Below are 48,270 nucleotides of genomic sequence, written 5' to 3'. Positions count from 1 at the left end.
CCCCCGCCACAGGAGCGTCGCCCAGAAGCGGCAGCCCCCGCCCCCGGAGCCCGCTCCACAGCGCCGCGGCGACCACCATGAGGCCGTAGAAGACGGCGGCCAGCCTGGTGGCCCGGGGTCCCAGTTCAGCGCCCCGCAGCGGAGCGGCCGGAGCGTCCCCCACGGGTTGCACGAAAAGCGCCGCAGGAGACGAAAAAGGCTGCAAGAGAGGCCATAAAGAGATATTGTACCGGAGACGCGATACCAGGCGGCGCGGCGACGTGCCAGCGAGCGCCGGGTAATAAGTGCCGAGTAAGCCGGAGGTAGAGAGACAGAGATGATCGACGAGTCGATATTCAAGGCTTACGACATCCGGGGCGTCTACGGGGACACCCTGGACGAGGGCGTAGCCCGGGATATAGGCCGGGCCTTCGTCAACTACCTCGGGCTCTCGGGCTCCCGGGTAATAGTCGCCCGCGACATGCGGCTCTCCGGGGAGCCGCTGGAAGAGGCGTTTATCGAGGGGGTGACCGGCTCCGGGGCGGACGTGCTGGATCTTGGCCTGGTCTCCACGGACGCGCTGTACTTCGCCGTCGGGCACCTGGAGGAGCCGGGCGGGGCCATGATAACCGCCTCCCATAACCCTCAGGATCACAACGGCTTCAAGCTCTGCCGCGAGGACGCCATAGCCCTCTCCGGCGACGAGGGGATATACCAGATCCGGGACCTCATAAAGTCGGGCAGGATGCCCGGCCCGGCGGAGTTCGCGGGCTCCGTGGAGAAGAGCGACATCACCCAGGAGTACGCCCGCCACTGCCTCTCGTTCATAGACCGGGAGAGCCTAGAGAGACCACTGAAGATAGTGGTGGACGCCGGTAACGGCATGGCCGGAAAGATGCTGCCCCCGATCTTCGAGGGCCTGCCGTTCGAGTACGTGCCGATGTACTTCGAGCTGGACGGCTCCTTTCCGAATCACGCCCCGAACCCCATAGAGCCGGAGAACGTCCGCGAGCTCCAGGAACGGGTGGTCTCAGAAGGCGCGGACTTCGGGGCCGCCTTCGACGGCGACGCCGACCGGGTGTTCATCGTGGACGAGAAGGGGCAGGTCATCTCGGGTGACCTCGTCGCCACCCTCGTCGCCAAGAACATCCTGATGAAAGAGCCCGAGGCCACGATCATCTACAACGCCATCTGCTCCCGGGCGCTACCCGAGCTCGTGTGGAGCGAGGGCGGGCAGGCGATCCGCAGCCGCGTCGGCCACTCCATTATCAAGCCCCAGATGCGCCAGCACGACGCCGCTTTCGGCGGTGAACACTCCGGGCACTTCTACTTCCGGGACAACTACTTCGCCGACTCCGGGACCATCGCCATGCTGACCTTCGCGGAGCTGGTCGCCGCCCAGGACGGGCCGGTGTCGAACCTGATCTCCCCCATAGACCCCTACGTGCGCTCCGGCGAGATCAACTCCGAGGTCTCCGACCAGGGGGCCAAGATGGATGAGATAGAGGGATACTTCGCCGAGGCGGAGGGCGCGAAGATAGACCACCTGGACGGCCTGACCGTGGACCTCGGGACCTGGTGGTTCAACCTCCGGCCCTCGAACACCGAGCCTCTGCTACGCCTGAACGTCGAGGCCAACGACCGGGAGACCCTGGAGCACAACCGGGACATGGTCCTGGAGATGGTGCGCGGCTAAACCCTAACCACCCTCTAACCGCCTTCCACCGGGATGGTAACGGTCTCGCCGCCGTAGTCGTTTTCGAGGTCCCGGCCCTCGACCGTTATCCTTTCCACCCCTTCCGGTATCCGGAGGCCGCTCTGGGTGCGGGTAAAGGGCTGCTCGCCGGCGTGGTCGTGCATCAGCTCGCGCTTACCGAGCACCTCGCCCTCCTGGTCGAGCACCCGCCAGCCGTCCGCGTATCTCTCGGGAGAGTCGTAGGGGGAGGATACGGTCACGGAGAGGGTGTATTCATCCCCGCCTCCGCCCCGGAGCTCGGCCTCCAGGATGTCCGGGTACATCTGACCGCCGGAGCCTGTAGAGACCTCGGATCCACCCGAGTCCCCGCCGCCCTGCTGGCCACCGCCGGTGCTCCCGGACCCGCCGCACGCCCCGGCCATCCCCGCTACGAGCACGAGCGCTAGCAGCGGCCCGAGGGCCCGCCGCGCTAGACTCCCCTGGTGCCTTTTATCTCCCATGAGAAACTACCTCGCTTCCCCGCTTCCGGTGCTCCGCAGCCATACTCCGTATACGTTACCGGGCGCCGTGCGGACCATCCCGGCCGCGCCGGGGCTACTCCAGAAACCTCCGTAGCGGACGGTAATGATCCACCAGCTCGGGCAGGCTCATGCGGTTCAGGCCGGACGGCGAGGGCACGACCACGTCCGTGACGCCCGGCACGGCGCTCCCGGGTTGCAGCCCCCACTCGACCTTCCGGGTGGATACGAACAGCCGGTAGACGCCGATCCCCGTGTAGGCTACCGCCCGGGGCCGGTACTCGGAGAGCCTCTGGCGGAGCTCGGCGGCTCCTGCTCTTATCTCCTCCCGTTGCAGCTCGTCGGCCCGGCGCGTCGGGCGGGAGACCAGGTTGGTAAATCCTATCCCCCGCTCCAGAAGCTCCACGTCCTGCTCCGGCGAATACTCCCGGTCCGTGATGCCGGCCTCCGAGAGAACCTTCCAGAACCGGTTCGACCGGTGGGCATAGTGATACCCGGTGGCGCCGGACGAGAGCGACGGGTTATAGCCGCAGAAGACGAGCGAAAGCCCGGGCTCTAGGAGGTCCCGGGCCACGGCCGCTCCCCCTCCGCTCTTTGCGGGGAGGCATATATATACAAGATACACGGGTTGGGAGCGGACATAGAAAAGCCCCGGGCAAAACCCGGGGCTCCAGAAAGCGCAGAAAACACCTTGCGGTGCAAGCTAGACGTCGGCCACCGTAAGCTCGTTTCTGACCTCACGGACGCCGTCCGTGGCGGTGGCGACACTCTCTATGGTCTGCTTAACGTCCTCCGAGGGCACGGGGCCGCGCAGATCCACGACGCCGTCGTTGACCTCGACGTTTATCTTGGGCAGGCCCTCTGTATCCACCTGCTCCCCGATACCCGTGCGAATCCTCTGCTCGATGATCTGGTTCCGCTCCGTCATGTCCATCTCGGGATGTCCTTCCTCGCCTACTAGGGGTCCGGCGGCCGGATCGGAGAAGTCGCGGTCGGCGCCGATAGTGTTCGCCTCACCCGGGGTCTGGTAGTTGGCGGCCCCGGAGGCCCCGCCCGCGGATCCAACCTGCGAGCCGGAGCCCCAGGTCTGGCCCCGCTGGGCGGCCGGGCTGCCCGACTCGGGGTTGTGCATGCCGGTGCCCCCGCTAAAGGAGGAGGAGGTCCCACCCCGGCCGCCTCCCGAGCGGCCCAGCAGGCTGCCCACGGCAAGCCCCGCCACGGCAAACAGTCCGTACTTGAGATAACGCGCCGACTTCGGCTCGCTGGAGCTCAACGCCTTGCTGGCGAGCTTCGCCTCCGCCTTCGCGCCTCGTACGGCGTGACGGCCACCGAGCTTCGCCGCCTTTGCGCCGCCTTTGAGCGCGTACGGCGCGGCCTTCCGCGCCACCCTGGCCTTCGTCCTGTTACTTACTAGCTGGCTCCGTGCCATAGAACTTCCTCCATCTCTCTGGTCTCGCCTTACCCTACTCGTTTTCGCTGCTTTTCGCTGCGTTTCGGCTCTTTCACGAGGAGTACCCGATACCGCTCCGGGAGAAACACGCTACAGGCCAGCCACAGCCTAACGCGGCAAGCGAAAATTCTCCAGCCTCCCCTGGCGGCTCCGGGGCCCGCTCCGCAGCCCGCTACAGCTTGCATACTATACCCTCGACCCCGTCCACACCGCTCACGACCTCCCGTACCGCCCGGCCCTGCTCCGCGGTGAGACTACCGTGAAGCGTGACGACGAGCTTGCAGGAGCTTACGTTTACCCGGGGCAGGCTCCTGGTGCGCGGGTCACGGCCCAGGGCCCCGCGTACGAGCTGCACCAGGTGGGCGTCGTTGGCCGGTGTGGTCATGCCCTCCGGGCGTGTCCCCTGGCGCGCCTCCTACTCGCCATCCCCCTCGTCGCCGGGCGGCTGGAGCTTGGGGGTCAGGGTCTGGCTCCGGTAGCGCATGCGGCGCTCGTTTAGCGGCTCCTCGAACTCTGCCTCGCGGGCGAGCCGCACGTCGCCGGTGGAGGCGGCCTCCACGAGGGCGGCGAGGTCCCCGCGCTCGCTGGCGGTAAGGTCGGTAGAGTCGGCCAGATCACGCTCCTCCTCACGCTCGAAGGCCCTTACGCGCCGGGCGAAGGAGACGAACACGCTGCACGGCTCTGGGCAAGGTATCTCGCCGCCGCCCCGGTCCATGTCCAGCGGCACGTGCTCGTCCACGTCCCACAGGGTTCTCTTGAGGCACACGGAGTCCTCGCAGCAAGCCCGCGCCGCCCTCTTCACCCCCGCGTCCGAGAGGCTCTGGATGCGCTGGTAGATGCCGGTCTGCCGGGCGGCGTTCTCACGGTAGCTCGTTATCTGCAACTCCCCGGCGCGCTCCAGGTACCAGTGGACCACCGCCGCCGGGTAGAGATAGCCCATCGCCGCCGACAGCCCCTCCTCGTCGGCGAGCCGGAGCAGCCAGCCCCGGCGGAGGTTCGGGGCGCTTTTCAGCGGCCGGTACTCCCCCGTCTCGGTTAGCTTGGCTATCTCCCGCGCCTGGCGCGGGTCCTCGTACGTGTTCAGCTCCCGGGGTAGGCGGTCCACGTCGTCGGCGTGCCGCAGCTCGTAGCCGCCGCCGGTCGGGCCTGAAGGGGTCTCGTCCGGCTCGACGCGCCGGATGAGGACCTGGGCGAAGACCCTGCCGGCCGGCTCCTCGGAGACCCAGGCGGAGAACGCCTCCCGGGCCCTCCGGGCGAGGGGCCGGGTCCGGGCGGGATCAGGAGACGCCGGATGCAAACGGCTCCCGTTCTTGCGAGTTTCCAGAATCTCCCGAACTTCCCGATCCTTCCGGGGCGAGGGCCCGCGCCCGGGCGGCGATGAGCCCCGCCATCGAGGGATGAGTGCCCACGGGCGCGCCGTAGAACACCGTCTTCTCCGTCTCACCTGCGTCTCCCGGCAGCCGGGTCACCTCCCCGGTGAGGCCGAGGTCCTCGGGGATGGTCTCGCGGGTGTGCCAGCCATCGGCGATAAAGACCGGGAGCACGATGAGGTTGGCCGCGTCGGAGGCCTCCACTACGCCCTTGATCTCTGGCTCCTGATCCAGGAACCCGACCCCGATCTCGTCGTAGCCGCCGCGCTCGCGGATACGCTCCGCGTTGAGGTAGATGACGCCGCTGGAGTTCTTGTTCATATCCGTGCCGTGGCCGAGCAGGACGAGCTCTGTCTCTCCCGGTTCCGGGCTCTTGTCCCGCATCAGATCCGCCGTGCGCTCCAGGATCACGTCCGCCATCAGATCGAAGGTCCCCAAGGGCCCGGCGTAGCGTATCGTCTTGCCGCCGCGGTGCGTTACCTCGCCGTCAAGCCCGAGCTCGCGCGGTATCACCTGCTGGGTAAAGTACCCTTCGGAGATGAACGCCGGCACGACGTAGACCTCCTCGGACTCGATGGTGTTCAGCACGTGCCGCATCGAGGGCTCCTCCTTCCAGAAGCACTCGACGACCTCGTCGTACTCCTCGGGAAACTCTTCTCGGATACGCCGTGCGTGCTCGTACACGGGCAGGCTGGAGTCTCCGTTGAGGTGGGACCCGTGCCCCACTATTACTAGCGCCTTCACCCTACCGGGCCTCCTCTCCTGAGAGACTTCGCTTACTCTTGCGCGCTCCGCGCGTCTCGCGCCGCTCAGCCGGACTACGGTTGGATTCTAACCGAACCGCCTCCGGGAACCGGGGAAACTTCTTACGCTTCTTACGCCCCTTACGAGGGCCTCTTGCCGGACCCGGCGCCCGAACTTCAGCCGCCGGTTGCGGGCCGCAGGCGGCCGACGAGGGCGTCGGGTCCGTAGGCGAGAGAGACCAGGAACGCGGCCGGGATCACGTACGGCTCCGTCGCCGTGGGCGAGAGTCGGGAGTCGGCGCGGAGTATGCCGTCCAGGTTCTGTACGGCCTGCAGCCCGCGCCGGGAGTGCGCGCCGCCGGACTTGAGCGCGCCCCGGGCCATGCGCGAGACGTCCTCGGCCTCCTGCCGCCCGGCCCGGCGCGCAACGTCGAGGTCGGGAACCTCGGAGAGCACCTCCAGGTAGGACTGCACCAGCGAGGCCCGGGCGGATTCGGCGCGGGAGAGCGAACCGAGCAGCGCGGGCTCGGCGAGGCCCCGGGTCACCTCGTAGTCGCGGGCGTACTCGCGGGCGAGCGGGTCGCGGGAGGCGGTAAAGCGCATCACCTCGCGCAGCGTGGTCTCCCGGGCCTCGCCCGAGCCCCCGAGCGCAAGGCTCAGGGCGCCCCTGAGCGGCCCGGGGTCCCCCGCGAGATCCAGCGCCCGCGCAAACGGCGAGACCTCGGAGGCCCCGAGACGCGAGAGCACCCGGCTCGCGGCCTCGCCCGTGGCGGCGGATCTCACGAGCGGGGCGAGCATGGCGGCCGCCCGCTGCCCGGCGTCGGCCCCCAGGAGCAGCGCGCCCCGCACCGCCTCTAGCACGGCCTCGCCCACGCCGCCCGCGGCGCTACCGTCCGAGGCGAGGCTGGAGAGCGCCTCGCGGGCGGGCACGGCGGAGAGCATCCGGGACTCGTGCGACGTCCCGGTGTCCGCGTAGCGCGACCCGACGCCGGGCGTGGGCGCGCTGTACACCAGGGTCAGCGTCGTCGTGACGCAGGCCGCGATCACCGGGGCCGGAACCGGCGCTGGCTTGTTGGGTCTATCGGCTCTGCCCTCGCCTCGTTGCAAGCTCCTCCTCCCGGCCTAGAGGGCCTCGTCCAGGTCGGCGAGCACCTCGTTCAGCGGCGGCTGCTCCCCCGGAGAGTCCTCAACCCGGCGGGTGCGGATCACACCCTCCGAGTCTATGACGAAGTACGCCCTCTCGGGGAAGCCCCGCTCGTGTTGGACCCCGTACTCCGAGAGCGCGTCCCCCCGGAAGTCGGAAAGCAGCGGGAACGTGATGCCGCGCTGCTCGGCGAAGGCCCGGTGCGACCAGGGGGAGTCGGCGCTCACGGCGGCCACGGAGGCTCCGCGCTGGGAGAACAGCTCCAGGCTGGCCTGCAAGAACCCGAGCTGGTCGCTGCACACGCTGGACCAGTCACCGGGGTAGAAGAACAGCACCACCGGCCCGCCGGCGTTGAGCTCCGACAGAGAGACCTCGTTGCTCCAGTCGTCCGCCGGCAGGCTGAACTCCGGGGCCCTGTCTCCAACTCCTGGCGTCATGCGCCTCCTCTCGAACTTCTCGAACCTCTCGGTGTTCCGGTGCGCCGTACGGGCCGTACGGGCCGCGTCGTCGGTTATCGGATATTCTAACCACGCGCCAAGGTCCCGGCAGCAGGTTATACGTCTCGTCCACCATCCCACCCCGGAGGAGGAAGACCGTCACAGTGTCCGACTACGAACAGCTTCTCGACTACCGCCGCCGCGTCGCGGAGATGTACGCCCGCGCCTGCTCCCCCGAACGGGACGAGGCGGCCCGGCTCACGGAGTTCCGTCGGGAGAGGGACGAGCTTTTCCGCCACCATTCACAGTCGCCGCTGCCGGAGGAGGATCGCGCGGGTTTCCAGGGGCTCGACTACCATCCCTACGACCCCGCGCTGCGCTACACGCTCCGGGTGGAAGAGGCGGAGCCCGAGACGCTCGCGCTGGACCTCGACGGGGACGGCACGACCCGGCTGCGCCGGTTCGGGCGGGTGGGTTTCGAGCTCGGCGGCGCGGAGGTCTCGCTCTCACTTTTCTGGATCGAGGGCTACGGCGGCGGGCTCCTGCTGCCGTTCCGGGACGCCACCAGCGGCCGCGAGAGCTACGGCGGCGGCCGCTACGTGCTCGACACGATAAAGCACGCCGACCTCGGCGCGGAGGCCGGGGGCCTCGTCGTGGACTTCAACTACGCCTACAATCCCTCCTGCGCCTACAATCCGCTGTGGGACTGCCCGCTCCCCCCGCCGGAGAACCACCTGCCGGTGGCGGTCACGGCGGGAGAAAAGGCCTACGGCGAGATCTAAAGTTCTAAAAAGATCTAAAAGAGCTAAGCGAGGAAAGCGATGACACGAGACAGGATAGCCGGAGATGATGGCCGAAGGTAAGAGCCTGATCCCGGAGGACGCCTACGAGACCGGCGCGCCGGAGGCGATGCTCGGGGCCGAAGAGGAGTTGTGGCTCGCCGACCCCGGCTCCGGCAAGCTCGCGGGCGGGGCGCAGGAGATCCTGGCCGACGCCCCGGAGGGCGACTTCTCGGGCGAGCTCATAGACTGCGAGATAGAGTCAAACTCCGGCGTCCACCCCGCTCCCGGTGGCGTGGCGGGGGACCTCGTTAGCCGCCGGCGAGCCCTCGCCGGCTACGCGGACGGCCTCGGCCGCCTGCTCGGGGCCAGCGGCACCCATCCCATCGGGGACTTCCGGGAGCAGGAGATCATCGACCAGCCCCACTACCAGCGATTGAAAGAGAAGCTGGGCTGGCTCATCCGGCGCAACAACACCTTCTCCCTGCACGTCCACTACTCCGTCGGCGGCAGGGAGCGGGCGATCTACCTCTACAACCGCCTGCGGGAGTACGTGCCGCACCTCCTGGCGCTCTCGGCCAACTCCCCGTTCTGGCAGAACGAGCTCGTGGACCAGCACTCCGCCAGGGCCTTCGTGTTCTCCCGGGGCGTGCCGCGAGCCGGGCTCCCCGAAGCCTTCGCCAACTGGTTCCGCTACACCGAGCACCTGGACCTCCTGTACCAGACGGGCCGGATAGCCAAGCTCGGTGAGATCTGGTGGGACGTCCGCCCCCACCCCGTCCTCGGCACGATGGAGATCCGGGCCTTCGACGCCCAGACCGACGCGGCCCGTAACGAGGCCCTGATAATCCTCACGGCAGCCCTCTGCGATCGCATCCTCGCAGAATACGACTCCGGCGAGCCCCGCCCGATACTCCCGGTGCGCGAGATCGAGGAGAACAAGTGGAGCGCCCAGCAGTACGGGCTGTACGGCGAGTTCCTGGACCCCGGACGCGGCGAGGCTGTACAGACCCGCCGCGCCGTGGAGTCACTCGTAGAGTGGCTCGAGGCCGAGACGGAACGCGACCTCTCCGGCGCGCAAAGGCTGCTAGAGGACGTCCCCGAGTCCGTCCGCCAGCTACAGGTGTACCGCGAGACGGGATCCACGTTCGCGGTCGTGCGCGACCTGGCAACCCGCACTACGTCCGGCCTCGCCGGTCCGTAAAGATCCCGGGCCCGCGTCCGGTACACTCTATGCGTTCCCGGACTCGCTCCGCTCCGCTTGCAGGGTCTCCGGGCAGTCGCGGACGGCGGCCCCGGGTAGACAATCTTCGGAGTGGCGGTCCAGCCTGTCTTCGTCCAGGCCGTCGGACAGGTTCACGGTGCGCCGGGAGGAGCCGGAGTACCGCCCGGCCGTGTAGGTAGTCGGACTATTACTTCGTATTCCTCTGCAAGGTCTCCGGCGAGGGCTCCAGAAGCTCCACGTACCGCACGTGCTCTGCGACCTCCAGCGCGTGCCGCTTGTCGTCTTCGCGCAGCTCGCCCTGGCGCTCCATCTCGGACAGGATACGCATGATGCTCGCACCCTCGCGGGTAAAGCTTGCCTCTTTGCACAGCCCTACGAGCCAGGATATCTCGCGCTGGAGATAAAGCCCCAATTGCGGGTTTCCGTCACGTCTGGTCAACGTCTGATCAGCCGGTGGCGGCGTACCGGAGCTTTTCCGGATCCAGCAGGACTATGAGACCTCGGGAGTAGCCTATGGCTTGGCGGGCCTGCAGGTCCGATATGGCCTTGGTGACCGACTCACGCGTGGTAGAGATCATGTCGGAAAGGTCCTGGTGCGTCAGGCGCAGCATGATCACGGCACCCTCTCCGCCATCTCCGCCGTCTCCCCTGGAGAACTTCTCGGCTAGCAGGGGTAGAAGTCCCGCGAGCCTGGACTCGGTCCGGCGCGAAGACAGGACCCGCACGAGCCTTTCCTGCTCGGCCAGCCTGAGCTCTGTTAGCGTTGCCAGCGACAGCGCCGCCTCCGGCGACAGGCGCAGCGCCCGGCGCAAAAGCGCCTTGGGCACCTTGAGGATCTCGGAGTCCGTGAGAGCCGTGGCGCTGGCCTCGACGTAGCCGGCATAGAACGCGGCATCCGTCGAGGGGACGGTCAGCGTCTCTTCCGGGTCGGTAGGATTCAGGCGGCCGAAGGTGTCGGAGACGGTGAGCATCCTGGTCGTAAAGCTCTTGCCACCGGGCAGGAGGTCACTGACGCTCAAGATACCCTCGGTCAGTATGTACAGCCCGTCTTCGGGCTCCCGGCCCTGGTAGACGACGTCTCCGGGCACGAAGCGTCTTCTGGTGGTAGGCAACTCGAGCTCTTCGATCATCGCGGCCAGCCGGCCGCACTCCGTATCTTTTAGAGACTTTAGAGGTGCTAGAGATGTTCCCGACGCCGCTCTTGGCAAGGTCTGCGGGGAGCCGTGCCCGTCCCGGTGGCTTCCGTCCAGCCTGGTATCCATCAGGTCCGCGGCTTCTTCGTGGGTCACGCTCCTGCTCCTCCCCGGATGTGCACTCGTTGCGCTCTTGGATCGGGCGCTGTTTTTAGCTTCTTTCGTGATTCTTCTGGGTCTCTTGACCTCGCCCGCCGGACGACGGTCGGTTAGGGCCGGTCAGGGTCGGATGCCCCGGACCACATCAGTCCTCCGGGGTCTCGATATCGAGCTGCTTCTCTTCGAGGAGATCCGAGTAATCGTGTATGACGATCTTTAGCGTGCAGCCCTCGAAAGCGGCGCTTATTCTGTCCTCGTCGAGGCCGTGCGGGAGGCTTATGTGACGCCGGAAGGAGCCGGTGTACCGCTCGGCCGTGTAGTACCGGACGCCCTCCTCCTGGCCCTCTTTCTCGCCGAAGATGGTCAGATCCCCGTCCGAGAGGCTGAGATCCACCTCTTCCCTGCGGACTCCGGGGAGCTCGGCCAGCACCACCAGATCCCCGTTATCCCTCAGGAAGATGTCGGTCGTCGGCGCCCAAGCGTCCTCGTAGCTCCGTTGACGCTCCCCACCGGTCGAGTAACCGGCCATCCACTGCTCCATGATCCGGTTGTTCTCCGTGATCTGGTCCACGATCCCTCTGAACGGGTTCTTCATCCCGTCTCCTTTCCAGTCACCTTGCGCTTTGCTAGTACGAGTCGGATACGAGCTAACTCCCGCGCGAGCCTTCGAACCAGGCCTTTCCCCGGCCCATGAGAGTCTCCAGAAAGCGGGCGCGGCTTACGCCGCGGGGCAGGGCACCGGCGCGGTACGGGCCGCGTCCTCCCCTGATAGCCGGGATGGCCTCCACGGGCGGGTCGAAGACGACCCTGTCTACCCCATCGCACGGCCCCGCCGAGAACTCGCTCCCCGAGAGCAGCGAGATCAGCTCTCCGGCGCCGGTAACCCGGCCCCGCCACCCCTCGTGCGCGCCCGCCGGCGACGCCCCTTCGTACCGCAGCCGCTCGTTCCAGGCCTCCGCAAACCGCTTGGCCTCCGGCCCGGAGCCGAACACGGGCAGCGCCTTGCCCTCCGGGAGCCGTAGCGAAAGCACCGTGGGCTGGAGGACGCTCCGCCGGGGATAGTTACCCCCCGCCACGTCCTTGACGACGAGCCCGTAAGGAGTCCGCAGAACCTCGGGTAAAGTGCCCGGACGGGACCCGGACGGTTCTCCCGTGCTTCGTGGCGAGGTCGTCATGACCCTACCCACCTCCTCGCCGGACTTGCCGCGCAAACGGCGCCCCCGGCACCGCTCCATCGGCGGTTGAATGACGTCCGTTCCATCTTTTCACCCCTTTCACTCCTTTCACTCCTTTCACGCCCGACGCTCCGGCGCCGGTAGCCTCTGCAAGGAGCCCCCGACACCCCCGGCGCGAGTGACCGGGGCTCTCATACCTCTTCATCGTTGCGGATTCTTTGGAGACGAGCTCTTGAGACGTCCCTGCACCCACTCCAGACGCTTCCTCTGCGCCTCTATCCTGGCCGCCCGGTCCCGGCGGGTGAGCTCCTCCACGGGCTTGTACCAGACCTCTTCGCCGTCCCGGAGCTCGGCGAGCCCCTCCTCGGCCTTCTCCCGGTCCTCGCGGGCGAGACGGCCCAGCTCCTCCTGCGACTCTCCGGGCAGCGCGGGGCCGAGCACCCGGGCGAGCTCGCCGTTTCTACGGTCCGCGATCTCCTTGCGCTCCACCTGCATGTAGCGCTCCCCCAGCCGTTGACGGTCGCTCTCTGCAACCATGTCTCCATCCATCTCTACGGTCACGAGTCAGCCGGTCCACCGGGGATAACCGTATCGTGGTACAGCTCCAGCACCCGCTCGACCTCTAGCAGGCCGAAAGCGCGGGTCACCGGGCCTCCCTGCGGCACCACCAGGCGCAGCTCTCCTCCGAGCTCCCACATGGCCTGTGCCTGCTCGACGAGGGTGCGGACCCCGTAGACGTCTATGAACTCCGCCTCTCTGAGGTCCACGTACGCGACCGGCTGCCCGTCCAGCCGGGAACAGGCCACGCCTATGCCCCTGAGTAGCTCGGGTACGGTGGCGAGGTCTACCTCTCCGCGAACCTCTACCACGGGAGACCCGTCCGCAACCCTGCCGACCGGGGCCGAGAACCCGGTCGTCTCGACCCTGGAGAGATGATCGTTAGTCTCCGTTTCCGCGCCCATGAGCCTCACAGCCTCCTTTCACGGTCTCCTCTACGGTCCTTTAATTACGCGACGCCGGTTGGTCCACCGGGGGGGGATGGAACGGGGAACCTCACCCGGCTCACGAGCAGCTTCACGAACTCCTCCCGGCTAACGATGACCAGGCGGTCCGCGACGTGATGCTCGGCCTCCGGCACGGGGTCCAGGGCGACTCGGCCCAGGCCGCCCCACTGACCGTAGAGCACGGATATGAGCTCCCCGCCGTCGAGCTCCCTGATCCGGAGACCCCGCCCCCGGGAGCGGAGCCTGCGGAACGCCTCCGCCTCCTCTCTGAAGCTGAACACCGCGAGTGCCCGGCGGGCTCCGGCCCCGTCCTCGATGCCCTCTCCGCGACCGCCCGTCACGCACAGCACCTCGCTGGGGTCGGGTAGACGCTCCCGCGGGGTGCAGACCACCCAGTAGCTGGGACTCAATCGCCTTTCGTCCGGGGCATCCGGGCCGTGGGGGGATTTCATGGCGTTTATGGCGCGCCCGTAAGCCTCGTGAGCCCCCGCCATAAGCTCCGTATCGTCCACATCGAAAGTTTTGAAAGCGTCAGAAGCCTCGAAGATCTCGGGGTTAACCATGTCTCTCCTTCCCAGTGCCCTGTACGTTGGTGGTTTCTCTTCTCGTCCACACCCTGGAACTTGACCCGGACCCCACCTATCAAGCTCTCGCCGTTCGTGCCGAGTGTCTTAGAGTTACTCCTCCGTGAAGCGTCCACCACGCCTCCCGTTCTCGTATCACCGAGGTCCAACAGATCCGCCAAGACCCGAGCCTGCACGCTCCCCGCACTCCGGCCGGCCCCCAGTTGGTGGTCTCCAGGACCCAACCGGCGGGTGGCCCCGCTACCGGACACGCTCCCCAAAAACTCCGGAAGCCCTGGAAGCTTTACCCGTGAGGACGGACCACCTGGCTACATATTGCTCTCCGAAGCGCCAGATTCAACACTATATAGGGACCGATCTACCCCCCCCCGGCATTTTGTAGTTTAGAATACAGTTATGAATATCAATTCAGAGCCCGGCGGGTACCGCAACGCCGCAGCGGAGGAGATGGCGCTACGGCAGAAGGTGCGGCTTTTATCCATGGTGGATGTTCTGGAGCCGTTGTCGGCGGAGGAGCTTGAGAGGTTCGCCCGCAGGACGCCCACGATGCACCTCAGAAACGATCAGCTCTTTCACACCCCGGCGCGGCGCGGGGGGCCGTTGTTGCTGCTCCTTGAAGGGAGGGTCAGGATCTACAAGGTCGCCGCCGGAAAGGAACTCACGCTCTCCATAGTGGACGCGGGTGCGCTGTCGGCGGAGGGGACGCTCACGGCCCAGCAGCTACAGGGGGTGTACGCGCGCACCCTGGAGCCCTCGACGGCGGCCCTGGTCAGCCCCGAACAGCTCCGGCGGCTGGTGCGGCACGAGCCCGAGATCGGGATGAGGCTCGTGGAGTCTCTCTCCGAAAGGCTTTCGGTGTACGCCGACAGGCTGGCGGACCTGGGACGCAAGAGCGTGCGGGGCCGGATGGCCGGGCTGGTGCTGGCCCTGATCTGGAGCGAAGGGGTCGTGGGCCGGGAGGGGTACCGCATACCCACCCCCTACACCCACGCCGAGCTCGCCGCGATGGTCGGAGCGGGCCGGGTTGCGGTCACCAACGCCCTGCTGGAGCTCAGGAGAGAGGGCCACTTAGAGATCCGGGACCGTTACATACACGTCGCCGACCCGGAGGCGCTGGAGCGCGTCTCCGGGCAAGGGTAGGCCCTGCTCCTCGGCTGCTCCTCGGCTACTTTTCCCCTGTCCAGCTACTCTTGCCGCGTGCCGTCCGGATCATGGTCTTCATGGTCCGGGAGCTCGCGGAAGACCACGAGCCCTCCCCGCTGCTCGTCGTCGCCCACGGGCTCCCCCCTGGCCTCGAAGCGGCGCCGCGTGCCGTCATCGCAAGCGGACATGAGAGTGGCGGTGAAGCTCTCGCCTCTGGTGGCCCGGCTCTGGGGCGTCTCCTCCCCGGGCAGCTCCGAGCCGGAGTCGTCGGTCGCGACGCAGCCCTTCGCGCCGAAGGTGTGACGATAGGCCTCGTTGGTGAGCGTGGCCCGGCCCGAGGACTCTACCACGAGCATCGGCTCGGAGACGCTCTCAAGGACCGTCTGCACCTGCTTCTGTAGCTGCGTCCGCATCCGCTTCTGCTCCCGTTCGCGCTCCCGGGAGATCTCCTGCAGCTCCGCGCTCCGGTTCTGGAGGTCCTCGTTGGTGGTGTTGAGCTCCTCGACGGTCGCCTGGAGCTCCTCGTTGACCGTCTCCAGCTCCTCGTTGGTGGCCTGGAGCTCCTCGTTCAGCGTCTCTACCTCCTCGGAGGAGGCCTGAGCCTCCTCGGTGGAGAGCTGGTACTGCTCGTTGGCGGCGCGCAGCTCCTCGACGGCGCGCCGGAGCTCTCTGTTGGAGGCTTCCAGCTGCCGGTTGCCCTCCACCAGACGACCGTTCTGCTCCCGCTGGCGCCCGGACTCCTGCTCGGCCCGCTGGCGGTACTCCGCGAGCTCCGTCTCTGCCGAGTCGAGTCTCTGCCGCAGTTCGCGCCTGCTGCGGGCGTAGTGCGTAACGTCTTCGATCAGGATGATCACCGTCTGGCCGGGAGCAACGGTCTCTTGGTTATATGCGGTGTCCGCGGCACCAGCGTCTTTTGGGACACCGGGGCTGCCGGTGCCGGGGGGATGGCAGGTCATGTCCAGGGTGCGGGACTCTCCGGTGGTGACCTCCTCCACCTCGAACTCGCCCGTGGACGCAGGCTGGCCCTCCCGGAAGGCGTAGTCTATGGCCGTGCGCAGCTCTTCGTAGGGAGCCTCCCGGACCAGGTGCAGCAGATCCTCGCCGATAGCGGAGCCGTGCACCGAGAGCAGCCGCCTCGCGGCGGGGTTGATGGCGTGGATGTCGTAGCTGTTATCCACGGAGATCACACCCACCGGCAGCGGGGCCAGCGCCCGCTCCCCAGCCTGGGCCGCGGACCCGGACGGCTCGCCGTCCCCGCTCTGCGCCTGCGGGCGGCGCTGCGGGGCCCGCAGTGAGCGCCCGCCGTGCGCGGGTCTCTTTGGCAGGCTCGGCATGGCCTCGGACATGCTGGAGGCCGGCATTACGAACCGCTCGCCCACGCGGTAGAAGACCTTGTACTGGCGGTCCAGGGAGGCGAAGTACTCCGGGAGCGGCGAGGTACTCTCCGCCTTGCCGAGCATCAGGTATCCCCGGTCCTTGAGGGAGAAGGCGAATAGCTGCAACGTGCGGCGCTGCAGCTCGGGGGTGAAGTAGATCAGGACGTTGCGGCTCACGACCAGGTCGAGCCTCGGAAACGGCGAGCGCTGGGCCAGGTCGTGCTCGCCGAATATGAGCATGGACCGTACGAACTGCTTTACGTAGTACAGGCCGTCTAGCTGGTCGAAGTAGCGCGAGACCTGCTCTCCGGTAAGCGCCGAGAGCGCCGAGGCCGGGTATACGCCACGCCGGGCGTGATCCACCGCGCCCCCGTCGAGGTCGGTGGCAAAGATGCGCACGTCCGGGGGCTGCGAGACGCTCGCCGGGCTCTGGCCGGACGTCTCCTCCAGAGTCTGCTCCAGCGCCTCGGAGACGAGTATCGCCAGGGAGTAGGCCTCCTCGCCGGTTGCGCAGCCCGCGGACCACAGCCGGAGCTGCTCGCCGCTTTCCCGGGCCTCCTCTATGAGCCCGGGCAATACCTCGCTCCTCAGATACTCGAACTGCTCCGGGTCGCGGAAGAACTCCGTTACCTTTATGAGAAAGGTGTTGATGAGGCTGGCGTACTCCCCGGGGTTCTCTTCCAGGTAGCGGCGGTACTCCCCCAGGCTCCCGACGCCGGTCGCGGTGAAGCGCCGCGCCAGGCGGCGGCGGATGGTCGGCCTCTTGTACTCGGAGAAGTCTATGCCCCGGCTCCGCCGCAGCTCCTCGAGGAACTCCGTAAACTCGCTCTCCTCGTCCTTGCGCGCCCCACTGTCGGCGCTTTCTGCGAGCCTGCTCTCGGAGAGGAGGTCGGAGAGCAGGCCGCCGATCCCGTCCAGGTCACTCACGATGTCCACCGTGCTCGGGGCCAGCGACGCGGGCATGCCGGAGAACTCCGCGCTTTCGGGGTCCTGCACGACCACCGTGCCGCCGGACCTCTTGACCGCCCGCGCGCCGTCGGTGCCGTCAGAGCCCGAGCCGGAGAGTATGACGGCCACGAGGTTCTCGCCGTAGACCTCCGCTGCGCTCGTCAAGAGCAGGTCTATGGAGGGCTTGGGCCTGCCGTGGCCGTCCTCGTGTACCTCTATCTCCCGGTCGGTCACGTTCGCGTGCCGGTCGGCCGGGACCACGAACACGGTGCCGGCCGAGAGCGGGGTGTGATCCTGCACGGTCTCCACCGGTAGGCGGCTCTGGCGCGCCAGTAGATCCTCCAGGTGACTCTCGCGCTCGGGGTGCATGTGCTGGGCTATGACCACCGGCGCGGGAAAGTCCTCCGGCAGGGAGCCGAGCACCCGCGACAGGGCCTCTATCCCGCCCGCCGAGGAGCCGATCACCACCAGATAAGAGAAATCTCCCGAGTCTATGAACTCCGCAGATTCTGTGGACTCAGCCATGATCTCCCTCTCCCGCCAATCGCTCCCGGCAGCCCGCTCCGCACGAGCCCCGCGGCAGCCATCATAACCAGCATACAATCAAAATATTGTATATGCTACAAGCACTCTTTACATGCTACGTGGCCCGCGCCCGCGAGAGCGGAGGCCGCCCGGAGCAGGGCTCCGTCACGTTTCGTCAGGTTTCACAGCGTTCCACACGGGTAGGATGAAGTTAGTAGAAAGCTAGGGAAAGGAGACCGTATGAGCGTCGCCAGGGTAACCGAGTTGAGCGCGACCTCGCAGAGCGGGTTCGAGGACGCCATCAAGGAGGCCATAGACAGGGCTAACCAGACCCTCCGCAACGTCGAGAGCGCCTGGGTAAAGGACCAGAACGTGCTCATCGAGAACGGGCAGATAACGGGCTACAAGGTGAACCTCATGATCACCTTCGTTCTCGAAGGCTAGCTTCTAGCCTATCTACTGGAGAGCGGGCCGGGGAGTCGTAGCTCGCCTCTCTACCCGCTCTCTAGCTTTAGGCGAATCCCACTGTAGAACCCCAGGAAGCCTTACACGGGAGTTATACAGAGAGTCAATGACCGTAAATGACCGTTTAGCCGGCCCCGGCGACGGGTAACCGCACGCTAGTAGGGCATCTTGCAAGGTGCTCGGGATGACCGGAGTTCAAGCTTACCGGAGGTGAGACGATGGCCCGTTGCGAGGTCTGCGGCAACGATTACGACAAGGCTTTCGAGGTGAGGACGCCCGGCGTGTCAGAGGGGCGCTTCTTCGACAGCTTCGAGTGCGCCATACACGCCCTATCCCCCACCTGCTCGCACTGTGGCGTCCGAATCGTGGGCCACGGCGTCGAGGCCGGAGGCCAGCCTTACTGCTGCGCCCACTGCGCGGAGGCGGCGGGCGCGGGCGCGATACAGGACCGCGCCTGATAGGCCGGCGGCCCGCCCGTTAACGCGAAGGCAGCGGATGGCCGTGACAGTGCGGGACGGTGCGGTCGAGGTAGGGTAGCGGTCACAGCCCGGGGCCCGCTTACAGGCGGATCCTCCGGGCGCTCGCTTCCCCGGCAGAGGTCCGCGATAATATATTCCTCGTGGACGCTAGTTTTCCAGATCCTCTAAACAGAGCGTAGAGTCATTTGGGCGCAGGAGCCGCGCGGGAGACGGACGAGACCCGGAGCGCGGAGGGCTGGCGGGAGTTCGCCCCGTACCTCAAGGCGCTCGCCCGCGGTCCGGACAGCCTGGCCGACCTGGATCCGGAGCTCTGCCGGGAGGCGATGGAGCTGGTGCTGGCCGGGGTCGCCAGCCCGGCGCAGGCCGCGAGCTTTCTCATGGTCGGGCGCGCCAAGGGCAACAGCGCCTCCGAGCTCGCCGCCACCTCCCGCGCCATGCGCTCCTTCTTGCGGCGGGTACCCGCGCCGCCGGAGCCGGTGCTCACCGTCACCGGCGGCTTCGACGGCAAGCTGCGCACCCTGAACCTCGGCGCGGCCTCCTCGCTGGTAGCGGCCGCCGCCGGCGCGCGCATCATCATCGTCGGCTCCGAGGACGTGCCGCCAAAAGAGGGCTACACCAATTTCGGAACGTTACGGAAGCTAGGAGTCCGCGTGCCGCAGACGGTCGAGGAGGCCGGCGAGTCACTCGCAAGGAGCGGCTTCGCGGCGACGAGCCTCGCCCACTACCTGCCGGAGCTGCACGGCCTGCTGCAGCTCCGGCGCGAGATGGCGCGGCGCACGGCGCTCAACGTCTCCGAGAAGCTCGTCTCCCCGGTGACGGGCTCGGCGATGATGGTCGGCATGACCCACCGCCAACCCTTCCTGGAGACAATGCCGCGGGCCCTCGTGCAACTCGGCGTGGAGCGGGCGCTCGTATTCCAAGCGATAGAGGGCTCCGACGAGGCCCCGCTGGACGGTACCTCGGCTCTCGTAGTAATAGAAGGCGAGAAGATCCGGGAAACCGTCGTTTCTCCGCAGAGGCTCGGCCTCGGGAAAGTTCCGCGCTCCGAGCTTCCGCCGCCGGCAGAGACGGACGAACATTCGGCGCGGGCCTTACTGGAAGGAGAGCCGGGGCCTCTACGGGACCTGGTCCTGTACAACGCCGCCCTCAGGATCTGGATGTCGGGCGGAGATACGCCGGGCTCCCCACCACTAGAGGATATGCTAATAGAGCCTCTGGAGCGCGCCAGGACCTCACTCGATGGTGGAGAGGCGCTCGCGCTGCTCCATAGTCTCCCCGGTTGAGTATTAAGGCCCGGCTACCGGGTAAAGATTATGTATACGGCGTGTATGAGGCCGGGGAAATACCCCAGGATCGTTAGCACGACGTTGAGCCAGAACTGGCCTCCCAGTCCAACCTGCAAGAATACTCCAAGCGGCGGTATGATTATCGAAAGTATGAGACGTAGTATGTCCAACTCTTACTCCTTTGGGAAAGTGTTCTCCAGGAGGCCGCGGTTAGTCGGCCCCTTTTCTTCATTCATCTCCGCCCTTACCCCGACACCCGGCACGCCAAACCGCGGGTGCGCACCTAGCTTCTACCGCGTAGCCTGCGCCTCAACTGGTGCTTGACGCCGCGCGTAACGGCCCGGCGCATGGTCGGGCTCTTCACGGCCTGCAGGGCGATCTTGCGGGCGCGCTGATTCTGTAACAGCTTCAGTATTATGTAGCTCTTCCTCAAAACGTCTCCTCTCTGGCCGGCTCCCGCCAGCCACTCAATCCCCGGCTAGGGCGTGTAGTCTATCTCCCGGTGGTAGCGGCTGCCGAGCCGCCCGCCAAGCATCCCGCCCAGGAGGGCGGCGAGGATCACGCCACCCGAGACCACAGCCCCGGAGACGCCGAGGCCGCTGATGAGATCCACCGCCGTATCGCCAAAGCTCAGGGCCTCTCCGACCACATCCCCCGTGAGGGTGCCCGAGATCGCCTGTCCCAGAACGCCGCTCAAGACCAGTAGCAGCGCCGCGACGAGAACCGTCCACAGCAGGACCATCGCGCCGTTACGTCCGCCGTCGTAACGGGCCATGCGCCCGGAGATGTACCCGCCGAACAGAAAGGAGAAGAAACCCGCCGCGGCTATTATGGCGAAGCCCGTGATCGCGGTCGAGGTGAGCTGGCCGCCCCCGAGGCTATCCCCGAGCCCGAGCGGCACGAGCAGGAAAATGGCGGCCCCGACACCGAGCAGGCCGGCGAACAGCAGGGTGAAGATGAACCCCACGAAGCTCGCCAGCCAGTCCACGCCGCCGTAGATGTCGCGCAGGTACTCTTCCCTGTCTCTCAGGACGTCGCTGTAGCCGGTGGAGTAGCCCCCGTATCCGCCAGAGCCTTCAGAGGCGGCGGATGCGGCGCTCCGGCGGCCGCTCCCCTCTCCAGAGGGGCCGGGCGCGCGTCCCTTTCTCTTCCCCTCCTCCTGCTTCTGGGAGGACCTTTTCGGGGGGATCTCGAACTCCTGGGTGTCGCTGGAACGATCCCGGCCCGCGGAGCCGTCCGATCCCCCGGAGCGAGCTGAGCCAGAGGATCCACCCCGCCCCCGGGAGCCGCCCCGCTCCTCGGTCGAGATCTGCCGGGTCGCGTCGTCGGTCGGGATGCGTTGCGTGGCGTCATCGGTCGGTATCCGCTGGGTCGCGTCCTGCTCCGGCTCGCCGCTCCCCTGCTCGCGGCGGGTCTCGGACCGCTTCGTTTCCTCTGCTTCTTCGCCTAGGGGACCACCCCTACGGCGCCCCCCGGACTGATTCTCCGGCATGTCGCTCACATCTCCCCTTAAGCTAGGGTTCTCTGCACCCTGGCGCTCCGTGCGCTCTCCACACTCTCCGCACCCGGGCCGTTTGTACACAAGGCCAAAAATGCCATCGCTCCCGGCACCCTGGATTAGACACCGGGCCATATGCAGTGGGCCGTCGCCTCCCTATTATAGCCGGTGTGCCGTAGTGACATTCCCCGCCGGGCCGTTTTCTAGTCATTCGCGGCCGGCGGGAGCACATTAGGTAAAGACGAAGATAGGAGGGTGGCTTGGCCACGAAGACCAAAGAGGACGTGCTAAAGCAGGCCAAAGACGAGGACGTAAAGTTCATCCGCCTGTGGTTCACGGATATCCTGGGCACGCTAAAGAGCTTCGCGCTCACCGTGAGCGAGCTTGAGGACGCCCTGGAGGGCGGTGCCGGCTTCGACGGCTCCTCCATAACGGGCTACAACGACATCGAGGAGTCGGACATGATCGCCATGCCCGACCCCTCGACCTTCCAGGTCTTCCCCTGGAGCCCGGAGGAGAACCGCGTGGCCCGCATGTTCTGCGACGTGCAGACCCCGGACGGCGACCCCTACGTCGGCGACCCGCGGCATATCCTGCGGCGCGCGCTCGACCGGGCCCGGGAGATGGGCTACGACACCTTCAACGTCGGCCCGGAGCTCGAGTTCTTCTACTTCAAGGACTCCACCTCGACCGAGCCGCTGGACTACGGCACGTACTTCGACCTCACCACCCTCGACGCGGCCACGCCCCTCAGGCGCGACACGGTGCTCTCGCTGGAGCAGATGGGCCTGCGCGTAGAGTACTCCCACCACGAGGTCGGCATCTCGCAGCACGAGATCGACCTCCGCTTCGACGAGGCCCTGAACATGGCCGACAACGTCCAGACCTACAAGACCATAGTAAAGGAGGTGGCGACCCGTCACGGCGTATACGCCACCTTCATGCCAAAGCCCCTGCGGGACCAGAACGGCTCCGGCATGCACACCCACCAGAGCCTGTTCTCCGGCGGCAAGAACGCCTTCTTCGACCCCAACGAGAAGGGTTACCTCTCCAAGGAGGCCCAGGCGTTCATCGCGGGTCAGCTACGCCACGCCCGGGAGCTCTCGATCATCTTCGCCCAGAACGTAAACTCCTACAAGCGGCTCGTACCGGGCTACGAGGCCCCGGTCTACATCGCGTGGAGCCGCCAGAACCGCTCCTCGCTCGTGCGCGTGCCAGGCTTCCACCCGGGCCAGGAGAAGGCGACCCGCATGGAGCTCCGCTGCCCGGACCCCTCGGCCAACATCTACCTCACCTTCGCCGCCCTGCTGCACGCCGGCCTGGAAGGTATAGAGAAGGGCTACGAGCTCCCCGAGCCCAACGAGCGCAACCTCTACGACCTCTCCGCCACCGAGCGCGAGAAGATGGGAGTCCAGAGCCTCCCCTCCGACCTCGGAGAGGCCATAAAGGAGGCAGAGGGCTCGGAGCTACTGCAGAAGGCTCTCGGGGAGCACGCCTTCTCCCGCCTGATGCAGCTCAAGCGCGACGAGTTCGAGGAGTACCGTATACAGGTCACGCCCTACGAGCTTGAGAAGTACCTGCCGGTTCTGTAGCGTTTAGCTATCAGCGGTCAGCGAGGGGACGCGAAATGCGTCCCCTCTTTTCGTGCCTGGCGGCGTGTTTCATAACCTCTAACCTGTCGGGATCACACGCCGAAAGCGTGTCGTTCTATGTACTCGACCGCGGTTCCAACCCCGTCTTCGGCCTTCAGAGTGCGTCCCAACCTCTGGGATTTATCTCTCATTCGCCAGTCGGAGACGGCTTGATCTATCGCGACCGCGAGGTTGTCGGCGGAAAGCCGCTTACGGGGGATTGGCGTGGGTCCTACGCCAAGATCCGCTACACGCGCCCCCCAGAACTTCTGGTCCGCGAAAAACGGTACTATCACCGTTGGTATACCGGCCCGGAGCGAAGCCGCAGTCGTACCGGCACCGCCATGATGTACGGCCGCCACCACTCGGGGTAAAAGCCAGCTATGCGGCACCTCGTCTACCACGCACACGTTGTCTGGAAGTCCGGATAGACGCCCACCCCGAGCATCCGTCCCAATGCCGCCCCACCCGGAGAGCAGTATCCCCCGGCGTCCGGCTAAAGATAACGCCTCGACGATGAGACTAGTCAGCTCCTCCCCACCTCCGCCATCCATGCTACCGAAGCCTACGTATACGGGTGGTTCACCAGCCTCCAGGAACTCGAGTAACTCCCTCGGAGGCTCCCAATCTTCCGGCTCTTCCAACTGCCAGTATCCGGTCACGTGGAGATTCTTCGCACTCCATTCCGGAGGTTGCGGCAGCACGGCCTGGCTATAGGCGTGGAGCACCGGTTCGGGACCGTGAGTTATGTGCGAGAACGGGCCTCTCAAAGAGTAGGGTTCTGTCCCAGGCACCACCTCGGAGGCCGTCTTGAGCCCATGATTTACCGCGGGCCTCATAATCTGAAAGCCGGTCTGATTCATTAGAGGGTAAGACAGATAATTGTACGCGCGCCTCAACAGCCCCGGAGACGAGTCCCAGGCCTCATTGCCAAAGCCTAATGTACCGGCCGGAATCGGAAAGAAGGAATGCTGATAAGACTGGGTTCCACACAAAAACGGTGCAGGTAACGCCCCGACGACCGGAACCCCGAGCGCCTTTGCCGCCTCCCTACCGAAAATCCCGAACGGTGAGTAGATCACCACGTCCGCCCCGATCGCCGCCTCCGCGTAGCAGGCCGCTATCTCTCTGAATGCGGAGCCGACGGCGCGCCGCAAACGGAGCATGAATTGCAAGGGGCTCGCCGTTCCGGTCTCCAGTTGCTGCTCGACTAAGCTCCTAGCGTCCATCGGCATCTGATGGTAACCGAGACCATATCCTCGGATAAGATCCGCAAACTCGCCAGGAGCCACTAGCGTAACCTTATGTCCCGCCGAAATTAGTCCGAGACCTAGCGAAACATAAGGCTGTACGTCGCCCCGAGAGCCACCCGACATTATTACGCAGTGCATTGCACAATGGTAGTCGATAGTTGGAGTAAGTAGCTAGAGTAGTTCTAGCCGTCGCCCTACTCGCGCCGGACCAGATCGAGCACCTCCGGTAGAAGCACGCGGCTGGTGCTGAGGGCCTCGCCGCCGTAGATGGTCTCTCGGCCGGACCAGTCCCCGAGGTAGCCGCCGGCCTCGCGCAGGATCGGGGCGAACGGGGCGCAGTCCCAGGGGTTCATGGCGGGGTCTAGCATGACCTCGGCCCGCCCGGTGGCGACGAGCGCGTGGCCGTAGGCGTCCGACCAGCCTCTGGCGTACCGGGCGGCGCGCCTCAGCCGGTCCCACTCCGGCTCGCGCCCGTAGGCCTCGAAACCCTTGGCGTCGGTGAAGGCCACGATACCTTCGGAGAGGCTCTGCACCTGGGAGACGCGGGCCCTGCGGCCGTTGCAGTAGCAGCCCTCCCCGGTTGCGGCGTGGACCATCTCGTCCAGGGCGGGGAAGTAGGCGGCGCCGACCTCGCAGACGCCCTCTATCTCCAGTGCGATCAGAACGGCGTACAGCGGGACGCCGCGCACGAAGGCCAGGGTGCCGTCTATGGGGTCCACGATCCAGCGATAGCTTCCCGCCCCCGCCTCCGGGCCGTACTCCTCGCCGAGAATGGCGTGCGAAGGGTAACGCTCGCTGATCCGGGCCCGGATCATGCGCTCCGCCTCCCGGTCCGCGACGGTGACGGGACTCTCGTCTTCCTTGGTCTCCGTCCGTACCCCGTTCCTGAAGTACCCGAGGGTCATCCGCCCAGCCTCGTAGGCGAGGGTGGTGGCGAAGTCCAGATGATGCCGGAGTCCCTGTGTGGCGCTCATATATCCCACGGTAACAGCCCGCCTCGTTGCCCGCGAACCGGCCCCACCACGCTACTCTTCTCTGGTGCCGCCAGTGGCCAAGCGGTAGAAGCGGGCCAGCCGCCAGGGGCTCGCCCCGGCTTCGTACGCGAGCTGCATGGCGGCCCACAGAAAGAGCGTGCGCAGGGGGCGTCCGGTCCAGCGGCGGGGGGAACTGGTCATTGGGCCCGGCAGGAAGGCGGTCTTACCGGCCCGTTCGAGGCGGTGGACGAAGATCACATCCTCCATGACCGGCACCGCCGGGAAGCCGCCGATGCTCTCGTACACGTCGCGGCGGACGAAGATGCCCGAGTCCCCGTAGTAGCGGCCGACCCTGCGGTAGACGAGCACGAGAGCCTCCAGCCAGCGGCCGAGCGCCCCGCCGCCGGGGTACTTGAGCCGGAAGTTCCCGCCGACATAGCCCGCCTCCAGCGCGCCCCGTATCTGATCCGCCACGTCCGGCGGCGGCAGCGTGTCGGCGTGCAGGAACAGCAGCACGTCGCCCGTGGCCCTCTCTGCCCCGGCCCGCAGCTGAATGCCGCGCCCCGGCTCCGAGAGCGCGAGCGCCGCGCCTCTCGCGCGAGAGATCCCGGCCGTAGCGTCAGAGGAGCCGCCGTCGGCGACCACCACCTCGTGGACGCCATCCAGCCCCGAGACGTAGTCGAGGAGGCCGCCGATCACAGCCTCCTCCTCCAGCGCGGGTATAACAACCGAGAGCCTCACGACGAGAGTATTGTAGAACAGCGGCGGAACGTGCCCCCGGCCCCGTAGAGCCGGGCGGCATCCTTTACCATATGTCCCGCGACACGCGTTCTTACATCGTTCCTACACGAGAGAGGAGGGGTTTTGGGCCCCATCGGAACCAGGACCATCGGCCCGGACGGCGCGGCGGGTGTAAATACGGAGCTTCTCGTGGTCTGCCTCTACAAAGGCGAGGCGGCGCCGGAGTCCCTCGCCGGAGCCGCCGCCCCCGCGCTACAGAGCGGCGACTTCTCCGGCAAGGAGGGAGAGATGGCGCTGCTCTACACCGGAGAAGGAGGTAACGGAAACGGGGTTGCGGCCTCCCGGCTGATGCTCCTCGGGCTCGGGGAGCGGGACGGGTTCACCCTGGACAAGCTGCGGCGCGCGGCGGCCACGGCGGCGAAGAAGGCGCGCTCCCTGAAGGCCGGAGAGATGGTCCTATCCCCCCGCACCCCGCATGCCGCGACGGGGGAGCAGGCCGCCCAGGCCGCCGCCGAGGGTGCGGCTCTCGGCCTGTACAGGTTCCGCAAGTACAAGAGCGGTATCAAGAACAAGACGGACGAGACGGATGACGAGGAGCAGAGCGACCCCGGCGTGGAGCTACTCGCGGCCGACGACGAGGCTACCGCCAGCGCCACCCGGCGCGGGGCCGAGGCCGGGGAGAAGATCGCCCGCGGAGCCCGCCTCGCCCGGGACCTCGCGAACGAGCCCGGCAGCACCGCGACCCCGGAGTTTCTCGCCGGGCAGGCGGAGGAGATCTCGACCCGCCACGACATGGGTCTCACGGTGCTCGACCGTGCCGGCATAGACTCCGAAAGCATGACCGGCCTCTCCACGGTGGGCCGCTCCTCCTCACAGGAGCCGCGCTTTATCGTGCTGGAGCACCGGGGCGGCGGCGATGAGGCCCCGGTGGTGCTCGTGGGCAAGGGCGTGACCTTCGACTCCGGCGGCATCTCCATAAAGCCCTCGGCGGGCATGGAGGAGATGAAGTTCGACATGGGCGGCGGCGCGGCCGTGCTCGGGGCAATGGAGGCCGTCGGGGCGCTGGGCCTCCCGGTGAACGTCGTGGCCCTCGTGCCCGCCACCGAGAACCTGCCCGCCGGCGACGCCTACAAGCCCGGCGACGTGCTGCAGTTCTCCAACGGCAAGACGGTCGAGGTCATCTCCACGGACGCCGAGGGACGCCTCATCCTGGCCGACGCCCTGCTCTACGCAAAACGCTACGACCCGGCCTGCGTCATAGACTGCGCCACCCTCACCGGGGCCGTGCTCGTCGGGCTCGGCAAGGCGGCCTCCGGGCTGATGGGCAACGACGACGACCTCGTCTCCGAGGTCCAGGCCGCCGGAGAGTCAGCCGGCGAGCGCGCCTGGCCGCTGCCGCTGTTCGAGGACTACACGGACCAGATCGAGTCCGACACCGCCGACATAAAGAACACCGGGGGCCGTAACGCGGGCACCCTGACCGCCGGCGCGTTCCTCAAGGAGTTCGCGGACTTCCCCTGGGCACACCTCGATGTCGCCGGCACCGCCTGGGACGTCCCGCTGAAGAACCCGTACGTCGCGAAAGGGGCGACCGGCACCCCGGCGCGGCTCCTGGTCGAGCTGCTGCGGGCCCGGTCCGAAAGCTCGAATACGAGCCAACACGAGAGGCGGTAACGCGTGATCCTAGAAGGCATAACTGTCGGCCCGTTCCAGGAGAACTGCTACATCGTCGGGGACGAGTCCGGCGAGGGCGCGCTGATAGACCCGGGCGACGAGGCGGCCCGCATCGCGCTCGCGGTCGAGCAGAGCGGGGTGGAGATAGGCTCGATCATCCTCACCCACTCGCACATAGACCACGTCGGGGCCGTTGCGGAGCTTGCCGAGGAGTACTCCTGCCCCGTCCTCCTGCACGCCGAGGCGGAGGAGATGCTCCAGGCCGTACCGCAGCAGGCCGCGATGATGGGCGTGAAGTTCGGCAAGGTGCCGGAGATAGACCGCTACATCGAGACCGGCGAGACGCTGGAGGTCGGCGGTCTACGGCTGCGCCCGCTGTACACTCCGGGGCACGCCCCCGGTCATCTGGCCTTCTACGTGGAGGCTGAAGGACTCGTGCTATCGGGCGACGCCGTGTTCGCCGGAAGCGTGGGGCGCGTGGATCTCCCGGGCGGGAGCATGGAGGTCCTGATGAAGAGCATCCGGGAGGAGATCCTGACCCTCCCGGACGAGACCCGGCTCTATCCCGGCCACGGACCGGCGACCACGGTCGGCGAAGAGCGGGTGAGCAATCCGTTCCTGAACGGCCAGATGAGCCAGATGGGTGGTATGGATGGTACGGGAGGCCCCTCGTGAGCGAGGCCGTAAGACAACATCACCACGAGGCCCCCGACTACGTCCGGGTGGCCGTTCTGACCATAAGCGACTCCCGCACCCCGGAGACGGACACCGGCGGCGACGCGATACAGGAGATTCTGGAAGGGGCGGGGCACGAGATCTCGGCCCGCGACCTCATAAAAGACGAGCCACAGGAGATCCGGGGCCGTCTCACGGACTTTCTCGCCCGCGAGGACGTGGACGCCGTGATAACCACCGGCGGCACCGGCATCTCGCTGCGGGACTCGACCTACGAGGTCGTAGAGGCGATGCTGGAGAAGCGGCTCGACGGGTTTGGCGAGATCTTCCGCACCCTCTCCTACGAGGAGATCGGGGCCGCCGCCATGATGAGCCGGGCCGTGGCCGGCACCATCGGCCGCCGGTTCGTGGCCGCCCTGCCGGGCTCCGCAAACGCGGCCCGGCTGGCGACCGAAAAGCTCCTAGCCCCCGAGATGCCGCACGTAGTATTCGAGCTTAGAAAGCAGGTTGAGTAGTGGAACGAGAGACCCTACCACAGGACGAGGAGAGGCTCTGGCGCAAGCTCTGGGATCTCTGGCAGGAGGCAGATGAGGAGGATGTGATCATAGACTCCTCCAAGAGAGAGGAGATAGAGGAGGAGATCCCGAGCCTCGAAAGCCGGGTGCGCACCTCACTCGCCTTCCTGCAAAGAACCCGCTACATACAGTACCGCTCCGGCTTCAGCGACGGCGCGATAGAGCCCATCCTCTACGACGTCCTCGAACCGGAGGACTAGCTAAGAGAAGGGGGGACGCTCTGTGGAGCGCCCCCCCTTCTCTGTAAGCATTCTGCTCGTTCAACTAGTGAGCGGCTGTTACTACTGGTACTGCTGCGGGTAGTAGGTATCCACCTTCTCGGCCCGCACGATCATGCGCGCCGAGTCCGGCCCGGAACGCATGAGCTTCGGGCTTATATCCCACCAGGTGTTCGGATCCAGCGAGTCTACACAGGTCTGGAGCGTTATCAGGTCCTTACCGGCCTTGGGCTCGGTGACCCAGTTCTCCCACGGCTTGACGGCGAACTTCTTGGTCACCCGATACTTGTACTGGGTGCCATTGGCGTCACCGACGTAGATCATGTCTCCCTGCTGCATCGCGGGCAGCGCGTAGAACTGATTGTAGCTCTGCGTCCCCGGATAGCCGATCCTGTGCGCCGAGATGTAAGTGTTCGCCCCGTTCTGCCACGGGAAGCCGGTCGGGGGCAGCTTGATCGCCCCGACGCCCATCTGCTCGTGAGAACTGCTGTTGTAGACCGTGTCGCTGTACATGCCCAGCTTAGGTATGGACATCCACATGGTCTTGATCCGGGGGTCCGGCGGAGGCTCGGGCTCCTGCTTCTCTTGCTTTTCCTGCTTATCCTTCTTGTCCTCGGCCTTTTTATCGGACTCCTGCTTTTTTGCCTCCTCGTTCTCCGAAGAGCCGTTCGAGCCTTTTTCCCCGGAGGACTTCTCATCCGAGGCAGCCCCGGACGAGGCTTGCTCTGGAGCCTTGTCCGGGGCTGCCTCGGAAGACTTCTCGACGCTATTTGAGGGGGCCTGCTCCCCGCCGCCTCTCTCTTTCGTCACCTCCGGGGCCTGGGCTACCTCCGGCTGGGAGACCCGGGATAGCTGCATACCCTTGGAGCCCACGTTGTCGAGGCCCACGAGCGTCAGACCGCCGAGCGCCAGTATGATGACAGAGGCAAAGGCCGTGGCCCCGAGCAGCGCAGGACGTCTCCTACGGTGCCTGTAACGTCTATGGTTTCGGGATCTATCGCTCATAGGTTTGGAGTCTAGCATTAGTTTCGGACTCTGCACCCCGGTACCCCGAAACACCGCAAGAATTCGATGCTCTAACTCAATGCCCTATCGCGTATGAGCCTCGTGAGCGTCGTAAAGGCGCTGACAGACGGTCTGGCGCGTGTGTGCGTTAGTATATCTGTCTGATATTCGTCCGCGGCAGGCCGGAGGGGCCACAAAGGCCACGAGCGCCACGAGCGCCGCAGACACCAAAGACCTTGGCTTATTAACGTTATCAACGAAGAGTGTGGAGCGTCGCGTTTGCAGAGTACGGGAACAGGAACGGAGAGGGGGCGCGACGGCTCGCGGGGCCGGGGCGTCACGCTGGAGGCCCGGGGCCTGAAGAAGAGCTACGAGGGCTTCGAGGCGGTAAGAGGCGTGGATTTCGAGGTGTACGAGGGCGAGTGCTTCGGCTTTCTGGGTCCCAACGGCGCGGGCAAGACCTCGACGATGAAGATGATCTACAACGCAGCAGTCCCTTCCGGCGGCGAGCTGGACGTCGTCGGGCTGGACGTGGGCCGCGAGGCCCGGCGGGTCAAGCAACGCATCGGGGTCGTGCCCCAGGAGAACAACCCGGACGAGGACCTTACCGTGCGGGAGAACCTCGTGGTCTACGGCCGGTACTTCGGCCTGGGCCGCAAGGAGATCTCCAACCGCGCCGACGAGATGCTAGAGTTCGTGCAGCTCTCCGAGAAGTCCGGCGACCGCGTCGAGCAGCTCTCCGGCGGCATGAAGCGGCGGCTCCTGATCGCCCGCTCCCTGATGAACGACCCGGACCTCGTGGTGCTGGACGAGCCGACCACCGGCCTCGACCCCCAGGCCCGGCACCTGGTGTGGGAGAAGCTGCGCGAGCTAAAGCGCCGGGGAAAGACCCTGATCCTCACGACCCACTACATGGACGAGGCCGCCCAGCTCTGCGACCGGCTCGTCATCATGGAGGGCGGCCGGATCATCTCCTCCGGCTCGCCACAGACGCTTATAAAGGAGAACGTTAGCCCCGAGGTCGTTGAGTTCCGGGCGGAGAGGGGCGGTCCTGACAGCCTCGATAGCCTCGCCCCCGTAATCGAGGCGGAGGCGGACTCCGTGGAGCGCACCGCAGACGCAATCTACGCCTACACCTCGGAGCCGGACAGGCTCATAGAGCGCGTCCGGGCCTCCGGGGCCGGGGTCGGGGATACCCTGAAGCGCAGGTCGAGCCTCGAGGACGTCTTCCTCAACCTCACGGGCCGGGGACTCGTGGACTGATGGGCAAGGTAAATACACTACCCGCGCTCATCCCCTCGCCCCGCGGCGCGTACCGCGTGTGGCGACGGAGTGCCACAATCTTTCGCAAGCGGTGGATCACCATCCTGATCCCGAACTTCGTCGAGCCGCTCTTGTACCTGGCGGCGCTCGGGCTCGGGCTCGGGGCCTTCATTCAGGAGGGCGGCATCGGCGGTCAGAGCTACACGCAGTACATCGCGCCCGGCCTGCTCGCGGCAAACGCGATGTTCGCCGCCTCCTTCGAGAGCACCTTCAACACCTTCGTCAAGCTCAAGGTGGACCGGGTCTACGAGGCGATAGTCTCGACACCGGTAAACGTCGAGGACGCCATCGCCGGGGAGTACCTGTGGGCGGGCACGAGAGCCGTAATGCAGGGGGCGGTGTTTCTGGCCGTGCTCACCGCGCTCGGGCTCATAGCCTCGCCGTGGGCGCTGCTCATACCGTTCGTGCTGCTACTGGTCGGAATCATGTTCAGCGTCATGGGGACGCTTTTTACGAGCCTGATCCCGACGATAGACCTGTACGGCTACTACTTCACCCTCGTCATAACGCCGCTATTCTTGTTCTCGGGGATCTTCTTCCCCATAGACGGCTTCCCCCCGCCCATATCCCAGATCGCCTGGTTCACCCCGCTGTATCACGCGGTAAACGCCTGCCGCGAGCTGGCCACCGGCCCGTCGGTAACGATACTGGTTGACCTGGGCTGGATAATAGTCTTCACCGCCGTGCTCGCGTTCATCCCCATATACTTCATGCGGCGGCGCTTGATCAGCTAGCCCGTCACGGGTGCGGCGGCGTACGGAGGCAGGTGGACACGGGACTCTTGGACGAGGGCTTCAAACTGCGCAAGGCCACCCCGGAGGACAACCGGGTGATCGCCGGCCTCGTGGTCGAGGGCTTCGTGGATAAGTTCCGGCCCGTCTTCCGCGGCAGGCTGGACCGGGCCGCGGACGTCATGGAGCGTTGGGTGGCCCTGGAACACTCCATCGGCGGGGTGACGTCCCTGATCGTGGAGCACGAGACGGACGGCGGCCTCTCTGCCCCCCTCGCCAGCATCGGCGTGCGCACGGGGCACTCCGACGACGAGGCGCTATCCCGCAAGCTCTGGGGGACGCTCCGCGAGCAGCTCGGGCTCTTCCCGGCGCTGCGCTCGGCGACGTTGCTCTCTCACCCCCGCTACAACCCCATAAAGACGGAGGCCTACGTCGAGCGCCTGGTGGTAACAAACGACTACAAGCGCCGGGGCCTGGCCAGGAGCCTGCTCTACGAGGCCGAGGCCCTGGGACGCGGGGCGGACAAGTCCTCTATAGGGCTGCACGTCAGCGGCATCAACCACGAGGCCCTGACGCTCTACGAGACCGAGGGCTACGAGGAGATATCGCGCCAGAGCTCCTGGCTAACGGGCTACGCCCTGGGCATCAGGGACTGGATATACCTCAAAAAGAGCCTCTAGATCCTACCAGGTCCTAGTCTCCCCGTTCCCCGCTCTCGCGGCCGCCGCCATTTTCCTCACCGCGCCCGCGACGGCGGCCCTTACGGACGTCGGACCAGCGGAATAGGTCGTCGGGGAGCTCGGGGATGATATCCTCGCCGCCCGGCCGGCCACCGCCGTCCTGGCGCTCGACGCGGCGCGTGGAGTCCGGGTCCTCCCCGGGCTCCACCGCAGGCTTGGCCTCTTGCCTACCCTCCGGCCCCTCTTCCCTGCTCTCTTCTTGCTTTCTCGCCTGTTCCTCTTCCTGGCTCTCGTTCTTCTCCGGCACGTACCCCATCTCACCGGTATCGTCTTCCTCACGGCGAGCCGCGCCTGCCCGCCGGAGCCTGCCTCCCCTCCCCACGGGCCCGCGTGAGACTCTGGGGGGAGGTTCTGCGGTCTCGGCGGCGCTGGCCTCCTCATCCGGCTCCAGGCCGTCTATGCCGCGCGAGTCCTGTCCGGACTCCCGGGGGTCCCTGACCTCCCTGGGCATTCCAGAAGATGCCTCCTCGCGTGGTGCCCGGGAGCTCCTCCGGGAGTGACCGCTTTCGTTCCCGGCGAGAAAGGTGAGCAGGCGGGAGCTGAACTCCTCTGGTAGCTCGCTCATCGGCAGGTGGCCGCAGCCTTCGAGTATCGCCACCTCCGAGCGCGGCGCACTCCCGGCCCACACCTCGGCGGCCTGGGGGTCCACGATCTGGTCCTCTTCGCCGGCGAGCACCAGCACCGGGGCCTGCAGATGCCGCGCCTGCCGGGCGACACGCTCACGGGAGATCTCCCGCCTCACGGTGTTGAAGGTGGAGCGCAGCGCGGCGGGCACGGAAGCGGCGGCGTCCTCCATTAGCTCCTCGGGCAGGTCCCGCTTGTCCGAGACGAACGGCTTCAACCACAGCTTACGCACGAAGTCCGCGTACTGCCCGATCACGTAGAACAGCGGCCCGATAACCGGCAGCGTGGCGAGCCACAGCGAGGTCGGCAAGTCCATCTGATCCTCGTTTGCGGGGACGGCGACGAGCGTCACGCTCCGGGCGAACTCCGGGTGGTCCGCGGCGAGCTTGACGACCATGTCACCGCCGACGTCGTGTCCGACGATGGCCGCGTTGTTGAGCCTGAAATGGGAGCAGAAAGCGTACAGCACGCGGCTGCCGTGCCTCACCCCGTAGCCGGTAAGCGGCTTGTCCGACTCCCCGAACCCCCGGAGGTCCAACGAGTACACCGTAAACTGCCCCGAAAGCCTCTTGGCCAGCGGTTCCCAGATCCTGGACGACGATAGCAGACCGTGGACCAGCAGCACCGGGGGACCCTGACCGGTGACCCGGTAGCGGATCCAGGAGCCGTCCAGCTCCACAAACTCGTCGTCACGGACGGCCTGCGCCTCCCTGGACGTCCTCCCGAGCGCGAGCGAGACCCCGATCAGGGCCACTATAATAAGCAATACGATCAGCGTAGCAGTCATGCCACGGATGATACCGTAACCGGAGCTAGAGGGCACGCCCCCTTCTCAGGCAGCCTCCACCGGACCGTAAGCGACGGGGACCGCTCTACCGAGTCTATTGGACCTACTAGGCTCCCCAGCGCTTGGCCAAGAACTGCCGGATTATTATGGAGGCTATGATCGTCGAAACCAGGGAGAAGACCGCTTTTACGAGCGCCTCCTTGGCGTCGTCCCTGACCCTCCGGCTCTCGGTCTCTGGCTCCGCCAGGAGCTTGCCCGCGAGCCTGCTGGCTAGCTGGGAAGCGATCAATGTGGACGCTATCGAGATGACCTTTTTCTGGGTATCTTCGCTCACGGGCTTCCTCCCTGTTATCCGCTCGGGCTGGTCTTTACGAGCTTCACGACCGGAATTCTAAACCCAAACCCGCCCCGATACCCGGGATTAACCACAGCCGCCACCGCCTGGCCATGCCTACTCTCGTCTATCCCCGCCTGTGCTCTGGGGCCTGCGGGGCGTAGAGATGCTTGAGCTGCATCCTGAGATCCCGGCGGCCCGCGGTGTGGGAGTTGCGCTCGATACAGTACAGAACCTCCCCCGGACGCCCGGGGTGCAGGTCGTTCTCAGTCATGAACTCCAGAAGCTCCCGGAACCCGTCTCCGACCTGATCCACGAACTCCGCGAACGAGATGCTGCCGGAGATCAAACGCTCCCGCGCCTCCTCCGGCGCGAGCGCCCCCAACCGGCGGCTCGTGTGGCGCACGATGAGCCCCGGAGACGCAGCCTCGACCTCTGCCAGGCTCTCCGCGAGGCCGTCGCCGGCCTCTGCGGCTCCAATCTCCCGGTTCCGCAAAGCGGCCCCCTTTCCAAGCCCTCAAGGGCTACTCTCCCCCGTATCCATGCCGGTTCCCCGCGCGCCGTCACCCCACGGCTCGCCTCCCGTCCCGAAGTCTAGAGATGTCTCCCCACTTTGTAAAGTGTGGTACGCATGCTGTAAGTCAGGGCTCATCGTGTGTACGGACGGGCTCCGGTGATTCTGCGGGCGGTCATGGGCAAAGCACCGGTATACTCTCGGCGTGATCCACCACGTCGAACATCACACCAGGGCTCTGGAGGCGTAGAGATCTTACGAAAGACGTGCTTTAGCGTGATACGGGCCCCACAACCAGAGGGCGCGCGATGACCCCCCCGGAGCCCCGGCGCTCACGGGTGGTCGTGGTGGGCGCGGGCTTCGCAGGAGCCTCGCTCATCCGGAGCCTGCCGCCCTCGCTGCGCCGCCCCGGTCAGACGCTGCTCGTGGACCAAGAGACCGAGTGGGACTTCATACCCCTGATCCACGAGGTCGCCGTGGGCAGGGTCCACCCGGATAGCGTCCGGAGCAGCATACCCGCTCTGTGCCGGGGCCGCTGCGACTTTCTCCGGGCGAGCGTAGAGGGTATCTCCCCCGAGACCCGCACCCTGCACACGAGCGCCGGCCCCGTGGAGTACGAGTACCTGGTGCTCGCGGCCGGCAGCCGTCCCACCCCGCCGCCCGCGGAGATGGCGGATAGCTTCGGGCTCTTCTGGTCGCTCGGGGACGCCCTCTCGCTACGTTCCGCTCTGGACGAAGCCTGGAGAGACTCCGTGCGTGGAGACGAAGCGGAGGGGACACTTACGGTCACGCTCGTCGGCGGCGGGGCCACCGGCGTGGAGCTAGCCGCCGAGATAGCCTCCCTCTTCGACTATCTGAAGAAGCGCACGCCCCGCCCCCCGGCGCGGGAGCCCCGGGTGGTGCTCCTGGAGGCCACGGACCGGCTGCTGGGTTGGCTCGACCCCTACTTCCACGAAGTCGCCCTGCGGGAGCTACGGGAGCTGGGCGTCGAGGTGCGGCTGAACACCCCGGTCACCGGGGCCGACGGCGACGGCGTAAGCGCCGGAGACGAGCGTATACCGGCCCGCGCCCGCGTGTGGACCGCCGGGGTACACGCCGCGCCGCTAAACGGCTCCCTGGATGCCGAGACCGACGGTTCCGGGAGGGCGGCGCTTGACGGCTACCTCACGTTGCCGGATCACCCGGAGATCTACGTCCCGGGCGACGCCGGGGTGTACACGGACCCGGACCACGGCCCGCTGCCCCCGACCGCCTCCGTGGCCGTACAGCAGGGACCCTGGATCGCCCGGGATCTCGATCGCCGCACGCGGGGTCGGGAGCGCCGGCCATTCTCGTACTTCGACCGGGGCTACGTCGTGAGCCTCGGGCCCGAGAGCGCGGTCGCCGAGGCGGCGGGAGCAAAGTTCTCCGGCCCGAAGGCCCAGGCCCTGTACCGGAGCATCTTCCTCTACTACCTGCGGGGCCGCCGGGCCCGGCTCCTCACGGGCGCGGACTGGTCCATGGAGCGCACCATCGGCCGTCTGGGATTCGACACCACCGGGCGTCTAGCAGACCGGCGTTAGGCTACGTAAACTACGCGGCCCCCGTATCGTGGTCCCGTCTCTCCTCCCGCCTCTCCAGGTGACGCTCCACTATCTCCGGGACCTCCGCCTGCGTTACCCGCGTGTACCACACGTCATCCGGGAAGACGAAGACGACCGGACCTTCCTCGTGGCGGCGGGTACACGAGTTACGCAGCACGAGCCCGGAGGGGTGCCCACGGGAGGAGATCTCCTCCCGGAACCTCTCCAGTAGCTCGCCCCCGCCCTTCTCTCCACAACGCCCCTCCCCAGGAGTGGCGCACACGAATATCTGTTTCGGTACCGGCATGGCCACATTCTACGTCCCTCGCGGGCGGTTGCCACCGGCTCCTCGTCTCCTCCCACGAGACGTTCCGCCGGAGAACACTACTCCCGGCCCAGTCTCCGGGGCTACCGGTGCAGCTACCGAGACCATCGGGGACCCCGAAAAGATCTCAGGGTGCCCGGTAGCCCCGGTCAGAGGATGGCAGAGCTTTCTATACGCTCCGCGTGCTCTACTGCCCTACGTGCTCGTCATGCCGAGGCCCGCGCCCTTGACGCCCTCCTCCCGCTCTTCCGGGGAACGCCTGGCGGAGCCGCTCTTGTGGGCGGCCTCGGCGACGGCATCCGCCACCGCCGGGGCCACCCGCTCGTCGAACACGGAGGGGATTATGTAGTCCTCCGAGACCGCTTCCTCGGGCACCACCTCCGCTATGGCCTGCGCGGCCGCCAGCTTCATGGGCTCATCTATCTCCCTGGCCCTTACCTCCAGGGCTCCGCGGAAGATGCCGGGGAAGCAGAGGACGTTGTTGATCTGGTTCGGGTAGTCCGAGCGGCCCGTGGCTATGATGCGGCTCGCGTCCACGGCTATCTCGGGCCTTATCTCGGGGTCCGGGTTCGCCATGGCGAAGATGATCGGGTCCTCCGCCATCGTCTTGACGTCTTCCAGTGTGAGTACGTCCGGTACGGAGAGCCCGAGGAACAGGTCCGCGCCGCGCACGGCGTCGGAAAGGGTGCCGGTGATGCCCTCGGGGTTGGTGTTCTCCGCGTACCAGCCCTTGGAGGTGTCAAGCCCCTCGCGGCCCTGATGCACGATGCCCCGAGAGTCGCAGCCGACGATGTTCTTCACCCCGGCGGCGAGCATGATCTTTGCGCACGCCACGCCGGAGGCTCCCACGCCGTTCACCACCACCCGCAAATCCTCGAGGCTCTTGTCCACGATCTTCAGGGAGTTGTATAGCGCGGCGAGGACCACCACCGCAGTGCCGTGCTGGTCGTCGTGGAACACGGGGATGTCCAGCTCTTCCTTTAGCCTGTTCTCTATCTCAAAACAACGCGGCGCCGCGATGTCCTCCAGGTTTATGCCGCCAAAGCCGGGGGCCAGGTTCTTTACGCTGGAGATGATCTCCTCGGTATCCGTCGTGTCGAGGCAGATCGGGAAGGCGTCCACCTCGGCGAACTCCCGGAAGAGCATGGCCTTGCCTTCCATGACCGGCATCGCCGCCTCGGGGCCTATGTCCCCGAGACCCAGAACGGCCGTGCCGTCGGAGACGACGGCGACCGTGTTCCGCTTTATGGTCAGGTTGAAGGCGCGCTCGCGGTCCTCGGCGATGGCGCGGCACACCCTCGCCACCCCCGGCGTGTAGGCCATCGAGAGGTCGTCGCGGGTCCTCACGGGCATCTTGGAGCGGACCTCGATCTTGCCGCCGAGGTGCATCAGGAAGGTGCGGTCCGAGATGTTTATGACCCGCACGCCGTCCAGTGCATCCACGGCCTCCACTATGCGCCCGCCGTGGTCGGAGTCGCTGGCGTTCACGGTAATGTCCCTTATGGACGACTCCTGCCGCATCCGCACGATGTCCACCGCGCCGATCATGCCCCCGGCATCCCCTATCGCCGTCAACACCCGCCCCAGGGACCCGGCCTGATGCGGAAACTCCACGCGCAGCGTCATGCTGTAGCTGGCACTCGGTATCGCTTCCATCCCACCCCTCTTTTCTCTCGCTTCCGCCGCTGCCATCAAACGACATCGAACGTCTCCAGAACCGCGCCTCCGGCCCTCCCCGGCCCGGACACGACTGCCTCCCGGCATCTTACCCGGACGGGACGGAGCTTTCCAGAGTATTTTTCATTCTATGGTGAATATATTTCGCTTTGCGAGATACGATGACCCTCCGCCTCCAACGCAGACTCGACGAGTCGTCGAGTGGGGCCCGGCCTGGTTGCGTGAGAATCCGTGCAGACGGAGAATGGATTCTGGAGCTTCCGCCTCTCTGACAGGGCGCGTCTCAGGGGCTACGTCAGGGGCGGCGTGGTTGTAACCGGAGTCGTAATGCGGGTGGACGATGGAGCAAGGCGGGCGACTGATAAGGTTTACTTTCAAGCTACCCCAGACCGGCGCATACGTCGGTCCGCCCTCCCTGGGCTCCGGGATAGCCGAGGTAGGCGAGACGGGTATAGTGCTGAAGCTTGGATACCGGACAGAGGAGCCTCGGCGGGTGAGTCTGGCTGTATCCGGGATCCGGTCCGTGGAGCTCAAGACGGGCCTGCTCGGCAACAGGCTCGTCATAGAGGCGGAGGACCCGGCGGCCACGAGCGGCGTCTCCAACAACGAGCAGGGCACGCTGATATTAAAGATCCCGCGAGGAGAGCTGGAGTCGGCGCGCCAAGCGGAGTCTCTGCTAAAAACACGTCTCGCCAGGGATTTCGAGGCTCCGGCTCAGGCATCGTAGGGAGCAACCCGGGCGCCGGGTCTGTTCATCAGATGCTCTCCGTACGGGGCTCGCGCCTACACTTCAAACGTCCGGGGCTCGAGAGCTCCGGCCTCCACGCCCGCTACACGGGCACGAACTCCGGGTCGTCGGGCAGGTCAGAGCCCGGCAACGCTTCACGGCGGGAGGTGAGCCACCGTCCCAGCGGGGTCTGTGGACCGGCCTCCTCGGCGGCGGCCTCCAGGCCGTTTCGCAGCTCGTGCAGCAGCGGCGGACGCTCGCCGTAGGAGATCACATCCAGCTCCGCGACCACGGCGGCATCCACGAACTCTCCCCACAACCGGTCCCGCTCGTCGCCCGGGGCCTGTGGCGGCCTCGTAAAGGCATCCTTGACCTCTTTCGGCAGCGGAGCCCCTTCGAGCAGCTCCTGCCGCTCGGGGTCGGGCGCCGCGTCGCCCACGGCGGCCAGGTAGTGGCGGGCGGCGAAGAGCAAGAGGCGCGAGGAGACGGTGCGCTTGCTCCAGGAGCCCGCGACCCGCTCCCAGTGTACGAAAGAGCCGCCGTGGAGGGCCTCAAGATCCATAGCGGCGTTATATCATGCCGGTACGCCCATCCCCCCGGTGTTAGGATGCGGCCATGACAGAGCTAACCTGCACGGCCCGGCGCATCGGGGACTACGAGAGCCGCACGGAGGAGTATGAGCTAACTTTCTCCGCCGACGACGCCGAGCCGGAGACGCTACAGATAAAGTACCAGGCCGCACGGGCGTTCGAGATTACACGCTCCCTCGACTGGGCTGTAGAGACCGCCCGCCGGGCAATAGCCAGGACCGACCCCGACCTCGCCAAGTCCCCCTCGGACGAGACGCTCACCCAGTTCTCCTGGAAGACGCTCCAGTCCGCCAAGTACGAGGAAGGCGAGCCCAAAACCTCGACACTGGAAGTGTAGAAGTTAAAACTTCCGGCATGCCCGACATGCCAGATTGCAGCGACGGTTTGACGTGCGGATCTCCCTGAGCAGCCACGCCCGGAGACGCATGAACGAGCGGAACGTATCTCTGGAAGACATAGAGAACGTCTTATCAGGCAGGGGACGGAGTCATCCGAGCCAAAGGAAACGTACGCAACGTGGTCGATCTTTAGGAGGGCGTGCCCTAGAAGTGGTTTATACTGAGTCAATGACCGGCCAATTCCACATAGTCACCGTCAAGGTCTTGGATCGGTAGCGTATGAGATTCGAGCTAGACAGCGAAGTAAACGCCCTCTACATCTACTTTCGGGAGATCCCGGACGGTGCCGTGACGCGCACCGTGGAGCTAGAAGAAGGCGTAAACCTCGACATAGACTCCGGGGGCCAAATCCTGGGCCTGGAGTTCGTAGACGCCGACAACCTCCCCAAGTTCCTGACACAACACGGTGGTGAACTCGACATCCCCGAGCGGGCAGAGGACCTCAAAGGCTTCTCGCTCGTTTAGCGTGTCGAGGTCATGAAAACAGTGCTTAGGGTTGTTCACAGACCCTGCAATCCGCAAAGTACGAGGAAGGCGAGCCCAAAACCTCTACGATCAAGTTATAGAGCGCCTCGACCGCGGCGACGGCGTAACAGGTGTGCTTTCCGGTATTTGGTAAGCCGCTGCTCCGTCCGGCACCGCCCGTCAGCCCCCCGGTTGCCGGGAGGCTGTATATGTTGCATATACGCGGCCAGTCCACCGCGGAGTCCGGGAGAGTGTCGGGCACCCTCCCGGACTCGCTGAGTGGCGGCTGAGAGTAACGGAGGATCTAGCGTTGGCTGGTCATGCGCCTCGCTATCAGGCCACTGGCCACGAGCATGGCTCCCGCGCCGAGCGCGAGGAGTGAGGCACCGCCGGTGTCGGGCAGGATGCTCAAGCCGCCGGAGCCATTAGAATCGCTGGAGGAAGCTCCGGGAGATCCAGAAGATTCAGAAGGAGAGCCGCTGCCAGAAGGAGGAGCGACCGGATCGTTCTCGTACTGATCCTCACTGTTTCCGGGGTCTCCATTCTCGTCACCCGGACCGTACTGATCTTGTGGAGGGTTCTGGTCGCCCTGGTCTCCGGCCTGGTAGGTGGCGCTCACGGTGGTGTCCTCGGTGGGGGTTATCGTGCCCGCCTCGAAGGTCTCTATGAGACCTTGGCCGTTTGAGACGGTGTACTCGTAGGAGCGGGTCTCTCCCGCTGCCACCGCCAGGGGCCCGGTGCTCACGTTGTTTCCGATGCTGAAGAAGGTCGCGGTATAGGTCTCGCCGGCCTCACAGCGCGGTATCCGGGCATCGGGGGCGGCAGTAGAGCAGAATGTCCCGCCGATGTCCGCCGTACCGGGCAGATCAAGCCCGAGCGTCCGGCCCTCCGCCACCTCACCGTCCACGGTAAGCTCGAAGGTCACGTCCACCGTACCCGCCCCGGAAGGGTTTTCCTGGGCCGCGGCAGGCGCTGCAGCGGCGAGCAGCGCTACGAGCATCCCCAAAGCCACCAGGCTCGCTGGACCGAGCCGCCGGCTCATCTCCGCCTTATCTTCCAGTCTGTTCATCCCGGTTTGCATGCTCCCGCTCCTTGTCTTCCGCGCCCGGCTCTTCCGGGCCTGTGGTGTCATATTGCCGCGGCGGGCAGAGGCCGGGATCGTCCGAACGGAGGACTTATTCTCGCCGGTAGGATGATCTCACCGCTCCGCCCGCCTCTGCCCACCTTAAGAAACCCTCCAAAACCCTCCGAAAATCACGTAAGCCCATGCTCCGCAGATTATCTACCGATCCTCCACAGACTCTCTAAAGACTCCGGGCGTACCTGGGAGTATCCTCCGAAAGTCGCCCAGGAATACTCCACTCGCAGGATGCAGGCTCCATGCTCCTGATGAATAATGGTCCTGTAATGATCCCGGTTGCCCCCGGTACATCCGACATGGAGACTGGCATATGAGCGGATTCAAGTCACTCAACGCATTTGCGGTTCTTTGCGCGTTCGTGCTCGCGACGCTGCTGACCGCCGATACGGCGCTTGCCCAGGCTTCACCACCAGACAACACGCGGGATCAGTACGAGGAGTACGGGGAGCGCCCGGCCCCGGATAGCTTCCAGGATCTCGCCCGCCTCGGCATAGCCGGACCGGAGGATTTCGACTACTGTGATGCGGCGGGCTGTCACATACTCGGGCCCTCCGGCAAGGAGTTCTTCTTCTGCGATCCCGACTGGGACTGTGAGTACGTGTTGTGGGAGTCCGGCATGCTTGACGCCGGCGACTTCGACTATTTCGAGGTCCAGGCCCGGGACGAGAGGTACGGTGAGGCCGGGACCTGCTACGTGTGCGGCTCTAAAGAGGCGTGCCTCAACGTCGCCAGCTACGAGTGCGACGCCTCTGGTAATTGCATGTACTACATGGCCGGAAAGGGCGGCGGACTGGAAGATATAACCGGTAGGCAGCAAGCCGGAGGAGAGGATGCCGTGCCCGATGCCGGCGAGGATGCCCGGCGCGCCCTAGAGGGCTTCACGAGAGCCCTGCAAAGGGCCCCCGGCGCCAGGATGAAGACCGCGCTCGCCACCGAGAAAGACGTGAGCAGCGGAGCGCCGCCCGTCTCCCGCGCCCCTTCTTCCCCAGGAGGCTCGGACGAAGCCGGCGCAGAATCCGCAGGAGCCGGAATCGGTGCGGGCCCCGGAGACGCCAACGGCTCTGACGGCGGCGGAGGCGGCGCGGGAACGCACAGCGGGGGTAGAGATAATAGAGGAAGCGGCGACGAGAACGATGAAACCCCGGACGGCGATGCCGCCTCTGCGGAGTCTAGCGGTTCCGAGGACTCAGATGACTCCGCCGCGGAGGGTACGGGGGGTACGCAAGCCGCGGAAGCTGCGGAGTCTACGGAGATATCGTCAGAGCCTCTGCCCTACGTGGCCCTCAGTGTAGGCGTCCTGGTCCTGGTGGCGGGGGGCGTCGTGGCGGCGGCCAGACGCCTCTGGTAGAGGACGCGAGTGGACCCGGCTCGCCCTCGCGCGTGTCCGGTTGTTTCTACTCTGCGGCTTACACTCATCGAGCCCTCACTCATCGAGCCTCAGTATCTGCCTTCTAAGGGCCACGGTCACGGCGGCCGTGCGGTCGGTAACGCCGAGCTTCTCGAATATGTGGGCCATGTGGGTCTTTACGGTGGTCTCCGTGATCCACAGCTCTTTGGCTATCTCCTTGTTGCTCGTCCCCCGGGCGACGAGCTCCAGGACCTCGATCTCGCGGGTGCTCAACGCTTCTTCGGCGGGCCCCCGCACTCGGTTCATGAGGCGTGCCGTGACGGCCGGGGAAAGGAGCGGCTTGCCCTCGGCGGCGGCGCGAATGGCCCCAAAGAGCTCCTCGCTCGGGGCGTTCTTGAGCAGATATCCGGTCGCCCCTCTATCTATGGCCTTTACTATGTCGGCGTCGCTCTCGTAGGTGGTAAGGACTATCGCGTGTATACTGGGGTAGTCGGCCTTGATGCGGGAGATCGCCGTAACGCCGTCCATGTGCGGCATTCGCAGGTCCATGAGGACCACGTCGGGCTTTAGTCTCCCGGCGAGAGCGACCGCCTCCTCTCCGTCGGCCGCCTCTCCGACCACCTCCATACCAGGCTCCTCGGAGACGAGCCCCCGCAGGCCGGCGCGAACTACCATGTGATCGTCGCAGATGAGTATGCGGATGCTCATGGGGTCAGCGGGCCCTCCTCGCGGTCTCCCCGGCGGGCTGCAGTTCCACTCCGGGGGGCTCGGGCTCTGCGGGACTTTCATCTCCCTGTTTCTCCGCGCCCTCCGCGACCGGCAGCTCTACCGCCAGAGAGGTCCCCTCTCCGGGCTCACTCTCGACCGTGACCGAGCCGCCGAGCTGTGAGATCCTCTCCCGCATCGCCCGCAACCCGAAGCCTCCGGTGTCGTGGGGCATGGCTTCCCTGGACACTCCGCCGGGGTCGAAGCCGACGCCGTCGTCCCAGGCGTCGAGCACGACCAGGCCCTTCATGTACGATAGCGTCAGCATTACCCGGCTGGCACGGGCGTGCTTGCGGGCGTTCGAGAGCGTCTCCTGGGCGGTCCTGAGCAGCGCGGTCTCTACCTCCGTCGGCAGTTGCCGGGGCGTGCCGGACACGCTTACTCCCGCGCGAGCGTCGTTCTCACCGGACCACCGTTCGGCGAGCGTCTGCAGGGCCTCGGGCAGCGAGTGCCGGTCGAGTGCTTCGGGGCGCAGGGCCCATATTAGCCTCCGCGCCTCCGCGAGGCTCTCGCGGGCGGTGGCGCGGGCCGAGTCAAGGTCCGTACGCGCGGCCGCCGCAGCCGGGGGCAGCCTCCGCTCCATCGTTTCGAGCTTTATGACTATGCTATTGAAGCCCTGGGCCAGGGTGTCGTGGATCTCGTGCGCCAGCCGCTGGCGCTCGACGAGGACGCCGGCCTCCCGGCCTGCTCTGCGGGCCTCTTCGAGGAGCCGCATGTTCTCCAGGGCGAGCGTCACCTGGACTGCTATGGTCTGGTAGTCGCGCACGACGCCCCTCGAAGGCCTCCACAGCTTCCGGCGGAAAGTAACCGCGAGCGCGCTTACCCGCCTCTCCGGTGCGGATTCAGCCGCCCCGGGATAGTGGAGCGGGAGCAGGAGTACGGAGCCCACATTACGGCTCTTCCGGGCCTCTTTCCAATCTTCCGGCATCTCGCCGGAACGGAGCAACACCGGGGAGGCCGTCCCCCCAGAGAGCCCGGCGGCCCGGATCACACCCCCGTCCACGAGGGCCTCCAGCGGCAGACCCGGACCGTTTTCCGCGGGCCAGTGGGCCAGGGGTTCCAGCTTTTCCGGGGAGCTCTCTCCGGGGCGGACTACCGCCCTCAGAAGGATGACGCCGCCGACATCTGGCCCGGCCAGGCTCTCGCCTATAGCCGCGACCGTGTCCCCGGCGTCCGCAGCGGAACCGAGCCGGAGGCTCGTATTGTAGAGTGCTTCCCGGCGCTCCCACGTCGCCCTGCCCCAGAGGCCGCCGAGCAGGCCGCCCACCAGGGCCAGAGCCAGATACCGGGCAGCTTGCTCTACCGTGAACGGCGCCCAGTTCAGCCCCATGACCTGATGCAGCATGGTCGAGAGGAGCCCGATGCAGACCCCATACATCAGGAACCGCTCGCCGACCTTCAGCGAGAGCCAACGCGCCGCCACGAGGACGAGGCCCAGGTGCAAGATCGGCCCGCCGTAGACCATGACGTCGCCGAAGGCTTGTATCTCGGCATCCGAGACCTCCCTGCGGCTCAGGATTCCCATGGAGGCGACGAAGACGAAGACCGAGAGGTACCCGATAACCCAGCCGAGCACCGCAACGGCCAGGCTGGCGGCCAGCACCAGCCGCCACCGCAATCCCGTGAAGCTCGTAACCAAAGCACCCGGCCCGTACAAAACAGCTCCAGTCTAAAGCACGGTCGCAGAGCAGGCGACGGTAGGCGACGGTAGGCGACGGCTAATCCGCCCGCGTTCTGCAAACACGCCCTCTAGACCCCTGGCGCTACCGTGAAACCTGGCTGAATTACCGGTTTTGCTCTCCGCGCGGGCTACCCGGGGGGTCCTCAGCCCTTGCTCGCGGCCTCGAGTAGCTCCTCCAGCGTGACGGCACCCTCGTAGAGAGCCGTGCCAACTATCGCTCCCGTTACACCGGGGAGCTTTGCGAGGGCGGAGATGTCCGAGGCGCCACGTACGCCGCCGCTGGCTATGGTGGCTATCCTCTCGGCGACGGCGGCGGTCTCTTCGAGGGCGGCCCCGGCGTCCATGCCGTCGCGGGATACGTCGGTGTACAGGACGGAGGCCACGCCGTCGGCGTCTAGCTCTTCGGCGAGCTCCAGGACCTCTATTCCGCTCTCGCGCTGCCAGCCGTGGGTTGCGACCACGCCGCCACGGGCATCAACGGCCACGACCAGCGCCACGCCAAGCTCCTCCACGGCTCGCAGCCGCAAGTCTCTGTCGTCCACGGCGGCGGTGCCCATGACCATGCGGGCCGCCCCGGAATCCCGGAGCCGGCGCGCGTCCTCCAGGGTGCGGACGCCGCCGCCGGCCTGGAGCGGCACGTCTACCGCTCGGGCCATCTCCTTTATGAGATCCAGCTGGACCGGAGAGCCGCTCTTCGCGCCGTCCAGGTCGACGACGTGAATCGCCCGCGCCCCCTGACGCTCCCACTCCCGGGCACGGCTCACGGGATCTGCGTCGTACTCCTTGGAGCGGTCGAAGTCGCCCTGCTTGAGCCGGACGCACCTGCCGCCACGCAGGTCTATCGCCGGGAAGACCGTGAACTCCACCGGTATCATCTGCTCATCCTATCTATCCTGTCTTCTCTGCCCAGGCGAGGAAGTTCGCGTACAGCGTAAGCCCGGCGCGGCTGGACTTCTCGGGGTGGAACTGGGTGGCAACGAGGTTGTCGCGTCCGGCGGCGGCGCAGAACTCGCCGCCGTAGTCGGCGGTCGCGAGGAGATCGCCTTCGTCTAGCGGCTCCGGATAGTAGGAGTGGACGAAGTAGAAAGCCTCGCCGTCCAGGCCGTCGAGCACCGGATGTTCGCGGGTGATGGAGAGGTGGTTCCAGCCCATGTGCGGTATCCTGAGCCGCTCCCCGGACTCGTCGGAGACGAAGCGGCGGCACGTACCGGAGAGGATGCCGAGGCCGGAGACCTCCGGCGACTCCTCCGAGCCCTCGAAGAGCGCCTGAAGCCCGACACACACCCCGAGAAACGGTGTGCCCCGCTCGACGGCTTCGCGGCAGGCGGCGTCCAGGCCCCGCGAGCGCAGCTTCTCGAGGCAGTCCCCGAAGTTCCCGACCCCGGGCAGGACCACGGCGTCGGCGGAGGCCACCTTACTTGGTTCCGGGGTGAGGTCCACCACGGCCCCGACCTTCTCCAGGGCCCGGGTCACGGAGAGGGTATTCCCCGCATCGTAGTCCACCACGGCGACCCGCAGCCCGTTAGCCATTCGCCTCTCCGGTTTCTCCGGCAGCATCGGAACTCAATAGGCCGAGCCGGATCATCTCCTCCCGGAGCTCTGCGCCGTCCCGGAAGACGACGCCGGTAAAGCCCAGCCCCTCCGCCGTGCGCACGTTCTCCTCCTTATCGTCCACGAACGCCGACCTCGCGGGGTCGAGGCCGGTACGCTCTACAAGAAGGTCGTAGATCTCCCGGTCCGGCTTTACGAAACCCTCCTCGCCGGAGACGACGATCTCGTCGAACCACCGCAGGAACCCGTACTGCTCGCGGGCGAGCGGGAAGGTCTCGGAGGAGTAGTTCGTCAGGGCGTACAGCGGGTATCCGAGAGCCCGCAGCTCGCCGAGAACGCGCACGGCGCCCTCGATCTCGCCGCCGAACATCTCCTCCCAACGGCCGTAGAAAGCCTCGATCTCGGCGGCGTATTCGGGGTGCCGGGAGATCAGGGCCTCCGTACCCTCTTCTAGTGAGCGGCCCCGGTCCTGCTCCAGGTGCCAGCCCATCACGTCGACGTCCGATACGAAGGTCTCCATCTCCTTCTCGGTGTCGAACATCTTGCGGTACAGGTACCTCGGGTTCCAGTCGATCAACACGTTACCGATGTCGAAGACGACCGTATCCAGTGCGCCGCCCGCCAAGCTAGTCCACGACTCCCTTGGTGGAGGCCGAGCCGGACTCGCGCAGGGCAGTGCCCTGCCGTAGGGCCACGGCAAGCGCCTTCACGCCGGACTCGACCTTGTGGTGGGCGTTCTCGCCGTAGTGGCAGTTCAGGTGCAGCGTGAAGCGTCCATACTGGGTGAAGGCGCGCAGGAACTCCTCGAACAGCTCCACGTCGAAAGCCCCGATCTTCTCCGGCATCGGCCCGAGGCTGCAGGTGAGGTGCGACCTGGCCCCCATATCCACGACGGCGGTCGAGAGCGCCTCTATGAGCGGGGCGCTCGCGTCGGCGAAACGCACGAGACCCTCACGGTCGCCGAGCGCCTCGTCCAGGGCGCGCCCGAGCCCGAGACCCGTATCCTCGACGGTGTGATGGTCGTCCACCCAGGTGTCGCCCTCGGCGTGGACGGAGAGGCTTATGCCGGAGTGGTGGGCCAGCAGGTGCAGGATATGATCCAGGAACCCCACCCCGGTCGCGACC

General features: G+C 66.3%; 58 protein-coding genes. 21 read left to right on the top strand and 37 right to left on the bottom strand.

The window, feature by feature from the left end; genetic code table 11:
* Nucleotides 1-316: 316 nt before the first annotated feature.
* A complete protein-coding gene (locus ABD53_RS14270; RefSeq protein ID WP_047866490.1) occupies nucleotides 317-1,675 on the top strand; it encodes a phosphomannomutase/phosphoglucomutase in 1,359 nt (452 codons plus the stop codon).
* 14 nt (nucleotides 1,676-1,689) lie between these two features.
* Here ABD53_RS14270 and ABD53_RS14265 read toward each other — a convergent pair whose 3' ends face one another.
* The 8 genes from ABD53_RS14265 to ABD53_RS14230 form a co-directional block, all read right to left on the bottom strand.
* Nucleotides 1,690-2,175: a hypothetical protein gene (locus ABD53_RS14265; protein ID WP_053058119.1), complete on the bottom strand. Its 486-nt coding sequence runs from the start codon at nucleotides 2,173-2,175 to the stop codon at nucleotides 1,690-1,692.
* Nucleotides 2,176-2,269: 94 nt separating this feature from the next.
* The gene (gene mug / locus ABD53_RS14260) at nucleotides 2,270-2,767 is read right to left on the bottom strand and encodes a G/U mismatch-specific DNA glycosylase (protein WP_047866489.1); all 498 of its coding nucleotides are present in this window, start codon (nucleotides 2,765-2,767) and stop codon (nucleotides 2,270-2,272) included.
* Between the two features lie 129 nt (nucleotides 2,768-2,896).
* Nucleotides 2,897-3,622: a BON domain-containing protein gene (locus tag ABD53_RS14255; protein ID WP_084709719.1), complete on the bottom strand. Its 726-nt coding sequence runs from the start codon at nucleotides 3,620-3,622 to the stop codon at nucleotides 2,897-2,899.
* Between the two features lie 193 nt (nucleotides 3,623-3,815).
* Nucleotides 3,816-4,028 (bottom strand): BON domain-containing protein, encoded by a 213-nt coding sequence (locus tag ABD53_RS14250; protein WP_047866487.1) that lies wholly within the window; start codon nucleotides 4,026-4,028, stop codon nucleotides 3,816-3,818.
* 30 nt (nucleotides 4,029-4,058) lie between these two features.
* Nucleotides 4,059-4,940 (bottom strand): DR2241 family protein, encoded by an 882-nt coding sequence (locus tag ABD53_RS14245; RefSeq protein WP_053058118.1) that lies wholly within the window; start codon nucleotides 4,938-4,940, stop codon nucleotides 4,059-4,061.
* A complete protein-coding gene (locus tag ABD53_RS14240; protein ID WP_047866486.1) occupies nucleotides 4,921-5,757 on the bottom strand; it encodes a CbiX/SirB N-terminal domain-containing protein in 837 nt (278 codons plus the stop codon). Before ABD53_RS14240 ends, ABD53_RS14245 begins: the two co-directional genes overlap by 20 nt.
* 176 nt (nucleotides 5,758-5,933) lie before the next feature.
* On the bottom strand, nucleotides 5,934-6,863 hold the full coding sequence (locus ABD53_RS14235; RefSeq protein ID WP_084709717.1) for a triphosphoribosyl-dephospho-CoA synthase: 930 nt from the start codon (nucleotides 6,861-6,863) through the stop codon (nucleotides 5,934-5,936).
* Between the two features lie 15 nt (nucleotides 6,864-6,878).
* On the bottom strand, nucleotides 6,879-7,337 hold the full coding sequence (locus ABD53_RS14230; protein ID WP_047866484.1) for a redoxin domain-containing protein: 459 nt from the start codon (nucleotides 7,335-7,337) through the stop codon (nucleotides 6,879-6,881).
* Nucleotides 7,338-7,501: 164 nt separating this feature from the next.
* On the opposite strand from ABD53_RS14230, the gene ABD53_RS14225 reads away from it, so the two are divergent.
* Together ABD53_RS14225 and ABD53_RS14220 are read left to right on the top strand one after the other, a co-directional pair.
* On the top strand, nucleotides 7,502-8,119 hold the full coding sequence (locus ABD53_RS14225) for a DUF1684 domain-containing protein (RefSeq protein WP_047866483.1): 618 nt from the start codon (nucleotides 7,502-7,504) through the stop codon (nucleotides 8,117-8,119).
* Between the two features lie 64 nt (nucleotides 8,120-8,183).
* Complete coding sequence (locus ABD53_RS14220) at nucleotides 8,184-9,320, top strand: carboxylate-amine ligase (protein ID WP_053058117.1); 1,137 nt, start codon at nucleotides 8,184-8,186, stop codon at nucleotides 9,318-9,320.
* 27 nt (nucleotides 9,321-9,347) lie between these two features.
* Here ABD53_RS14220 and ABD53_RS17850 read toward each other — a convergent pair whose 3' ends face one another.
* The 8 genes from ABD53_RS17850 to ABD53_RS14185 all read right to left on the bottom strand — a co-directional run bounded on the left by ABD53_RS17850 (nucleotide 9,348) and on the right by ABD53_RS14185 (nucleotide 13,375).
* Nucleotides 9,348-9,476 (bottom strand): hypothetical protein, encoded by a 129-nt coding sequence (locus ABD53_RS17850; RefSeq protein ID WP_268778295.1) that lies wholly within the window; start codon nucleotides 9,474-9,476, stop codon nucleotides 9,348-9,350.
* 52 nt (nucleotides 9,477-9,528) lie between these two features.
* The gene (locus ABD53_RS14215) at nucleotides 9,529-9,780 is read right to left on the bottom strand and encodes a hypothetical protein (RefSeq protein WP_152670793.1); all 252 of its coding nucleotides are present in this window, start codon (nucleotides 9,778-9,780) and stop codon (nucleotides 9,529-9,531) included.
* A gap of 7 nt (nucleotides 9,781-9,787) precedes the next feature.
* Complete coding sequence (locus ABD53_RS14210; RefSeq protein WP_047866481.1) at nucleotides 9,788-10,630, bottom strand: Crp/Fnr family transcriptional regulator; 843 nt, start codon at nucleotides 10,628-10,630, stop codon at nucleotides 9,788-9,790.
* Nucleotides 10,631-10,778: 148 nt separating this feature from the next.
* Nucleotides 10,779-11,228, bottom strand: a complete 450-nt coding sequence (locus ABD53_RS14205) for an Hsp20/alpha crystallin family protein (protein ID WP_047866480.1) — start codon at nucleotides 11,226-11,228, stop codon at nucleotides 10,779-10,781.
* 52 nt (nucleotides 11,229-11,280) lie between these two features.
* Nucleotides 11,281-11,844, bottom strand: coding sequence for a hypothetical protein (locus ABD53_RS14200; RefSeq protein ID WP_047866479.1), 564 nt, complete (start codon nucleotides 11,842-11,844; stop codon nucleotides 11,281-11,283).
* A 165-nt stretch (nucleotides 11,845-12,009) separates the two neighbouring features.
* Nucleotides 12,010-12,345, bottom strand: a complete 336-nt coding sequence (locus ABD53_RS14195; protein ID WP_152670792.1) for a hypothetical protein — start codon at nucleotides 12,343-12,345, stop codon at nucleotides 12,010-12,012.
* 20 nt (nucleotides 12,346-12,365) lie between these two features.
* A complete protein-coding gene (locus ABD53_RS16225; RefSeq protein ID WP_053058116.1) occupies nucleotides 12,366-12,770 on the bottom strand; it encodes an STAS domain-containing protein in 405 nt (134 codons plus the stop codon).
* Between the two features lie 44 nt (nucleotides 12,771-12,814).
* Nucleotides 12,815-13,375: a hypothetical protein gene (locus ABD53_RS14185; protein ID WP_047866477.1), complete on the bottom strand. Its 561-nt coding sequence runs from the start codon at nucleotides 13,373-13,375 to the stop codon at nucleotides 12,815-12,817.
* 417 nt (nucleotides 13,376-13,792) lie between these two features.
* Here ABD53_RS14185 and ABD53_RS14180 point away from each other — a divergent pair, with 417 nt between their 5' ends.
* Nucleotides 13,793-14,536 (top strand): Crp/Fnr family transcriptional regulator, encoded by a 744-nt coding sequence (locus ABD53_RS14180; protein ID WP_084709716.1) that lies wholly within the window; start codon nucleotides 13,793-13,795, stop codon nucleotides 14,534-14,536.
* Between the two features lie 44 nt (nucleotides 14,537-14,580).
* Here the strand turns inward: ABD53_RS14180 and ABD53_RS14175 are convergent, their stop codons facing one another.
* Nucleotides 14,581-17,388, bottom strand: coding sequence for a chemotaxis protein CheB (locus tag ABD53_RS14175; protein WP_047866475.1), 2,808 nt, complete (start codon nucleotides 17,386-17,388; stop codon nucleotides 14,581-14,583).
* Nucleotides 17,389-17,628: 240 nt separating this feature from the next.
* Between ABD53_RS14175 and ABD53_RS14170 the strand changes: the two genes are divergently transcribed.
* The 3 genes from ABD53_RS14170 to ABD53_RS14160 all read left to right on the top strand — a co-directional run bounded on the left by ABD53_RS14170 (nucleotide 17,629) and on the right by ABD53_RS14160 (nucleotide 19,615).
* Nucleotides 17,629-17,832, top strand: a complete 204-nt coding sequence (locus ABD53_RS14170) for a dodecin family protein (RefSeq protein WP_047866474.1) — start codon at nucleotides 17,629-17,631, stop codon at nucleotides 17,830-17,832.
* Between the two features lie 239 nt (nucleotides 17,833-18,071).
* Nucleotides 18,072-18,311 carry a hypothetical protein gene (locus tag ABD53_RS14165; protein ID WP_047866473.1) on the top strand — a complete coding sequence of 80 codons (240 nt, stop codon included), beginning with the start codon at nucleotides 18,072-18,074 and terminating at the stop codon, nucleotides 18,309-18,311.
* A gap of 206 nt (nucleotides 18,312-18,517) precedes the next feature.
* On the top strand, nucleotides 18,518-19,615 hold the full coding sequence (locus tag ABD53_RS14160; protein ID WP_047866472.1) for an anthranilate phosphoribosyltransferase: 1,098 nt from the start codon (nucleotides 18,518-18,520) through the stop codon (nucleotides 19,613-19,615).
* 14 nt (nucleotides 19,616-19,629) lie between these two features.
* Here the strand turns inward: ABD53_RS14160 and ABD53_RS16710 are convergent, their stop codons facing one another.
* The 3 genes from ABD53_RS16710 to ABD53_RS16220 all read right to left on the bottom strand — a co-directional run bounded on the left by ABD53_RS16710 (nucleotide 19,630) and on the right by ABD53_RS16220 (nucleotide 21,110).
* Nucleotides 19,630-19,788, bottom strand: a complete 159-nt coding sequence (locus tag ABD53_RS16710) for a YqaE/Pmp3 family membrane protein (protein ID WP_047866471.1) — start codon at nucleotides 19,786-19,788, stop codon at nucleotides 19,630-19,632.
* Nucleotides 19,789-19,901: 113 nt separating this feature from the next.
* The gene (locus ABD53_RS17340; protein WP_160309708.1) at nucleotides 19,902-20,051 is read right to left on the bottom strand and encodes a hypothetical protein; all 150 of its coding nucleotides are present in this window, start codon (nucleotides 20,049-20,051) and stop codon (nucleotides 19,902-19,904) included.
* 45 nt (nucleotides 20,052-20,096) lie between these two features.
* Nucleotides 20,097-21,110, bottom strand: coding sequence for a hypothetical protein (locus ABD53_RS16220; RefSeq protein ID WP_053058115.1), 1,014 nt, complete (start codon nucleotides 21,108-21,110; stop codon nucleotides 20,097-20,099).
* 266 nt (nucleotides 21,111-21,376) lie between these two features.
* On the opposite strand from ABD53_RS16220, the gene ABD53_RS14145 reads away from it, so the two are divergent.
* Nucleotides 21,377-22,708 carry a glutamine synthetase family protein gene (locus ABD53_RS14145; protein ID WP_047866470.1) on the top strand — a complete coding sequence of 444 codons (1,332 nt, stop codon included), beginning with the start codon at nucleotides 21,377-21,379 and terminating at the stop codon, nucleotides 22,706-22,708.
* A gap of 92 nt (nucleotides 22,709-22,800) precedes the next feature.
* On the opposite strand, the gene ABD53_RS14140 is transcribed toward ABD53_RS14145, so the two are convergent.
* From ABD53_RS14140 to ABD53_RS14130, 3 genes are all read right to left on the bottom strand, one after another.
* Nucleotides 22,801-24,123 (bottom strand): glycosyltransferase, encoded by a 1,323-nt coding sequence (locus ABD53_RS14140; RefSeq protein ID WP_235401662.1) that lies wholly within the window; start codon nucleotides 24,121-24,123, stop codon nucleotides 22,801-22,803.
* A 71-nt stretch (nucleotides 24,124-24,194) separates the two neighbouring features.
* Nucleotides 24,195-24,974 carry an inositol monophosphatase family protein gene (locus ABD53_RS14135; RefSeq protein ID WP_047866468.1) on the bottom strand — a complete coding sequence of 260 codons (780 nt, stop codon included), beginning with the start codon at nucleotides 24,972-24,974 and terminating at the stop codon, nucleotides 24,195-24,197.
* 51 nt (nucleotides 24,975-25,025) lie between these two features.
* Nucleotides 25,026-25,715: a TIGR04283 family arsenosugar biosynthesis glycosyltransferase gene (locus ABD53_RS14130; protein WP_160309707.1), complete on the bottom strand. Its 690-nt coding sequence runs from the start codon at nucleotides 25,713-25,715 to the stop codon at nucleotides 25,026-25,028.
* 123 nt (nucleotides 25,716-25,838) lie between these two features.
* Here ABD53_RS14130 and ABD53_RS14125 point away from each other — a divergent pair, with 123 nt between their 5' ends.
* Genes ABD53_RS14125 through ABD53_RS14110 form a run of 4 tightly spaced genes read left to right on the top strand, consistent with a single transcriptional unit; the run spans nucleotide 25,839 to nucleotide 28,839 of the window.
* Nucleotides 25,839-27,389: a leucyl aminopeptidase gene (locus ABD53_RS14125; protein ID WP_053058113.1), complete on the top strand. Its 1,551-nt coding sequence runs from the start codon at nucleotides 25,839-25,841 to the stop codon at nucleotides 27,387-27,389.
* Nucleotides 27,390-27,392: 3 nt separating this feature from the next.
* Complete coding sequence (locus ABD53_RS14120) at nucleotides 27,393-28,064, top strand: MBL fold metallo-hydrolase (protein WP_047866466.1); 672 nt, start codon at nucleotides 27,393-27,395, stop codon at nucleotides 28,062-28,064.
* Complete coding sequence (locus ABD53_RS14115) at nucleotides 28,061-28,579, top strand: MogA/MoaB family molybdenum cofactor biosynthesis protein (RefSeq protein WP_047866465.1); 519 nt, start codon at nucleotides 28,061-28,063, stop codon at nucleotides 28,577-28,579. The genes ABD53_RS14120 and ABD53_RS14115 overlap by 4 nt, the downstream gene beginning before the upstream one ends.
* Nucleotides 28,579-28,839: a hypothetical protein gene (locus ABD53_RS14110; protein ID WP_047866464.1), complete on the top strand. Its 261-nt coding sequence runs from the start codon at nucleotides 28,579-28,581 to the stop codon at nucleotides 28,837-28,839. The genes ABD53_RS14115 and ABD53_RS14110 overlap by 1 nt, the downstream gene beginning before the upstream one ends.
* Nucleotides 28,840-28,920: 81 nt before the next feature.
* Here ABD53_RS14110 and ABD53_RS16215 read toward each other — a convergent pair whose 3' ends face one another.
* The gene (locus ABD53_RS16215; RefSeq protein ID WP_160309706.1) at nucleotides 28,921-29,862 is read right to left on the bottom strand and encodes a class E sortase; all 942 of its coding nucleotides are present in this window, start codon (nucleotides 29,860-29,862) and stop codon (nucleotides 28,921-28,923) included.
* 342 nt (nucleotides 29,863-30,204) lie between these two features.
* On the opposite strand from ABD53_RS16215, the gene ABD53_RS14100 reads away from it, so the two are divergent.
* Genes ABD53_RS14100 through ABD53_RS14090 form a run of 3 tightly spaced genes read left to right on the top strand, consistent with a single transcriptional unit; the run spans nucleotide 30,205 to nucleotide 32,596 of the window.
* Complete coding sequence (locus ABD53_RS14100; protein ID WP_047866495.1) at nucleotides 30,205-31,125, top strand: ABC transporter ATP-binding protein; 921 nt, start codon at nucleotides 30,205-30,207, stop codon at nucleotides 31,123-31,125.
* The gene (locus ABD53_RS14095) at nucleotides 31,125-31,919 is read left to right on the top strand and encodes an ABC transporter permease (RefSeq protein WP_047866463.1); all 795 of its coding nucleotides are present in this window, start codon (nucleotides 31,125-31,127) and stop codon (nucleotides 31,917-31,919) included. The genes ABD53_RS14100 and ABD53_RS14095 overlap by 1 nt, the downstream gene beginning before the upstream one ends.
* Nucleotides 31,920-31,951: 32 nt before the next feature.
* Nucleotides 31,952-32,596 (top strand): GNAT family N-acetyltransferase, encoded by a 645-nt coding sequence (locus tag ABD53_RS14090; protein ID WP_047866462.1) that lies wholly within the window; start codon nucleotides 31,952-31,954, stop codon nucleotides 32,594-32,596.
* A gap of 13 nt (nucleotides 32,597-32,609) precedes the next feature.
* On the opposite strand, the gene ABD53_RS14085 is transcribed toward ABD53_RS14090, so the two are convergent.
* From ABD53_RS14085 to ABD53_RS14075, 3 genes are all read right to left on the bottom strand, one after another.
* Nucleotides 32,610-34,067 carry an alpha/beta fold hydrolase gene (locus ABD53_RS14085; protein WP_152670791.1) on the bottom strand — a complete coding sequence of 486 codons (1,458 nt, stop codon included), beginning with the start codon at nucleotides 34,065-34,067 and terminating at the stop codon, nucleotides 32,610-32,612.
* A 106-nt stretch (nucleotides 34,068-34,173) separates the two neighbouring features.
* Complete coding sequence (locus ABD53_RS14080; RefSeq protein WP_047866460.1) at nucleotides 34,174-34,401, bottom strand: hypothetical protein; 228 nt, start codon at nucleotides 34,399-34,401, stop codon at nucleotides 34,174-34,176.
* Nucleotides 34,402-34,528: 127 nt separating this feature from the next.
* A complete protein-coding gene (locus ABD53_RS14075; protein WP_047866459.1) occupies nucleotides 34,529-34,897 on the bottom strand; it encodes a hypothetical protein in 369 nt (122 codons plus the stop codon).
* A 326-nt stretch (nucleotides 34,898-35,223) separates the two neighbouring features.
* Between ABD53_RS14075 and ABD53_RS14070 the strand changes: the two genes are divergently transcribed.
* Nucleotides 35,224-36,477 (top strand): NAD(P)/FAD-dependent oxidoreductase, encoded by a 1,254-nt coding sequence (locus tag ABD53_RS14070; protein ID WP_047866458.1) that lies wholly within the window; start codon nucleotides 35,224-35,226, stop codon nucleotides 36,475-36,477.
* A gap of 10 nt (nucleotides 36,478-36,487) precedes the next feature.
* Here ABD53_RS14070 and ABD53_RS14065 read toward each other — a convergent pair whose 3' ends face one another.
* Nucleotides 36,488-36,784 (bottom strand): (2Fe-2S) ferredoxin domain-containing protein, encoded by a 297-nt coding sequence (locus tag ABD53_RS14065; protein WP_047866494.1) that lies wholly within the window; start codon nucleotides 36,782-36,784, stop codon nucleotides 36,488-36,490.
* 213 nt (nucleotides 36,785-36,997) lie between these two features.
* The gene (locus ABD53_RS14060; protein WP_047866457.1) at nucleotides 36,998-38,458 is read right to left on the bottom strand and encodes an NAD-dependent malic enzyme; all 1,461 of its coding nucleotides are present in this window, start codon (nucleotides 38,456-38,458) and stop codon (nucleotides 36,998-37,000) included.
* Between the two features lie 514 nt (nucleotides 38,459-38,972).
* Between ABD53_RS14060 and ABD53_RS17060 the strand changes: the two genes are divergently transcribed.
* Entirely contained in the window at nucleotides 38,973-39,206 is a 234-nt protein-coding gene (locus ABD53_RS17060; protein ID WP_152670790.1) for a hypothetical protein, read from the top strand.
* Nucleotides 39,207-39,309: 103 nt separating this feature from the next.
* Here ABD53_RS17060 and ABD53_RS14050 read toward each other — a convergent pair whose 3' ends face one another.
* Nucleotides 39,310-39,768, bottom strand: coding sequence for a hypothetical protein (locus ABD53_RS14050; RefSeq protein ID WP_047866455.1), 459 nt, complete (start codon nucleotides 39,766-39,768; stop codon nucleotides 39,310-39,312).
* Between the two features lie 53 nt (nucleotides 39,769-39,821).
* Here ABD53_RS14050 and ABD53_RS14045 point away from each other — a divergent pair, with 53 nt between their 5' ends.
* Genes ABD53_RS14045 through ABD53_RS14040 form a run of 3 tightly spaced genes read left to right on the top strand, consistent with a single transcriptional unit; the run spans nucleotide 39,822 to nucleotide 40,659 of the window.
* On the top strand, nucleotides 39,822-40,133 hold the full coding sequence (locus ABD53_RS14045; protein WP_047866454.1) for a hypothetical protein: 312 nt from the start codon (nucleotides 39,822-39,824) through the stop codon (nucleotides 40,131-40,133).
* Nucleotides 40,134-40,185: 52 nt separating this feature from the next.
* Entirely contained in the window at nucleotides 40,186-40,410 is a 225-nt protein-coding gene (locus ABD53_RS18045; RefSeq protein WP_407690117.1) for a DUF4258 domain-containing protein, read from the top strand.
* Between the two features lie 3 nt (nucleotides 40,411-40,413).
* Nucleotides 40,414-40,659: a DUF2283 domain-containing protein gene (locus ABD53_RS14040; RefSeq protein ID WP_047866453.1), complete on the top strand. Its 246-nt coding sequence runs from the start codon at nucleotides 40,414-40,416 to the stop codon at nucleotides 40,657-40,659.
* Between the two features lie 304 nt (nucleotides 40,660-40,963).
* On the opposite strand, the gene ABD53_RS14035 is transcribed toward ABD53_RS14040, so the two are convergent.
* Nucleotides 40,964-41,740: a hypothetical protein gene (locus tag ABD53_RS14035; protein ID WP_047866452.1), complete on the bottom strand. Its 777-nt coding sequence runs from the start codon at nucleotides 41,738-41,740 to the stop codon at nucleotides 40,964-40,966.
* A 370-nt stretch (nucleotides 41,741-42,110) separates the two neighbouring features.
* Here ABD53_RS14035 and ABD53_RS14030 point away from each other — a divergent pair, with 370 nt between their 5' ends.
* Nucleotides 42,111-43,148, top strand: a complete 1,038-nt coding sequence (locus ABD53_RS14030) for a hypothetical protein (RefSeq protein ID WP_047866451.1) — start codon at nucleotides 42,111-42,113, stop codon at nucleotides 43,146-43,148.
* Between the two features lie 75 nt (nucleotides 43,149-43,223).
* Here ABD53_RS14030 and ABD53_RS14025 read toward each other — a convergent pair whose 3' ends face one another.
* The 6 genes from ABD53_RS14025 to ABD53_RS14000 form a co-directional block, all read right to left on the bottom strand.
* Nucleotides 43,224-43,856, bottom strand: a complete 633-nt coding sequence (locus tag ABD53_RS14025; protein ID WP_047866450.1) for a response regulator — start codon at nucleotides 43,854-43,856, stop codon at nucleotides 43,224-43,226.
* 4 nt (nucleotides 43,857-43,860) lie between these two features.
* On the bottom strand, nucleotides 43,861-45,570 hold the full coding sequence (locus ABD53_RS16210; RefSeq protein WP_053058110.1) for a sensor histidine kinase: 1,710 nt from the start codon (nucleotides 45,568-45,570) through the stop codon (nucleotides 43,861-43,863).
* A gap of 167 nt (nucleotides 45,571-45,737) precedes the next feature.
* Nucleotides 45,738-46,469 (bottom strand): 1-(5-phosphoribosyl)-5-[(5-phosphoribosylamino)methylideneamino]imidazole-4-carboxamide isomerase, encoded by a 732-nt coding sequence (gene hisA, locus ABD53_RS14015; protein ID WP_053058109.1) that lies wholly within the window; start codon nucleotides 46,467-46,469, stop codon nucleotides 45,738-45,740.
* Nucleotides 46,470-46,482: 13 nt separating this feature from the next.
* Nucleotides 46,483-47,124 (bottom strand): imidazole glycerol phosphate synthase subunit HisH, encoded by a 642-nt coding sequence (gene hisH, locus ABD53_RS14010; protein ID WP_047866449.1) that lies wholly within the window; start codon nucleotides 47,122-47,124, stop codon nucleotides 46,483-46,485.
* Nucleotides 47,117-47,770, bottom strand: coding sequence for an HAD family hydrolase (locus ABD53_RS14005; protein ID WP_200900405.1), 654 nt, complete (start codon nucleotides 47,768-47,770; stop codon nucleotides 47,117-47,119). The genes hisH and ABD53_RS14005 overlap by 8 nt, the downstream gene beginning before the upstream one ends.
* Before the next feature lies 1 nt (nucleotide 47,771).
* Nucleotides 47,772-48,270: imidazoleglycerol-phosphate dehydratase (locus ABD53_RS14000; protein ID WP_047866448.1), on the bottom strand; the 499-nt coding region annotated here is incomplete at its 5' end.

Source organism: Rubrobacter aplysinae, from assembly GCF_001029505.1.
GTDB lineage: Bacteria > Actinomycetota > Rubrobacteria > Rubrobacterales > Rubrobacteraceae > Rubrobacter_A > Rubrobacter_A aplysinae.
Note: the sequence above shows the minus strand (reverse complement) of the source record. Positions and strands in the feature narration are given on the sequence as shown.

Excerpts from the sequence above, each read along its gene's own strand:
- ABD53_RS14270 (WP_047866490.1), top strand. The coding sequence starts at position 317 with ATGATCGACGAGTCGATATTCAAGGCTTACGACATCCGGGGCGTCTAC.
- ABD53_RS14265 (WP_053058119.1), bottom strand. The coding sequence starts at position 2,175 with ATGGGAGATAAAAGGCACCAGGGGAGTCTAGCGCGGCGGGCCCTCGGG.
- ABD53_RS14255 (WP_084709719.1), bottom strand. The coding sequence starts at position 3,622 with ATGGCACGGAGCCAGCTAGTAAGTAACAGGACGAAGGCCAGGGTGGCG.
- ABD53_RS14250 (WP_047866487.1), bottom strand. The coding sequence starts at position 4,028 with ATGACCACACCGGCCAACGACGCCCACCTGGTGCAGCTCGTACGCGGG.
- ABD53_RS14230 (WP_047866484.1), bottom strand. The coding sequence starts at position 7,337 with ATGACGCCAGGAGTTGGAGACAGGGCCCCGGAGTTCAGCCTGCCGGCG.
- ABD53_RS14220 (WP_053058117.1), top strand. The coding sequence starts at position 8,184 with ATGATGGCCGAAGGTAAGAGCCTGATCCCGGAGGACGCCTACGAGACC.
- ABD53_RS14205 (WP_047866480.1), bottom strand. The coding sequence starts at position 11,228 with ATGAAGAACCCGTTCAGAGGGATCGTGGACCAGATCACGGAGAACAAC.
- ABD53_RS14195 (WP_152670792.1), bottom strand. The coding sequence starts at position 12,345 with ATGGTTGCAGAGAGCGACCGTCAACGGCTGGGGGAGCGCTACATGCAG.
- ABD53_RS16225 (WP_053058116.1), bottom strand. The coding sequence starts at position 12,770 with ATGGGCGCGGAAACGGAGACTAACGATCATCTCTCCAGGGTCGAGACG.
- ABD53_RS14185 (WP_047866477.1), bottom strand. The coding sequence starts at position 13,375 with ATGGTTAACCCCGAGATCTTCGAGGCTTCTGACGCTTTCAAAACTTTC.
- ABD53_RS14180 (WP_084709716.1), top strand. The coding sequence starts at position 13,793 with ATGAATATCAATTCAGAGCCCGGCGGGTACCGCAACGCCGCAGCGGAG.
- ABD53_RS14175 (WP_047866475.1), bottom strand. The coding sequence starts at position 17,388 with ATGGCTGAGTCCACAGAATCTGCGGAGTTCATAGACTCGGGAGATTTC.
- ABD53_RS14170 (WP_047866474.1), top strand. The coding sequence starts at position 17,629 with ATGAGCGTCGCCAGGGTAACCGAGTTGAGCGCGACCTCGCAGAGCGGG.
- ABD53_RS14165 (WP_047866473.1), top strand. The coding sequence starts at position 18,072 with ATGGCCCGTTGCGAGGTCTGCGGCAACGATTACGACAAGGCTTTCGAG.
- ABD53_RS16220 (WP_053058115.1), bottom strand. The coding sequence starts at position 21,110 with ATGCCGGAGAATCAGTCCGGGGGGCGCCGTAGGGGTGGTCCCCTAGGC.
- ABD53_RS14140 (WP_235401662.1), bottom strand. The coding sequence starts at position 24,123 with ATGTCGGGTGGCTCTCGGGGCGACGTACAGCCTTATGTTTCGCTAGGT.
- ABD53_RS14135 (WP_047866468.1), bottom strand. The coding sequence starts at position 24,974 with ATGAGCGCCACACAGGGACTCCGGCATCATCTGGACTTCGCCACCACC.
- ABD53_RS16215 (WP_160309706.1), bottom strand. The coding sequence starts at position 29,862 with ATGAGCGATAGATCCCGAAACCATAGACGTTACAGGCACCGTAGGAGA.
- ABD53_RS14095 (WP_047866463.1), top strand. The coding sequence starts at position 31,125 with ATGGGCAAGGTAAATACACTACCCGCGCTCATCCCCTCGCCCCGCGGC.
- ABD53_RS14085 (WP_152670791.1), bottom strand. The coding sequence starts at position 34,067 with ATGACTGCTACGCTGATCGTATTGCTTATTATAGTGGCCCTGATCGGG.
- ABD53_RS14070 (WP_047866458.1), top strand. The coding sequence starts at position 35,224 with ATGACCCCCCCGGAGCCCCGGCGCTCACGGGTGGTCGTGGTGGGCGCG.
- ABD53_RS14065 (WP_047866494.1), bottom strand. The coding sequence starts at position 36,784 with ATGCCGGTACCGAAACAGATATTCGTGTGCGCCACTCCTGGGGAGGGG.
- ABD53_RS14060 (WP_047866457.1), bottom strand. The coding sequence starts at position 38,458 with ATGGAAGCGATACCGAGTGCCAGCTACAGCATGACGCTGCGCGTGGAG.
- ABD53_RS14050 (WP_047866455.1), bottom strand. The coding sequence starts at position 39,768 with ATGGATCTTGAGGCCCTCCACGGCGGCTCTTTCGTACACTGGGAGCGG.
- ABD53_RS14045 (WP_047866454.1), top strand. The coding sequence starts at position 39,822 with ATGACAGAGCTAACCTGCACGGCCCGGCGCATCGGGGACTACGAGAGC.
- ABD53_RS14040 (WP_047866453.1), top strand. The coding sequence starts at position 40,414 with ATGAGATTCGAGCTAGACAGCGAAGTAAACGCCCTCTACATCTACTTT.
- ABD53_RS14035 (WP_047866452.1), bottom strand. The coding sequence starts at position 41,740 with ATGCAAACCGGGATGAACAGACTGGAAGATAAGGCGGAGATGAGCCGG.
- ABD53_RS14030 (WP_047866451.1), top strand. The coding sequence starts at position 42,111 with ATGAGCGGATTCAAGTCACTCAACGCATTTGCGGTTCTTTGCGCGTTC.
- ABD53_RS14025 (WP_047866450.1), bottom strand. The coding sequence starts at position 43,856 with ATGAGCATCCGCATACTCATCTGCGACGATCACATGGTAGTTCGCGCC.
- hisA (WP_053058109.1), bottom strand. The coding sequence starts at position 46,469 with ATGATACCGGTGGAGTTCACGGTCTTCCCGGCGATAGACCTGCGTGGC.
- hisH (WP_047866449.1), bottom strand. The coding sequence starts at position 47,124 with ATGGCTAACGGGCTGCGGGTCGCCGTGGTGGACTACGATGCGGGGAAT.